The organism is Alcaligenes faecalis, from assembly GCF_041521385.1.
GTDB lineage: Bacteria > Pseudomonadota > Gammaproteobacteria > Burkholderiales > Burkholderiaceae_B > Alcaligenes > Alcaligenes faecalis_E.
Genome location: NZ_CP168006.1, coordinates 1,655,078 through 1,712,748, shown reverse-complemented (window position 1 = coordinate 1,712,748; position 57,671 = coordinate 1,655,078). Strand labels below are relative to the sequence as shown.

Below are 57,671 nucleotides of genomic sequence, written 5' to 3'. Positions count from 1 at the left end.
CATTCTTAACGTGGGTGACCGGTCGTCTTTAGAGCAAGCCTGGACGCGTCTGCATGCCAATGTGGCCAACTACGACGGCAATATTGTCCTGGATGGTGTGCTGGTCGAGGCCATGGGACGGCGTGGCCTGGAGATGATTGTGGGGGCGCGTCAGGACCCGCAATGGGGGCCGGTCATTCTGGTGGGCATGGGGGGCGTTACGGCGGAAATCATGCGTGATGTTCGTCTGCTGGATGCTGATCTGTCCGTAAGGCAGGTATTGCATGAGCTCGATCAGTTGCAGGCAGCGGCCTTGTTACATGGCTATCGAGGCTCCCCCCGGCTTGATCGTGAGGCATTGGCCGAGTTGATCGTCCGTCTTGGGCAGGTGTTGCGTGGCACGCCTGCTATTCGTGAAATAGACCTTAATCCGGTGATTGTGTTGCCCGACGGTCAGGGTGTGCTGGCATTAGATGCCCTGATGCTGCTTCAGGGGCAAAGCGGCTGAGGTCCGCCAGGGCTGGCTGTTCATGCCAGTCCATTAATTCCTTTCTCCATCCTTCACAGGAGCTTGCCTTGAGCCTGCCTTATTTGCCGGGCCGTGTACGCGTGTCCGCTTCCACTGAGCCTTCGACTTTGGGTTATGCGTATTACGTCACGATTGTCTTGTTGCTGGCCTACACGCTGTCCTTTGTGGATCGCCAGATCTTGGGCCTGTTGGTGCAGCCCATCAAAAAGGATCTGCATCTTTCAGATTGGATGTTCAGTATTGTTCACGGTTTTGCGTTTGCCATTTTCTATACGTTTGTTGGGATTTTTCTGGGCCGCTTGGCAGACCGTTGGAACCGCCGCAACCTGATTGTGATCGGAATGGTGGTGTGGGTGTTGGCCACGGCCGCAGGGGGCTATGTGACCGGTTTCGCATCGCTTTTTGTCGCCCGCATGTTCGTGGGCATTGGCGAGGCCGCCCTGTCTCCGGCCGCTTACTCCATGTTGGCCGATTACTTTGCGCCCGAGCGTCGGGCCCGCGCCATGAGTATCTATACCTCAGGGGTGTATATAGGATCGGCGACTGCCTTCATTGTGGGTGGGCTGGTCATTGAGGCGACCAGCCAGTCAGGGACGCTGGTGTTTCCGCTGCTGGGCAGCTTCAAACCCTGGCAGGCGGCCTTTATCTTGGTGGCCTTGCCGGGTATCCCCCTTATCCTGCTGATGCTGACCGTGCGGGAACCGGCCAGGCGGGGGATGAAAGGGGCCGACTCGACTTCGCGTGCCGGTTCGGCTCCTGCTCCTGATTGGCGCTATGTGCTGCGTCATAAACGGGCCTACTTTCCACTGCTGCTGGCTCCCGGACTGACCGCCATGATTACGTTTGGCGTCACGGCCTGGCTGCCCGCCACCTTTATCCGTCAGTGGGGCTGGACGCCCGGTGAAATTGGCCCAGCTTACGGGGTCATTATTCTGACCTTTGGCATTGGGGGCATGCTGCTCAGTGGCTTTGTGGCTGATCATCTGACCGCACGCGGCAAGCTGGTAGGCTCGATTCTTATTTCCTTGATCGCCACCAGCGTTCTGATCGTGACTGGCGTGGCGCTGGCCTTTGCCCCTTCTGCTGAGTTTGCGTTGGTAGCGGTGGCAGCAACGACCTTCTTTCTGGGGATGCCCGTTGCCTTGGCTCCTCCTATCTTACAGGCGATTACCCCCAATCAATTGCGGGGACAGGTCACATCGATTTACCTGCTTCTGATTAATTTGATTGGCTTGGGCATGGGCCCGTTTCTGGTCGCGTTTTTCACGGACTTTATTTTCTATGACGAGCAGAAAGTAGGGTTGTCATTGGGTTTGGTTTCAGCCTTGGCGGCCTTGTTGTCAGCCGTGTGTCTCGCTCGGGCGATTGGCCCGTATCGTCAACTGGTCGCCGGTTTGGCGCAGCAAGAGAGGACTTAAGTATGCAAGCATCACATTATCAGCCCCCCTTGGAGGACTTTCGGTTTGTGCAGCAGTATTGCTTGCAGGCACAAGAGGATTGGTGCCGTTTGCCGGCGCATCAGGAGCTGGATCAGGAAACGGCAGATAGGGTGGTCGAGGCTGCCGGACGCTTTTGTGCCGACGTCTTGGCACCACTCAATGGGCCAGCCGACTTGCAAGGCTGTCGTCTGGAGCATGGCCGGGTCTTGACGCCAGACGGGTTTGCTAAAGCCTATGCGGATTTTGTGGAAGCTGGGTGGCCTGCGTTGGCCTGCGATCCCAGCGTGGGTGGCCAGGGCCTGCCTCAGTTGCTGGATACGGCCTTGCATGAAATGCTGGCATCGGCCAACCATGGCTGGGCCATGTATCCAGGAATTTTGCATGGTGCATATGCCTGCTTGCATGCTCATGGCGATGATTACATCCGCCGCACTTATCTGCCGCCTATCGTTAGCGGACGCTGGTTGGCCACGATGTGCCTGACTGAACCACAAGCTGGCTCCGATTTGGGTTTGCTGCGTACCCAGGCGCTGCCCGAACAAGATGGTTCTTACCGTTTGCATGGCAACAAGATTTTCATCTCCGGTGGCGATCAGGATATGAGCGAGAACATCGTTCATCTGGTGTTGGCTCGTCTGCCTGGTGCCCCTGCCGGGACGCGGGGCTTGTCCTTGTTCCTGGCCCCGCGCCTGATTCCCCACGAGGACGGGCTTGTGCCCAATACGATTTATTGCGATGGCCTTGAGAAGAAAATGGGCATCAAAGGTAGTGCTACCTGCGCGATGCGTTTCGAGGCGGCCCAGGCTTGGTTGCTTGGCAAGCCGCATCAAGGTCTGGCCGCCATGTTTGTGATGATGAACTCGGCTCGTTTGCACGTTGGCTTGCAAGGCTTGGGGCATGCGGAATCCGCGTGGCAATTGGCACGTGCTTATGCTCACGAGCGTCATCAGATGCGGGTGCAGCCCCGCCCGGCAACGGCCAAGGGAGCAGCAGACCCTATTGCCCACCATCCTGCCATACAACGCATGCTTGCCGACTTGCGCGTCTGGACGGAAGGTATGCGGGTGATGGCGGCTTGGACTGCGCATCAGCTTGATTTGGCGCAGAACCTGCCAGAGGGCGACGAGCAGACTCAGGCGCTGGATCTGGCCTCTTTGCTAACCCCGGTCGTCAAGTCGTTCTTTACCGAGCGGGGCTTCGCTCTGGCCAGCGACGCACTGCAAGTTTTTGGTGGCTATGGGTATGTGCATGAGTATCGTATTGAGCAAACGCTTCGGGATGCGCGTATTGCCATGATTTATGAAGGAACCAACCAGATCCAGGCGTTGGATCTGCTGCAGCGCAAGATTGCCGCCGTGGGCCCCGAGGCCTTGCAGCCTTTGCTCCAGGCTTGGCGCGCAGAGGCGGATGCTTGCCTGAGTGCGATGGCGGACTGTCCATGGGGGAAGGCGTTAAGGCAATGGAGCGACCATCTGCACGAGGTGACGACCTATTTGTGCGCCCGTGCTCAGCACGATACGCAAGTGCTGGCTCGGTGTGCGGAGGACTATCTGCGCGTGGTCGGTACCGTGTGCATGGCATTTGCCTGGGCGCGGGCAGGGCGGGTCAGTCGCTTGCAGGCCGATCCCCGTTTGTGTGAGCGCAAGGTGGCCAGTGCCGATTATTTCTTTGAGCATGGCTTGCTGGACGCCCGTTATTACTTGAGCAGGATCGAGGCGGCAGCGGCAAGCACAGCGCCCATGCAAAAGCTCGTCTGAGACGGTTGGCGGGTCTATGTTCTATGATTGACGTCTGCACCGATCAACGGTGTGCCGCTCAGGATGGTGTCGATGTTGTGTCGACACTGTCTTGCAGGCGTTTTTCTTTTTTTAGTCAGACACCAACTCATGGACAGTGCTCTCGAATCCGCTGTTGACCAGTCGCGCCTTCTGCGCTTTCTGGGCTATCGCCTCACGCGTACGGAAATTCATATTCATAAGCTGTTTGCGCATCGTGTTGCCGAGCATGATCTCAAGCCCAGCGAGTTTTCTATTTTGATCTTGCTCGATGCCAATCCGGGAATCTATTTGCGCCAATTGGGTGAAACGCTGGATATCTCGCCGTCCAATTTGGTGCCGGTGGTCGAGCGTCTGGTCAAGCGTGGCTTGATCGAACGCCATTCAGATCCACGTGATCGACGCTTGCAGCAATTACATCTGACTGCCCAAGGCCAGACTTTGCTCTTGCCTGCTGAAGAGCAGGTCGGAAAATTGGAGGAGGAATTGGAACAGATACTCACCGCCACCGAGCGGCGCCATTTGTTCTCGGCCCTGGACAAACTGATGGCCGTCCAAGAGAGTCGCGAAAGCTGATCCGTTGCAGAACGGCTGGGCAGACGATCCTTGCGGATTGGGTTGCTGCGTATCGTTAACAGGTATTTTTTAAGACCGCCTTTTGGGCGGTTTTTTTTGTGCGCATCGCCAATGCTTGCGCTGCAACAAAGATAGCGTAGGTTAAGTGCGTTCAAATACATCCTGTAACTGTTAGAGCAATCAACTATTTAATCAGCAGGCATTAGGCCTGGATCAAACCGGAGGTAGTATGGAACGTCGTCATTTCTTGAAAAGTGCTGGCCTAGGTGTCGCCGCAGGAACCACTTTGTTGGCGGCGCAAGTACAAGCCCGCGAAACAACCGCCCCCAAAAAGAATGCGCCTTGGCTGGCTGCACGTACAGAAGAGCAGATCGCCAAGCTGGAGCGGGTCAAGGTGGATCTGGTTGCGCCTCCCATGGTTCATAAGCATGAGCAAAAAGTGGGTCCCGAGCCGCGTGTTGTGGAATTTCGCATGACCATTTCCGAGCGCGAAATCGAGGTTGACCGTGATGGCACTACTATGCACGCCATGATGTTCGACGATTCCATGCCCGGTCCTACCATGGTGGTGCATGAAGGCGACTACCTGGAGTTGACCCTGGTGAATCCAGCCAGCAACACCATGCCGCACAATATCGACTTTCACGCCTCGACCGGCGCGCTGGGCGGTGCCAAGCTGACCAACGTCAACCCTGGGGAGCAAGCCACACTGCGTTTCAAGGCCGACCGCAGCGGTACCTTCATTTACCACTGCGCACCCGAAGGTTCGGTCGCCTGGCACGTGGTTCAGGGCATGCACGGTACTGTCATGGTGCTGCCACGCGACGGCCTGAAGGATTCGGCTGGCAACTCGCTGCATTACGACCGTGTCTACACCATTGGCGAATTTGACCTCTACATCCCTCGTGATGAAAAAGGCAACTTCAAAAAGTATGGCTCTTCGGCTGAAAGCTACGGCGACACCCTGGAAGCCATGCGTGGTTTGATTCCCAGCCATGTGGTGTTCAATGGCAAGGTCGGTGCTTTGATGGGCGACGGTGCCATGAAGGCCAAGGTGGGTGAAACCGTGTTGTTCATTCACTCGCAGGCCAACCGCGATACGCGTCCTCACTTGATCGGGGGGCACGGTGACTGGGTTTGGGAACTGGGCAAATTTGATGACCCACCCGCCAAGAACCTGGAAACCTGGTTTATTCGTGGCGGTTCGGCCGGTGTGGCGCTCTACACCTTCAAGCAGCCTGGAGTGTACGCCTACGTGAACCACAACCTGATCGAAGCCATGGAGCTGGGCGCCGCCGGTCACGTCCTGGTCGAAGGCGACTGGAACGATGACTTGATGAAACAAGTCAGCCCTCCCGGCCCGATCAAGGCTTAAGACAGGAGTTGGTACCCGGAGCGCGGAGTTGAGGAACAGGAGTACGAATCAATTCCGTCCGGGCTTGCAAGCCGTACCTGGATCGTAATCAGCCAAAGAACAAGCAGGGGGGATGGACTTTGAAAGCCAGGTCCCTTGTTCAGAAAACGAAGTGTCAGCCGGGCATGTGTTCATGCCGACTGTTTAAAGGGTAAAACCATGAGAACCTATCGCTCCGCCACTATGATGTCATCCGCAATGGCCGCTCTGTTTTTGTTGGCCGCTGTACCTGCAGCACATGCCGATTCCGACGAAGCCCTCAAACTATATAAATCGTCGTGTATGGTCTGCCACGCATCCGGAATGGCCAATGCGCCCCGTCTGGGTGATAAGGCTCGTTGGGCACCCTTGATTGCCAAAGGTGAAGACGCCTTGATGGAAGTGGTTATCAATGGCAAGGGTGCCATGCCGCCGCGTGGTGCTGCCCCCAAGGCCACTGACGAGCAATTGCGCAGTGTGGTGCGCTACATGATTGAGAAGGGCAGCTAGGGCGCTGACCTTCTCAGACTGGGCTTACAAGCTCCAGTCGTAGTCAACCGTCAAGGGCGCATGGTCACTGAAACGCTCTTCTTTATAGACTGTGGCATGACGCGCCTTGGCAGCAATACCTGGGGTGGCAATTTGATAATCAATGCGCCACCCCACATTTTTGGCCCAGGCCTGGCCGCGGTTGCTCCACCAGGTGTAGCATTCGTCGGTGGTATCGGGGTGCAGACTGCGATACACATCGACCCAGGACAGCTCGCCCAGCACTTTTGTCATCCAGGCACGCTCTTCAGGCAGAAAACCGCTGTTTTTCAGGTTGCCTTTCCAGTTTTTCAGATCGGCTTCGTGGTGTGCAATATTCCAGTCGCCACAAATAATGAACTCGCGGCCGGTATCGCGGTGTTCCTGCATCAAGCCATTAATCCACTGCTCAAAATGATCCAGAAAGCGGTACTTGGCCGTTTGGCGCTCGTCGCCCGATGAGCCCGAGGGCAGGTAGGCGCTGATCACACTCAGGTTGCTCCAGTCGGCGCGGATAATGCGGCCTTCGGCATCGAATTCTTCGCAGGCCATGCCTTCGGCCACACTTTCTGCCTTGTGGTTCAGGTACAGGCCGACACCGCTATAGCCTTTTTTCTGGGCATGATGGAAATGCCCGTGGTATTGACCGGGGTTGGTCAGGTCAGGGGTCAGATCAGGCTCGCTGATCTTGATTTCCTGCATGCAGACAATATGAGGTTTCTGGGCTTCCAACCAAGCGGGCAGGCCTTTACGAAAGGCAGCCCGAATACCGTTGACGTTTAACGAGGTGACGCGTAACACGTGGCAATTCTCCTTATAGCGTCAGCACTGTAACCCGTAACTTGCCTGGATGTCAGTGGCCGTCAGAGCTTGTTACGTGGCCGAGCCAAAGCGGTAGCTGGACACGGTCAAGCCCCCAAAGGCCTGAGTTTCATGGTGAAAGCGATACGCGGCATCGCCACGCGCTGCTCCGGCAGCCACCATGATGGGGACCAGATGATCTTCGCGGGGGTGGGCAATACGGGCTGCCGGAGCCTGTTCCCAACTCATCAAGGCTTGACGACGAGCGGCAGAATCCTCCAGGTTCAGGCTTTGGTGCAGCCAGGCATCAAACTGGGCAGAGGGCTCTACACCACCGGCTCCCATATTGCGCAGGTTGTGATAGCTCAGGCCGCTGCCAATAATCAGCACATCCTGGTCCCGCAAAGGTGCAAGCGCCTCGCCCATGGCGTAGTGCAGGGCCGGGTCGTAGTTGGCGTGAATGGACAGTTGCACCATAGGCACGTTCGCCTGCGGGTAGATCACATAAGCCGGTACGAAAGCACCGTGGTCAAAGCCGCGCTGCCTATCCAGTTGAGTGGGCAGGTCAGCGTCTTGCAGCAGATGACAGACCTGCTGGGCCAATGCTGGATCGCCCGGTGCAGGGTAATGGATCTCGTAGGTGTGGGGCGGAAAGCCGTAGTAGTCGTACACCATGCTCGGTTGTGCCGCTGCTGCAACCAGCAAATTGGTCTGTTGAGCTTCCCAGTGAGCGGAGACCATCAAGATCGCTTTAGGGGTGCGGCCCAGTTGGTGTGGAATATCTTGCAAGGCAGTACGCAGCGGGGCGTACATGGTTTGCGCCTCGGACATCCAGGGCCAGGGTCCACCACCGTGCGAAATGAAATAGGTGGGCATAGTCATGATGATCTCCAGCCCCTGCCCAGATAGAGGCAGGGGATAAGGGGGTAGTCAGGCGTCAGTCTTTGCGGCGACCTGCGTCAATGCTCCAGGGGCCTGGGCCAGCAAAAGCCAGATAGAGGAACACAAAGCAGAACAGAACCGCCGCTTCGCCGCCGTTGAGAATTGGAGTGGCAAAAGTGCTGGAGCTGGCGTGACCAATAAAGTAAGCAAACGCGCACAGGCCCGATGCAACAAAGGCCGCAAAGCGAGAAAACAGTCCAAGCACCAGCAAGCCGCCCAGAATGAGCTCCAGGATGCCTGCAACCCCATACAGGGAGGTGATCTGCAGGTTGGCAAACATGTCTACTTTGGGGAAGCCGAGGATCTTGGCAGTACCGTGTGTCAGCAGTAAATAGCCTGTGACGATGCGCAGCAGGCTAAGGATGCGAGGAGTCCAACTGGAGGTAAGGGCGCTCATGTATTTTCCTTTGGAAAGTTGACAGTATCGGTAAAACAGCACCGGGCCCGAGACAGTGGCATCGCTTCGATGTCAGCCAGGAGCTGGTCCCGCCCGTTCAAGGTCCAGACAGGCATCGGGTTGGCACTTTATGTAGATTAATCAATTACTATCAGGAAATAAACATACCGATTTTCATTAGTTACTTTCTTATTAGGAAAGCATGGATACGATTCAGAGTTTGCGAGTGTTCAGGGAGATCGTCGTGGCGGGCAGCTTTGCAGCGGCGGCGCAGCGCCTGGACATGTCAGCGCCTATGGTCAGCAAACACCTGGCCAATCTGGAAAAACAGCTAGGTGCCCGCTTGCTCCATCGCAGCAGCCGTCGTTTGAGCCTGACAGAAATGGGGCAGACTTACTTTGACTATTGTCTGCAGGCGCTCGATACCCTGGAGCGTGGTCAACAGGCCTTGTCGGGCTCAGCGCATCAACCACAAGGCGTGTTGCGGGTCACAGCACCCGTGTGGTTTGCAAACCGCAAAGTGGCACAACTGCTGCAGGATTACCAAACGCGCTTCCCGGAAGTGACCCTGGACATGAGTCTGAGCAATCACAAAGTGGATTTGGTGGCGGAAGGTTTTGATTTGGCCCTGCGAGTGATGCGTGAGCCTGCCCCACATCAGATTGCACGTCTTATTTGCCCCACCCCTTTTCATTTGGTGGCCAGCCCGGCGTTTGTGGCCCGGCACGGCATGCCGCGCAACTGCGCGGAGGTGATGCGCCTGCCTGCCATCAGTCCCAGTTATTTGCAGCAGCCTAGTTTTGAGTTTCTAGGGCCGGACGGGCCGGAGTCTTTGCGGCTCAATCCCTTCATGCGTTCGGACAACACGAACCTGACCTATTACAGTGCCCTGGGCGGAGCAGGGTTGGCCTATTTACCCGAATGGCTGGTGATGGATGATCTGGACAGTGGTCGTTTGATTCGGCTGTTGCCCGATTACACCGAAGCGCTGCAACAACTGCACGCCGTCTATGCCAGCCGTCGCTATTTGACACCTAAAGTGCGCAGTTTTATCGACTTCTTGCTAGAAGAACTGGCCGAAGCTGCCAAGTGATGGCTCACAACACGCTAAAATGCCTTTCGTCTCTATCTTTTTCATACTCTGTCATGTCGGCTACTAACGATAATCGTCGCAATTTTGTGCGCTTTTCCCTGGAACAGGGAGTGCTGCGCTTTGGGGAGTTCAAGGTCAAGTCTGGCCGTTTGAGCCCTTACTTTTTCAATGCCGGCCTGTTCAATACGGGACGTAGCGTAGGTCAGTTGGCCCGTTTCTATGCCCAGGCTTTGCTGGATTCGGGCGTGTCGTTTGACATGCTGTTTGGTCCTGCCTACAAAGGGATTCCTCTGGCTGCCGCGACCTCGATTGCTCTGGCCGAACACCCACAAATCGGTGACCGTGACGTGCCTTTTGCCTTTAACCGCAAAGAAGCCAAAGATCACGGTGAAGGTGGCACCCTGGTGGGCGCTCCCCTGCAAGGCAAGGTCGTGATTATTGATGACGTGATTACCGCCGGTACGTCCGTGCGCGAATCCATGCAGATCATCAAGGCCGCTGGTGCAGAACCTGCAGCGGTGCTGATTGCTCTGGATCGTATGGAGCGTGCCGGTAATGATCAGGAGCTGTCTGCGCATTCTGCGGTGCAGGAAGTGGAACAGACTTACGGCATTCCGGTGATCAGCATTGCCTCGCTGGCCGACATCATGGCGGTGCTGGCGGATGACACCACATTGGCGGCGCATGCTCCCCAGGTGAAGGCCTATCGCGATCGCTACGGTGTCTGACATAAACCGTATGCCCATCCCACAGCGAGGTCCATCGTTCGGCCGTCATTCACATTTTTGTCACGGAGCGCATTGTGGCGAGCAAATCCTGACGAGTGGGAATGTGTGTGGACAGCAGTCCTTCGATCAGCAGCCCATCTACCAGCGCGGTTAGGGATCGAGTCGTCTGTTCATCGGCAAAGCGCCGAATGGTGTCCCTAAGTACTTGCATGGACGCTTCGCTATATAGGCGAAATGCGGGTCGGCGCAGTGCCAGGAAATAGAGTTCGTACGATAGGATTGTTTCCTGCCGGTCGTGCGTCAGGCGTATGACGATCAGTTCGGCCAATCCAGCGATCAGTTCATCCAAGGATGAGATGGTCGCGCTCCATGCGTTCATTTCCGTCTGGCGCTTGTGTGTCAGGCGCTCGATGGAAGCGATTAGCAACGCATCAAGATCACGAAAGTAGTAGGTGGTCGAGCCTAGAGGAACGCCCGTCTTTGCCGCCACAGCGCGGTGGCTGACGCTCTGGACCCCCTCGCTCAGCATCAGGGACAGTGCAGCATCAACCAGACGGTCGCGCCGTCCGGGATCGCCTGCACCTCGTTTGCCGTGTGTCCTGGTCATGACACTTGCCTATGGTTGATCAAGATCACGCCGACGGTGATCAGGGCAATGCCGATCACGTTGGCCAGTGTCATGGCTTCACCGAAAAATACCCAGCCAGATAAGATCAGCAGCAAGGTGCCCAGGCCCGCCCAGACGGTATAGGCCACACTTGCGGGAATCCTGGTCAGTACATGTGAGAACAGGAAAAGGACCAGCACATAGACCCCAAACGATACCAAGCCGGGCGTGGTGTGCCGGAAGCCATCCGATAGTTTTAGTAATGAGGTAGCGCCTGCTTCAAAGAATACCGTCGCCAGCAGTAGCCACCATGTCTGCCGCGTGGGCGATTGCGTCATGCCCAGACCCCTAATACGGCGATACCCGCCAGGACACAGAGAACGCCGGCTATACGGCTAGTGGATAAAGACAGGCGGAACACCCATCGGTCGATGGCCAGTAAGGCGAGAGCGACAAGTCCCGTCCATACGGCATGTGCCAGCGCCACGGGCATTAAGGTCATTGCGTGCGCCAGCAATACGGTCGAGCCGGCGTAGCACAACAATGCCAATGCGCTGGGAACCGGTTTTCGAAGTTGTGCCGAACCTTTGAAGGCCAGGGTGCCCAGGGTGCTGCACAGAGCACCGAGGGCGAGTGTGGGTATGACCACATCGCCTCCCAAGATAATAAATGTACAAGTGTACACAAATTGCTCTGTTTTTGCTTAGGCATGAATCTATGCGCCGTTCTGCAACAAGCAGCGAAATGCTTTGTCGGCGCGGTTGCTCGTGCTGCTTTGGCAAGACGGCCCGCCAAGATTCTGATCATCTATGACAGTGATGACGCAGATTCTCAGCTTGGATGGGAAGTGTAGATCTGTCTGGCAGATAGGTATGGCGATGTCGATTGCGTGGTCGAGATGCCGCATTTGGGTCAATGTGACGTAAAAAAACACCAAGCTAGGTAAGCCCCCCAAAGGTCGGACTAATGTCCAACTTTTTGGGATGGCTTACAAGGCCTGGTGTTTTTGTATTCGCTTAGCGCAGAGTTCGGACTTAAGCGTCCAGCTTTTGCTTGAGCATTTCGTTGATCTGCTGTGGATTGGCCTTGCCCTTGGCCACCTTCATGACCTGACCGACCAAAGCGTTAAAGGCTTTGGGCTTACCGGCACGGTGTTGTTCGACGATGCTGGGGTTGGCGGCCAGTACTTCGTCCACCATGGCCTCAATGGCACCCACGTCGTTGATCTGCTTCAAGCCACGGGCGTCGATAATGGCATCCACATCGCCATTGAGCTCGCCGTCCCACTGTGCCGCGAACACGTCACGGGCAATCTTGTTGGAGATGGTGCCGTCAGCAATACGGGCAATGAGTTGAGCTAATTGTGCAGGGCTGACTTTGGACTGCTCAATGCTGATTTCTTCGCGGTTCAAGGCAGCCGAGAGTTCGCCCAGAATCCAGTTGGCAGCCAGTTTCGCATTGGCGCTGGAACCCGCTTGCAAGATGGCTTCAAAGAAGTCTGCGGTGGCACGGTCTACCGTCAGTTGCGAGGCGTCGTAACGGCTCAGTTCAAATTCTTGCTCGAAGCGAGCCAGTTTCTGGGCAGGCAGTTCAGGCATGTCCTGACGAACCTGTTCGATCCACTCTTCGCTGATAAACAGAGGTGGCAGATCAGGATCGGGGAAGTAGCGGTAATCGTGCGCATCTTCCTTGCTGCGCATGCTGCGGGTTTCGTCGCGGTCCGAGTCGTACAGGCGCGTTTCCTGGATGACTTTGCCACCGTCCTCGATCAGCTCGATCTGGCGGCGTGCTTCGTATTGAATGGCACGTTCCAGGAAGCGGAAGGAGTTGATGTTCTTCAGTTCGCAACGGGTGCCAAATTCTTTCTGGCCTTTGGGGCGTACCGATACGTTGGCGTCTACGCGGAAGGAGCCTTCCTGCATATTGCCGTCGCAAATGCCCAGCCAAACCACCAGACTGTGCAGTGCGCGTGCGTAGCCCACGGCCTCAGCCGCCGAGCGCATTTCAGGTTCGGACACGATTTCCAGCAGCGGCGTGCCTGCGCGGTTCAAGTCGATCCCGGTGCTGGACTCGCCGTATGGACCACGGAAGTTTTCGTGCAGGGATTTACCGGCATCTTCTTCCAGGTGGGCGCGTGTCAGATTGATGGTTTTTTCTTCGCCATCCAGCATGAAGCTGACTGTGCCGCCGCTGACCACGGGAATTTCCATCTGGCTGATCTGGTAGTTCTTGGGCAGATCCGGGTAGAAGTAGTTTTTGCGCTCGAACACGGAGCGCGGCGCAATGTGGCCACCGACGGCCAGGCCTAGGCGAATTGCCCGTTCGGCAGCGCCACGGTTAAAGACGGGCAGCGCGCCGGGTAAGGCCATATCGACTTCGTTGGCCTGCGTGTTGGGCAAGGCGCCAAAGCGGGTGCTGCTGCTGGAGAAGATTTTGGATTCGGTCGAGAGCTGGGTATGGGTTTCCAGCCCGATCACAATTTCCCATTCCATTATTGTTGTCCTGGTTGACGTTGATGCCAGTCGGTGACTTGCTGGAAGCGGTCGGCAAAGGCCAGCAATTGGCCTTCACGGAAGTAGTTGCCAATGATTTGCAGGCCGATGGGCAAGGGGCGCTCATCCTTGCTGAAGCCGCAAGGAATGGACATGGCGGGCAGGCCGGCCAGGCTGACGCCCAGTGTGTAGACATCGCCCAGCCAGTCGGTAGTGGGGTCCTCGATGGTGGCACCCAGCTTGCGGCCCAGGGCCGGTGTGACGGGACCCAGGATCAGGTCGCACTGTTCAAAGACTTTCTGGAAGTCGTCCACAATCATGCGGCGCACGCGTTGGGCTTGCAGGTAGTAGGCGTCGTAGTAGCCATGCGAGAGCACGTAGGTGCCGACCAGAATGCGGCGCACCACTTCAGGGCCAAAGCCTTCCGAGCGCGAGCGCGAAATCATGCTGTTCAGATCGGTGTACTGGCTGGCGCGGTGGCCAAAGCGTACGCCGTCAAAGCGCGACAGGTTGGTCGAGGCCTCAGCGGGGCTGATGACGTAATAAGTAGGGACAGACAATTCCGTCAGGGGCAGTTGCACGGTGACGCGTTCTGCCCCCAGGCTTTCGTAGGTTTTCAGTGCAGCTTCGATGGCGTCGGCAACGACCGGGTCCAGGCCGGGGCCAAAGAACTGGGCGGGCACACCAATACGCAAGCCTTTCAGGGGCTGGCTGCCTTGGGCTTCTTGCTGCGCCTGTTGCTGTTCAAATTGCTGGCGAATGCGCGCGCCGTTATTGGGCTGGTCGTCGCAAAACTCCAGGCTGGTGGCATCTTGCGGGTCGAAACCACACATCGTCTCCAGCAGGTCCAGCAAGTCGCGTGCATTACGGGCGATAGGGCCGGCCTGATCCAGGCTGGAGCCATAGGCAATAATGCCAAAGCGGGAAATCGTGCCGTAGGTGGGCTTGATGCCGCTGACGCCACACAGGGCAGCAGGCTGGCGGATCGAACCGCCGGTATCGGTTGCCGTTGCACCGGCGACCAGGCCAGCGGCCACAACAGCGGCTGAACCACCCGAGGAGCCACCGGGCACCATGGAGTGATCCCAGGGGTTGCGTACGGGGCCAAACACGGAGCTCTCGTTGCGCGAGCCCATGGCGAACTCGTCACAGTTCAGTTTGCCCAGCGAGACGGCACCGGCTGCCTGCAGCTTGGTCACAACCGTGGCGTCAAAGGGGCTGACGTAGCCTTCCAGCATTTTGCTGCAGGCGGTGGTCTGCCAATCCTTGGTGACAAACAAATCTTTGTGGGCGATAGGGATGCCGGTCAGTGGGCCGGCCTTGCCTTGGGCAATCAGGGTATCGGCGGCATCGGCCTGGGCCAGGGTCAGAGCAGCGTCCTGCTGCACAAAGGCATTGAGCTCTTGTTGACGGGCGCTATTGTCCAGGGATTGCTGGGCCAGCTCGCGGGCACTGACGGTTTTGTTTTGCAGGGCTAGTCGCAGCTCTGCAATCGTTGCGAATTCAGGGGTAAAAGACATGGTTTTGCTTTATTCGATGACCGTGGGTACCAGAAACAGGCCATCCTGCTCGGCGGGGGCGTTGCGCATCATGGCCTGACGGCTTTCTACCGTTGCGCAAGGCAGGGCCTTGTCCTCGCGCAGACGCAGACTGATCTGCTGGCGGGCGGACAAGGGATGGGCCATGGGCTCAACGCCTTGGGTGTCAACGGTTTGCAAGGTCTGGATCAGGCCCAGGATGCGCGTCAAATCGTGCTCGACCTGGGAGGCTTGTTCAGCAGAAAGATCAAGGCGCGCCAGTTGCGCTATACGGGCAACATCCTGTTCAGTGATAGACATGTGGGTGGGTACTGGAAAATAAGTAATAAAAAAAAGCGGAAATCTGTCAGTTAGGGACAGTTTGGCACTTTTACAGCAAATGCGGGGGTTACAGAACTTAACTGACCATTAAAACAGTCCTAATGTAGAGCAATTATAAGTTATCATTGACCGTTTCCTTTCCAGGTATTTTTGAATTCGTTGCCTGGTTCTTGTGCCTGTCGTTTTGCGCTTGAGTTCCGCGCCGAATTTACCTGTCTTTTCCCCCAAACACTTTACACTTTGCGCGCCCATGTTCGGATTCCTACGCAGTTACTTTTCCAGCGATATGGCAATCGACCTCGGTACGGCCAATACCCTTATCTATGTACGCGGCAAGGGTATCGTACTGGATGAACCGTCCGTTGTAGCCATCCGCCATGAAGGTGGACCTAATGGTAAAAAAATCATTCAGGCCGTTGGGCAGGAGGCCAAGCAAATGCTGGGTCGGGTGCCTGGCAATATTGAAGCCATCCGGCCCATGAAAGATGGCGTGATCGCAGACTTTACCGTCACCGAGCAAATGCTCAAGCAGTTCATCCGCATGGTCCACCCACGCAGCATGTTTGCCCCCAGCCCCCGTATTATCGTGTGTGTGCCTTGTGGCTCCACTCAGGTAGAGCGTCGCGCCATCAAAGAATCCGCATTGGGCGCGGGTGCCAGCAAGGTCTACCTGATTGAAGAGCCTATGGCAGCAGCCATTGGTGCCGGTCTGGCGGTGTCCGATGCCAGTGGTTCCATGGTGGTGGATATTGGTGGTGGTACCACCGAGGTGGCCGTCATTTCTTTAGGCGGCATGGTTTATAAGGGATCGGTGCGCGTTGGTGGCGACAAGTTCGATGAAGCCATTATTAATTACATCCGTCGCAATTACGGCATGCTCATCGGTGAGCCCACCGCTGAATTGATCAAAAAAGAGATTGGCTCTGCATTCCCTGGTACGGAGATTCGTGAAATTGAAGTCAAGGGTCGCAATTTGTCTGAAGGGGTGCCACGTAGTTTCACGGTTTCGTCCAACGAGATCCTGGAATCGCTGACCGATCCCTTGAATCAGATCGTCTCTGCGGTTAAAACCGCCTTGGAACAAACCCCTCCTGAACTGGGTGCGGATATTACCGACAAAGGTATTGTCCTGACGGGTGGTGGTGCGCTGGTTCATGATCTGGACCGTCTGCTGCAAGAAGAGACCGGTTTGCCCGTTGTGGTGGCTGAAGATCCTCTGACTTGCGTGGTACGGGGTTGCGGCGAGGCTCTGGAGCATTTGGAGCGTCTGGAGTCCGTATTCATTTACGATTGATCTTTGCTTGGTCCCTACGGCAAGGCCTGCTCGTTGGGACAAGTGATCGAGTGTTTGAGTAATGCGAGAACAAGGCTCCATCCGGCTATTTAGGCGCGGCTCATCAGCTGAGCTGCGTTTGGCCGCTCTTTTGGTGCTGACGGTGGGCCTGTTGATCACTGACGCTCGTTACGCTGTGCTTGAACCTGTGCGGCAGGCTATTGCCACCGTCTTGTATCCCTTTCAGCGTGTCATGCTCGCTCCGCGCGATCTGGTAACTTACTTCAGCAGTTGGACAGATGCGGCCTCGACCGCCCGTTCTGAAAAAGAAGCCTTGCAACGCCAGCGCATTGAGCTGGCCCAGCTCTCTACCCATGCGGCCCAGCTTTCTGCTGAAAACGAACAATTGCGTCGTTTGCTGCAAGTGGCCGATACCGTCACCCAGCCTTCTGTTGCGGTTGAGGTTCTGTACGAACCGCCCAATGGATATGCGCGTCACCTGATTTTCAACAAGGGTTCGGCAAGCGGTATTCGTCCCGGCATGCCCGTCATTGACGAAGGCGGGGTTGTCGGGCAGGTGGTGCGTGTCACGCGCTTTACTTCAGAAGCCGCACTGATTACTGACGACAAAGTCTCGGTACCGGTACAGGTGCTGCGTAATGGACTGCGCCTGATTGCCTTTGGCGGTAACCCTGGTGGCAAGGTAGAGGTACGTTTTCTGACCAACGATGTAGACCTGGAGCCTAACGATACCTTGATCACGAGTGGTATCGGTGGTTTGTTCCCTGCTGGTTTGCCGGTCGGTACGGTCAGTAGTATCGAGCGCGATGATGCTTCCGGCTTTGCGCTGGCTTTGGTGACGCCCTTGTCGCACCCCGAGCGTTACCGTCATTTTCTAGTTTTACTGGTGCCCGAGAGCGAACGCCCTCTTGAACAGGAGGATGCTGATGACGCGACGCGCTGAGTCCTCGGACACCTCTAACCGTAAAACCCGGTCCTCATCTTTGAGCAGTTTGCAGCCTATTGATAGCAGCCCGTTTTCGCGTGCTTCCAGCCCGTGGTTGGTGTGGGGCTCAATTCTTTTGATGTGGCTAGGGTCCATGTTGCCCTGGCGCCTGTTGCCCTTTGCACCGGACCTGCTGATGTTGGTACTGGGTTTTTGGGCTGTTCATGAACCGCGCCGTGTTCCCATGTCCCTGGCTTTTGTATTGGGCATTTTGGTGGATGTACATGATGGTAGCCTCCTTGGCGAGCATGCCCTGGCCTATGTGCTGGTTGTGTACGGCGCCTTGCTGTTGCGCAAACGTATTCTGAACTTTGGCATGTGGATTCACTGCCTGCACATGGCGGTCGTGCTGCTGCTGGCACAGTTGATCGTGCAGGTGTTGCACGCGTGGCTGGTGGGGGAGTGGTCTGGTTGGGAGTGGGCGGGTGGTGCCTTGCTGACAGCCGCTTTGTGGCCGTTGGCCGATAGTGTGCTGTTCTTGCCGCAGCGACGTCTGGACGAGTCCGACTCCGGCTCGTCCTGATTGGTAGGGCGGCTATGTTTGAATTTAAAAAAACTTCGCATCAGTTACGCCAACGCATTTTTTTTCGCGTTCTGGTGGCGGCCGTTCTGGCCTGCATACTGCTGGCGGTTTTGGGCGTGCGCTTGTGGTATTTGCAAGTGGTGCGCTATGAAGGCTTTGCCGCCCGAGCCGATCAGAACCGTATTGCCGTCATTCCGATTACTCCTCGCCGAGGCGAGATTCTGGACCGCAATGGCGAGGTTCTGGCCCGTAATTACCGGGACTACACCTTATCGGCCGTGCCGGCCAGTCTGGGCGAGCCCGTGGACGAAATGCTCGATCGTGTTGGCGAGTTGGTGGAGCTAAGCCCACGCGCTCGTCGTCGATTCAAGCAGAATGTCGCCCAAAATAGCCGATATTCCGAAATTTTGCTGCGCAATAACCTAAGCGATGATGAAGCGGCCTGGTTTGCTGCCCATGCTTTCAAATTCCCCGGTGTGACCTTGCAGGCCCGCTGGGTGCGTGAGTACCCACACGGCGAGTCAGCAGCGCATGTGCTGGGGTATGTAGGCCGGATTTCCGAAGGCGATCAGCAGCGTCTGGAAGAAACCGGGCAAACCGGTAACTACCGAGGCACGCAGGTCATTGGCAAAAAAGGGATTGAGAAAACCTGGGAAAAGACCCTGCACGGACGCACAGGTATCGAAGAGGTGGAAGTGGCCGCTTCAGGTCGCCCTGTACGCACCTTGAGCCGCGTGGACCCTGTGCCGGGGGCCAGCCTGCGTTTGTCTCTGGATATTGGCCTGCAGAAAATGGCGGAGGGTTTGTTCGCCGGGCGACGTGGTGCGCTGGTGGCGATTGAGCCCAGCACGGGGGAAGTGCTGGCGTTTGTGTCGGCGCCGTCCTTTGACCCGAACTTGTTTATCGACGGTATCGACGTAGAAAATTGGCGCAAGTTAAATGATTCGCCCGATCATCCGCTGATTAACCGCCCTCTGTACGGTACCTATCCGATTGGGTCGACCTATAAGCCCTTTGTGGCCTTGGCGGCGCTGGAAACCGGCAAGCGCAAGGCGACCGATCGTATTTCCGACCCCGGCTATTTTGAGTTTGGTGGCCAGCGTTTCCGTAACGCGGGTGGGGCGGTTTACGGGTCTACCGATATGCACCGTGCTCTGGTGGTGTCCTCGGATACTTACTTCTACTCCTTGGGCCCAGAAATCGGTGTCGATAATCTGCACGACTTCATGAAGCAGTTTGGCTTTGGCCAGCATACTGGTATTGACCTGGATGGCGAACGCCGGGGCATTTTGCCGTCTACCGAGTGGAAACGTAAGGCGTATCGCAAACCGGCGCAACAGCGTTGGTATGCTGGGGAGAGTATTTCCGTGGCGGTAGGCCAGGGCTATAACTCTTTTACCGTGCTGCAACTGGCCCATGCCACGGCTGTGCTGGCCAGCAATGGCATTGTGCGGCCCCCACATCTGGTTACCCAGACGCTAAGCCCCTACGACCCGGAAATTGAGCAACCCGTTCGTATTGATGCCAAGCTGATTGCCTTGAAGCAGGAAAATGTCGACGTGGTCAAGCAGGCTTTGGTCGATGTGGTGCGCCAGGGTACGGCACGTCGCGCTTTTGCGGGAGCGGCCTATCAGGCTGCTGGAAAGACGGGGACTGCGCAGGTCTTTAGTTTGCGCGGTGCCAAGTACAACGCGAACGCCATTGACGAGCGACTGCGGGATCATGCCTTGTTCATGTCTTACGCTCCGGCAGAAAATCCTAAAATTGCTGTTGCCTTGATTGTGGAAAACGCAGGGTGGGGTGGTTCGGTTGCGGCACCGATTGTGCGCAAAGTCTTTGATTACTGGTTGGTGGAGCGGGGGCAGATGCAATGAAGCGACTGTTGCAACTGGGCCTGAGAGCCATCACCGCTTTTGATTGGCCCTTGTTGTTGCTGCTGGTTTTGATGGCCGCGCTGGGCATGACGATCATGCATTCAGCGGTCGGGGGGACGGACTGGCGCTTTGCCGATCAGGTTCGGAATTTCCTGCTGGCCTTTGGTGTGATGTGGGTGGCCGCCCTGATTCCCCCGACGATGTGGATGAAGTTGGCCCCGGTCGTTTATTCGGTTGGGGTAGTCCTGCTCTTGGGGGTGGAGTTCTTTGGCGAGACCAGCAAAGGCGCGACGCGTTGGCTGGATCTCGGGGTGGCGCGTATTCAACCCTCGGAAATGCTCAAGATTTCTGTGGCGCTGATGCTGGCCTGGTATTTCCATCGCTATCAGCGGCCCAAGATGAGCCTGCTGGACTTTGTGGTGGCGGGTATTTTGCTGATGATCCCGTTCCTGCTGATTGTGCGTCAGCCGGACTTGGGTACGGCCTTGCTGGTATTTGCCGCTGGTTTCTGCGTGATTTATTTTGCTGGCCTATCCTTCAAACTGATCGTGCCGATTGTGGTGGTGTTGGTGCTGGGGATCAGTGCTCTGCTCTATTACGAAGACTATATCTGTGTTCCTGACCTGGATTGGGTGGTACTGCACGATTATCAGAAACACCGGGTCTGCACGCTGCTGAATCCGGGTAGCGACCGTCTGGGCAGGGGCTTTCATACCATCCAGTCCATGATTGCGATCGGTTCTGGTGGTGTTTACGGCAAGGGTTACATGATGGGCACCCAGTCCCATCTGGATTTCGTGCCCGAGCGGACTACCGACTTTATTTTTGCGGTGTTTGCCGAAGAGTTCGGTTTGTATGGCGGCATCATGCTGCTGGTGCTGTATGCCTTGCTGATTCTGCGCGGCTTGTCGATTGCTGCTGCAGCTCATACGCAGTTCAGTCGTCTGCTGGCGGGTTCCATGTCCATGATGCTGTTTGTCTACGTGTTCGTGAATATAGGCATGGTCACGGGAATTTTGCCCGTGGTGGGCGTACCTTTGCCATTCCTGAGCTACGGCGGTACAGCCTTGATGACGCTCGGTGTGGCCTGCGGAATGCTGATGAGCATCAGCAACGATAAGCCCACGCGGCCTGCATAGCGCCGCTCACCCCGGATTACGCCGGGGGGCTTGGCATTAGCTCAGAAGTAATTGTTCACTATCATTGCTCTGGTACAAGCCCAGCAGCAGCTTGCGTATGGGAGCCGGTAAGGCGGTCTGTTCCAGAGCTTCATGATCCTGCCATTGCTGGCCTGCCACGGGCTCGGCCAGGGTGGACTCATTCACATGTAGCAGCCACGGCGTGATATGCAGCTTGAAGTGTGAAAACACGTGTTGGAAAGAGGCCAGCGCAATCGCTTCCTCATGGGACCAGTGCAGCGCCGCCGTTTGCAGGCTGATGGCATCGTCGAACTGGGGCAAGGTGAGCAGGCCACCCCAAATACCCTTGTCAGGTCGTTGCTCCAGTAAGACCTGCCCGTTCAACTCCACAATCAGTACATGTGTATAGCGTTCATCCTGACGGATACGCTCTTTGGGGCTGGGCAGTTCGGACTGAGCCTGGTGGCTGTGGGCATAGCAGTCGCTTTGTAGCGGACAGAGACTGCAGGTGGGTTTGCTGCGCGTGCAGCATTGCGAGCCCAGGTCCATCAGCCCTTGGGTGTAGGCCGCCATATCCAGGCTGGCCGGAGCAAGCTTTACCACTTCATCTGCTTTGGCCCACAACGTATTTTCCACCGCCTTTTTTTGTGTGGACCCATAGATGCCGAAGTAACGCGTGAACACACGCTTGACGTTGCCATCCATGATGGGGCTGCGCTCGCCAAAACAGAAAGCGGCGATGGCACAGGCGGTAGAACGTCCTATGCCGGGCAAGGTCGCCAGATCCGTGGCATTGCCGGGGAAACAGCCATCCCATTTCTCCACGACTTCTCGGGCACAGCGGTGCAGGTTACGGGCACGGGCGTAGTAGCCCAAACCGGCCCAGTAGGGCATGACTTCATCTTGCTCGGCAGCGGCCAGATCCTTGACGGTAGGGAAGCGTTCCAGAAAACGCTCGTAGTAACCCAGGACGGTGGCGACCTGGGTTTGCTGCAACATGATTTCGGAAAGCCAGACGCGGTATGGGTCTTGTGTGTTTTGCCAGGGGAGATGGTGGCGGCCGGAGATTTTTTGCCAGGCCACCACTTTTTTGGCCAGATCTTGGGGACGGGGTTCAGGAAGTGACATCAATATTGGGTACTACGGGTAACAGACCAGCGAGCCGCCAAGGCGCCCAAAATAGCGACCAAAATAGCCGCTGTCAGCAAAAGCGAAAATTCCGGCAGCATGAGCGTCAGTTGGATGCCATAGCTTTGGGCCAGGCTGGATAAGGCTTTATTCAGCGGAGTTAATGCCAACAAAGCCAGACCGCATGCCAGGGCGCTGGCAAGCAGACCGGTCAGTGCCCCCATATACAGGAAGGGGCGACGTACAAAGGCCTCGGTTGCGCCGACCAAACGGGCCACGGCAATTTCTTCGCGCTGGTTCAGGGCTTGCAGACGGACGGTATTGAACACGGTGGCAATCACGACCACCCCTACGCCTGCCATCAGAATCCATAAGCCAATACGGATAAAACTCAGGATTGCGGCCAGACGCTGTACCCATTCGCTATCGAGCAGGACACTATCCACGTCTTCGCGCCTTTGCAGGGATTTGGCTAAGGTATCGGCCCGCGTAACCAGATCGGGTGTTTCATGCAGGGTCAGCACAATGGCGTGTGGTAGAGGGTTGCTGGGCAAGGCGCCCAAGGCCTCTGTCCAACTGGGGTTGCCCTGTAATTGTGTGAGTGCCTGTTCTTTGCTGACCAACCGGATATTGGCTAGTTCAGCTTGAAACTCTGTACCTACGGCCTGGCTGAAGGCCTGGGCCTGCTCCAGCGTGCTGTTCTGCTTCATGAACACGGTCATTTCGGGTGAGGTAGGGATCTCACGCACGACAGGCTGAGCGGCCAGCAAGATACTGGCGCCCAGTACTGGCACCGCCAAGGTCAAGGCAATGACCAGCAAGTTGGACAGAGAGGAGAAGGGTTGTACACGTAGGCGGCGCAAAGCCACCAGGAAGGCATATTGATGATGGCGCAGCCAGGTTCTCATGCCAGTACTCCTGGGTGATCGGAAAAGCGGCCGTCCTGAATCAGCAGGGTGCGACGCGCATAGCGTGCCATCAAATGCAGATCGTGCGAGGCAATCAGGGTAGTGACGCCCACCCGGTTAAAGTCCATCAAGACATCCATGATACGTTTGGCGTTATCAGCGTCCAGATTGGCAGTCGGTTCGTCGGCAATCAAAATAGCCGGGCGATTGACAATCGCGCGGGCAATAGCCAGCCGTTGTTGTTCACCACCGGACATTTCCACCGGCTTTAAGTCCTCTTTGCCGCGTAGCCCCACTTTTTCCATGGCGGCGCGGGCACGTGCCTGGGCGGTACTGGGCTCCAGACCGACGACTGCCAGGGGCAGGAGCACATTGGCCAGGGCACTGCGGTCTTGCAGCAAGTGTGTATCTTGTAAAACCACACCCACTGCGCGTCGCAGATAAGGTCGTGCGCGGGCTGGCAGCTTGTCCAGCCTGTGTCCGTTGACCTGGACCGAGCCACGGCTAGGTAGCTCCAGTCCTCCGATCAGACGTAATAAAGTGGATTTACCTGCTCCGGATGGGCCGGACACAAAAATAAATTCGCCGTCATCAATGCGAAAATTAATGTCAGCTAGGATATTTTTACTGCGGCCATACGATTTGAAAACGTGTTGGAACTCGATCATCGCGACGCACAATTAAAGAGGGGTCTGCTTGAAAAGCCCCTGGGAAATGAGCACGGGGGCCTGCCTGGAAGTGTCGGCGTAGGTAAAAGTAGTTGTCAGATTGTTAGAGGGAAACTCCCGATGTGTGTTTGCACAGTCTGGCTCTACGATTGGACACCACAGCTTAGCTGCAATTGTAATCTGCATCCATTTACCAAAAGTAAACAGGAGGTGATATTCCATGACCTTAGTGAAAACCATTGCATGTAGTGTTGCGTTGATGGCCTTGGCCGCTAATGCACAAGCAGGTGAAACACTGGACGCCGTCAAGAAAAAGGGCTTTGTTCAGTGTGGTGTCTCAACAGGTATTGCAGGATTCTCACTGGCCGATAGCAAGGGAGTCTGGTCTGGTATTGACGTAGACATGTGCAGTGCGATAGCCGCTGCTGTTTTTGGAGATGCAAAAAAATACAAGGTTACGCCCTTGACCACTCAGCAGCGTTTTACGGCCTTGCAATCAGGGGAGGTCGATGTGCTGACCCGTAACACGACGGCGACGATCTCGCGCGACACGACATTGGGTTTAGTCAGTACGGGCACTAACTATTATGACAGTCAGGGCGTGATGGTGAAAAAATCCCTGGGCGTGAAAAGTGCCAAGGAGCTGGATGGAGCCGCTGTGTGTGTACAACCTGGTACCACGACCGAGCTGAATCTGGCGGACTGGTTCCGGGCGCAGGGCATCAAGTTCAACCCTGTGGTGATCAACAACCCTGAAGAAGCCATGCGCTCCTTTACCTCTGGTCGTTGCGACGGCTTTACCAGCGATAAATCTCAACTGGCAGCCATGCGTGCTGCCCAGACGACACCGGATGAGTTTGATATCTTGCCGGAAGATTTTTCCAAGGAGCCGTTGGGCCCGTTCGTGCGTCAGGGGGACGATGATTGGTTCACGCTGGTGCGATGGACATTGAATGCCATGCTGGAAGCGGAGGAATATGGCATTACCAGTGCTAATGTGGATGAAATGACCAAGAGCGATAACCCTAATGTTCAGCGCATTCTGGGCGTGTCCGGCGAACTGGGTAAAGGTTTGAAGCTGGATAACAAGTGGGCCTACAACATCATTAAACAGGTCGGCAATTACGGCGAAAGCTTCGAGCGTAATCTGGGAAAATCAACAGCATTGAAGCTGGATCGCGGTTTGAATGCACAATGGCGTGACGGTGGTGTGATGTACGGCTGGCCAGTGCGTTAAGATTTCGGTCTTCGCTGTTTGTTTTTGCGTCTGGCCTGGGCCAGACGCGCGCCACCTCGCAGGGCTACGCGTAGTGCTGCATCCATGGGTTTTACGCTATGGCACAAAATACACCTGCCGCGCCAGCCCCCCCTAAACGGCGCCTGTCCTGGAATGATCCGTTCACACGCGGCATTATTTACCAGGTGCTGATTTTGGGTGTGCTCGGTTTCTGTGTGTGGTATCTGGTTTCCAATACCTTGCACAACTTGGCTGTTCGCAATATTTCTACCGGCTTTGATTTCCTGAATCGAGAGGCTGGCTTTGCCATTGGCGAGTCGGCCGTGGCGTATACGCCGTCAGACACCTATGGGCGGGCCATCCTGGTCGGCCTGGTCAATACGCTGAAAGTGGCGGTGATCGGCATTATTGCTGCCACCGCGTTTGGCACTTTGCTGGGTATTGCCCGTTTGTCCAAGAATTGGTTGGTTTCCAGGCTGGCTGGCTTGTACGTAGAAGTGATGCGTAACGTGCCGCTGCTGCTGCAATTGTTCTTCTGGTACGCCCTGATTACCGAGACCTTGCCCGGACCGCGGCAGGCTTTGAATCCGCTGGGCGGCGTATTTTTATCGAATCGTGGCTTGAAGTTGCCGACCTTGCAGGGCGATGGCATGGACTGGATCTTCATGGGTCTGGGTTTGGCCGTGGTGCTGTGGGTCTTGATGGCGCATTGGGCGCGTCGTCGCCTGGAAAAAACGGGCCGCCCTTTCCCTACCATCCGCTTTGGTATTTTGTTGCTTATTGTGATGCCGGTTCTGGCCCTATTGCTCAGTCCTGCGCCCTTGGCGCTGGATATGCCACGTTTGCAAGGCTTCAACTTTGTCGGAGGCGTGACCTTATCGCCTGAGTTTGCTGCCCTGCTAGCCGGTTTGGTCACCTATACCTCGGCTTTTGTCGCGGAAGTGGTGCGCTCCGGTATTCAAGCAGTGGGCAAAGGGCAGTGGGAGGCGGCGCAGGCGCTGGGTCTGTCCCGTGGCCGCATGATGCGTCTGGTGGTTCTGCCTCAGGCTTTGCGTGTGATTGTGCCGCCCATGACCAGCCAGTACCTGAACCTGACTAAAAACAGTTCTCTGGCAGTGGCCATTGGCTATCCCGATATTGTGTCTGTGGTGAACACCACCTTGAACCAGACAGGCCAGGCGATTGAAGGCATTTTGATTATTATGGCGGCCTATCTGACGGTCAGCCTGTCGATCTCGGTCTTCATGAACTGGTACAACAATCGCATTGCTTTGGTGGAGCGTTAAATGAGTCATACGCCTACATCCACCGTAAGTGGGCCACCGCCACTGCAGCGGGGCACCCTGGGCTGGCTGCGCCAGAATCTGTTTTCTTCCCCCCTGAACGCCATCTTGACGGCGCTGTCGGCCTGGTTACTGTTGATGACCGTACCAGCGATGATCGACTGGCTGTTCATCAAGGCCAATTTTGATGCACAAACCGCGCAGGATTGTCGGGCCAGTGCCGGTGCGTGCTGGGCTTTCATTCGTGAAAAGCATCGCCTGATCCTGTTTGGCATCTATCCCTATGACGAGCAGTGGCGGCCTTTGTTGGCCTCTGTCCTGCTGACCCTGTTGATCGTGTGTAGCTGCGTGCGTTGGTTCTGGAAGCCCTGGTTGCCTTTGCTATGGCTGGTCGGTCTGGTCGTCGTGGGCATTTTGATGTGGGGCGGGGTGCTGGGCTTGAGCTATGTGGAAAACAGTCTGTGGGGTGGCTTACCGCTGACCTTGATTCTGGCCACTTTCGGCATCGCTTTTGCTTTCCCTTTAGGCTTGTTGCTGGCTTTGGGGCGTACTTCGCGTTTGCCTGCCGTCAAGGCAGTGTGTGTGGTTTACATCGAACTGATTCGTGGTGTGCCGCTGATCAGCTTGTTGTTCATGTCCTCGGTGATGTTGCCTTTGTTCATGCCCGAGGGCTTTAATATCGACAAACTGCTGCGCGCCCAGATCGCCATCATTCTGTTTGCAGCGGCCTACATTGCAGAGACCGTGCGGGGTGGTTTGCAGGCTATTCCCAAAGGACAGTATGAAGGGGCGGCCTCGCTGGGTTTGAGCTATTGGCGCACCATGCGTCAGATCATTTTGCCGCAGGCCCTCAAGATCGTGATTCCGCCATTGGTAGGTATCTTTATTTCCTTGTTCAAGGACACCTCCCTGGTCGTGATTATCGGTATCTTCGATTTGACCCAGGCGGCCAAAGTGGCCCTGGCCGATGCGGCTTGGCGCGGCTTTAGCCGGGAAGCCTATCTGTTCATCGCACTGATTTATTTTGTGTTCTGCTATTCCATCTCTCGCTACAGTCGTTCGTTGGAGCGACGTTTGCAAACGGGTTATGAACGCTGACACAGGTAGCAAGGCCTTGGGTAAGACCGGGCGCTTTGCTGGCCAGACAAGGAGTTTTGCATGGCAGACGCCATTATTCAGCTAAAGAACGTCAATAAATGGTACGGGCAGTTCCATGTACTGCGCGATATCAATCTGGATGTGGCCCCTGGCGAGCGCATCGTTATTTGCGGGCCTTCGGGTTCGGGCAAGTCTACCTTGATCCGATGCATCAACCGCCTGGAAGAGCATCAGCAAGGGCAGATTATTGTGGCTGGTGAAGAACTGACCAACGATGTGCGTCAGGTCGAGGCCATTCGGCGTGATGTGGGCATGGTGTTTCAACATTTCAACCTGTTTCCTCACCTGACCGTGATGGAGAACCTGACTTTGGGACCGATGTGGGTACGTCGCAAGACCAAGGCCCAGGCTCAGGAATTGGCCATGCAATATCTGGAGCGTGTGCGTATTCCAGAGCAGGCCAACAAGTATCCCGGACAGCTTTCCGGTGGGCAGCAACAGCGTGTGGCTATCGCCCGGTCATTGTGCATGGAGCCTAAGATCATGTTGTTTGACGAGCCGACCTCGGCGCTGGACCCGGAAATGGTCAAGGAAGTGTTGGAAGTCATGGTCGAGCTGGCGCATAGTGGCATGACCATGCTGTGTGTGACCCACGAAATGGGTTTTGCGCGTAAAGTGGCTGATCGGGTCATTTTTATGGATCAGGGTGAAATCATTGAGCAAAATACACCTGATGAGTTCTTTGACTCGCCACGCAGTGAAAGGACGCGCGAGTTTTTAAGCCAGATCATTCATTAAGGATCAATGGTTGCTCTGCATGGGCTGCCTTGAGCAGCCCATGTGGATTTTTATTTCAAGGAAAAAAGTAATGTTTCGAGTCCGTAAGTGGCTGCTGGCTGTCTCTGGTGTTGCGACTATCATGGCGGCCCCGGCTGTCATGGCAGAGGATGCTTATCCAGCCAAACCTATCCAGTTCGTGGTGCCTTACCCGCCGGGTGGCCCTTTGGACAGCATGGCTCGCTTGCTGGCTGAACGCGTCAAAGACGATCTGGGGACGGTCGTGGTGGAGAACAAATCAGGTGCAGGTGGCAATATTGGTGCCAGCATCGTGGCCAAGGCCGCGCCCGACGGTTACACCTTGATGATGGGGGCGGTGGCAATCAATGCCATCAATCCCTGGTTGTACAAGGCGATACCGTTTGACCCGGTCGAAAGCTTTGCACCTATCGCCCTGGTTGCCTCGGTGCCTAACATTCTGATCGTCAATAAAGAGTTTGCCGAGCAAAACAAGATTGCTTCGGTGCAAGACCTGATCAACTACGCCAAAGAACATCCTGGTCAAATGAACTTTGCCTCGGGTGGTAACGGCAGTGCCGGTCATCTGGCAGGCGAGGTCTTGAATACCCGTGCCGAAATCAATTCCGTGCACGTGCCTTATGCGGGTGCGAATCCGGCCAAGACCGCCTTGCTGGCTGGTCAGGTGCATTTCATGTTCGATAACCTGGCTTCGGCTGCGCCGTTGATCAAGGCCGATACCGTTAAAGCCTTGGCTGTGACGACTCTGGATCGTTCTACTTTCTTGCCGGAAGTTCCCACCATGGAGCAGGCTGGCGTGAAACCGTTTGATTTGGGTACTTGGTTCGGTGTGTTCGCAACTGGCGGTACGCCACAACCTGTGCTGGACAAACTGCATGGTGCTTACGCCAAGGCCTTGATGGACCCCGCCGTGCGTGAAGCTCTGGCCACCATGGGCTCGGATGTTGAGCCTGGCACAATGGCTGAATTCAGTGAACTTGTCAGCAGTGATCTTAAGAAGTACAAAGAAGTCGTTGCTGACTCGGGTGCCGAGTTGTTCTAAGGATTCAAGGGCTTAGCCCCCAAGGCAATGAGTGACTGAAATTGGTCTGGTCGCTGGCAAGATCAAGAATTGTTAAACAAGGCAGTGAAGTCTGTTTTGAAGTACCTGCTTGGTGTGCCTCTTGCTAGTATTAGAGGCATTCAAGCGGTCTTGGTACTTAACTTAAGATTACGGAGCCAATAATGACAATTTCCATTCGTTCGGCAAAATTAGCAGCATGCGCAGGTGCTCTTTCCCTTTTGGCCGCTTGCGGCACGATGGACAATATGAGCACTGGTGGTCGCACCGCAATGGGTGCGGGTGGTGGTGCTGCTGTGGGGGCGGGTATTGGGGCCTTGATCGGCGATAGCAGCAAGGCCGCCATGATCGGTGCCGGTATCGGTGCCCTGGCTGGTGGTATTGCCGCGTATAACTGGTCTGGCATCAAAAAGGATGTTCAGCAGTCTGGGGCAACTGGACTGGGTGTGGACGTGACCGAAATGGCTGATGGCAGCCTGCGGGTCAATATTCCTAGCAGCGTGTCTTTTGATACGGGCCGTTATCAGTTGAAGCCCGCTTTGTTGCCTGTACTCGACAGTGTTGCCCGTGCCATGAATCAACATCCCGAGTTGCGTGCTAAGGCTGTCGGTCATACTGACAGCACTGGCTCGGCGCAAACCAACCAGACTTTGTCGGTTAATCGTGCCAGTTCTGTGACCAACTACCTGACACAGCAAGGTGTGGGACAAGGCCGTCTGATGGTGGAAGGTCGTGGCCCGAATGCTCCTATCGGTGATAATGCGACGGCTGAAGGCCGAGCCATGAACCGTCGTGTGGAGTTGTATCTGTACGCACCGCAGAGGTAAGGGCATTGTAGATTTGTCTGTAAAAAACCGGCTTATGCCGGTTTTTTATTATGGGTCTGGATGTAGGCAGTCGTTTTTGAAGGCGAGTGGCTTGTTGTAAAAGTGCCTCTTGATGAGTGTTTATATGCAAATGATTGATCGGGTCTGTTGCTCGGTCAGGTATCAATAAAAAAGTTGGATAAGTTTCGGAGGCGTGTTTTCGCTTGAATTGGAACAGGTGGTAAGTCCATAAAAACAATAATGATAATGGGAATTGTTGTAATTATTATTTACTAATATAAAAAAAGATGATGTGAAATATTTAGCTGCTTATTATTTAATAAAATAAATCAAAAATACATATTTCATATTTTTTATTAATTACTATCAAGAAACGTCCGGTAGCTTTCCCTACCACAATATGTAGAATGCTATTGATAATCAATCGCATTCATGGACTTGTGGTGGAGATATGTTGGACGTTGAAAGCCGTACAGGTTTCTGCAGAGAGCATTTATGTCTCGTTTTTACAAAGGACAGGGCACAACTCGCCCGTATAGCCTTTGATATTGTCAAAAACGCAGCGGTTGCTGAAGAGATTATTCAGGATGCCTATGTCCGTGTATGTCATGGCAATATCCCTGAAGAGATACGCAATAGCAAAGCATATTGCTGCCAGGTAGTGCGAAATATCGCTTTGGATATTTATCGCCGTTCCGTCCGGCAAGGCGTGCATATCAGTGATGACTATAGTGAACACGCTCTGGGAGCCGTAGAGTCCGCTTGCAAAACGCCAGAGCAAACCATCTATTTCAAGCAGGTGTGGGCTGCGGTGCTAGCCAAGCTGAGCGCACAGCCAGAATGTCAGCGTCAGGCTTTTTTACTGCATTACGCTCACAATATGACTCAAAGAGAGATAGCAATAGAACTGAGTTGTTCAGCGGCTTCCGTGAATACCTACTTGAAAAATGTACGTGAAGCCTTGATGCGGTGTGAGATTTGCCGTGCATTTGTACAGTACTCCATGTCATGAAATCGGCAGGGAGTTCCTACAAAAACTGACTGCAACAGACTTTATTAAACAAAAAGCTTCAATCTTCGTCCTTATTGGGTAATGAGAATCATTAACCATGAAGGGAGTCGTCGATGACAGTCAGTTGTTTCGATCGTGAGGACGAGATGTTTATCGTTCTGGTCAATCATGAAGAGCAATACTCGATCTGGCCAGAATGGAAATCGGTGCCTGGAGGGTGGAGTGCTGTAGAAGGGGTCAAAGGGGACAAGCAACACGTTCTTGATTACGTCAAAACCCATTGGACCGACATGCGCCCCTTGTCCCTGCGCCAGTGGATGCAGGAGCAGGCTACCAACAAAACTGTTCAATCATGACGCTTAAATTGCTGGCTCTGCCGTGTGCTGGAGCCAGTGCAACCATGTATTTGCGATGGCGTCGGCATTTGTCACCTAAGGTGCAGCTATTGCCTTTGGAGCTGCCCGGACGTGGCATGCGAATGAATGAGCCGTGCGAAGAGCATTTCCGCACCCTGGTGGAGCGCATTTGTCATGACTATGCCGAGCATATGCAAGGGGATTATGTTCTGTTTGGCCATAGCATGGGAGCCCTGCTGGCCTACGGGGTGACTGTGTATCGGCAGCAGCACGATTTGGCTTTGCCTAAGGCCCTGATTGCGTCGGCCAGCCCGGCGCCGTCTGTGCGCGATCCCGATCGCTTTGCCAATAAAGATAATGATCAGGCCTTGATTGCCGATTTGCGTGAGCAGGGGGGGACGCCAGAGGCCGTCTTTGCCAATGCGGAGCTGTTGCGCATGACACTGGATACGTTGAGGGCGGATTATCGGCTGTGCGCTAGTTATCAGCATATCTATCTATCTGAACCTTTGCCGGTACCTTTGCACGTCTTTGCCGGACGGGTGGATGATATCGCGCCTGATCGTCTGCAAGCCTGGAAACAGGAAGGAGCCGGCTGTTTTACCGTGGACTGGTTTGATGGCAATCACTTTTTCATCTGGCAGCAACAGACTCAGGTGTTGGATCGCCTCAATGCCTTGATGCGGGTGGTTCAGCCCTTTCCCGCGGTCCTGAATCGTTGATGGTTGCCTTGCGTATTGCATAAGGGTCGTTGCGTCATCGAGGTGCGCAAGGCTCGTGTTGGTTTGTCAAAAGGAATAGAGGATGATGATGCAGCAGCCCCTGACTTCTGGCGCTGAGCAGTTTGTGCCTTCTGTTGATTTTGTGCAGAGGCTACAGGCATTGGCTGAATGCCGTGGCACCGAGACGGCCTTGATTGTGGCGGGCATGGAGCAGGGTGAAACGGTGGAGAAGGTCTTTTCCTACACCGCAATCTGGCGTTCAGTTCGAGCCCTGGCGGCAGTGCTGCAAAAGACGGTTCCCGCTGGAGAGCGGGCCTTACTGCTGCTCGATAACGATGAGCACTATGTCGTCAGCTTGTTTGCGTGTTTTGCGGCGGGAGTCATTGCCGTTCCTGTCTTTCCTCCTGAGTCCAATCGTCCTCAGCATTTGAAGCGTCTGACCGGAATTGCCAGCGATGCGCAGGCCAGTGTGATCCTGGCAACAAGTCGACTGGCGTCCTTGTTGCCCGATGTGACACAGCAACTAGGCGCACAAAAGTCTATTCAGGTTGACCAGGTGGATGAGCAAGAGGCGAACCAGTGGCAGGCACAGGGTCCACAGCAGTCTGATATTGCCTTTTTGCAGTACACCTCGGGTTCAACCTCCGCCCCCAAGGGTGTGATGGTGACTCATGCGTGCTTGATGGCTAACGAGGCGGCGATTCGTTACGGCTTGTCCATCAGTTCCCGCGACTGTTTTGGGGTGTGGTCGCCCTTGTTTCACGATATGGGCCTGATTGGTGGCTTGTTGCAGCCTTTCTATAGCGGCATACCCTGCGTGCTGTGTTCGCCTCAGTATTTTACGGCTAGCCCGTTACGTTGGTTACAACTGATTGATCGTTATCGCATCAGTATCAGCGGTGGTCCGGACTTTGCCTATCGTCTGTGTTTGGATCGGATCAAGTCGCAGGATTGTCGTCATTTGGATTTAAGTCATTGGCGTGTTGCCTATACCGGGGCAGAGCCAGTACGCCATGACACGATGCGTGACTTCGTCGATCGTTTCAGTGCTTGCGGTTTTGCTGCCCAGGCAGTGTATCCCTGCTATGGCTTGGCGGAAGCAACGCTGTATATCACGGGTGGGCAGCGTGGTGTAGGCATGCATACTCAGGCTTTTTCGGCAAGCATGTTGGGACAGGGGCGGGTGCAGGTCGATCCTGAAGGGACTGTCCTGGTTGGTTGCGGTCAAACTGCTCCCGAACACACTGTGCGCATTGTCAATCCGCAAAGCCTTGAGCAGGAAATAGGCGATGGTATCGGTGAAATATGGGCCAGTGGTCCGAGCGTCGCCGCAGGCTATTGGCGCAATCCTCAGGCTTCGGCTCACACCTTCGTAACAGACAAGTCCGGTATGCGTTGGTTACGTACTGGGGATTTGGGATTTCAATATCAAAACCAGTTGTTCATTGCAGGCCGTTTGAAAGACATGATCATTGTGCGTGGACACAATGTGTATCCGCAGGATCTGGAGCAGCGGATCGAAATAGATGTCAGCGCGGTACGCAAGGGGCGGGTGGCGGCCTTCGCGGTTGATGTCGAGGGAAAAGAGGGGGTTGGGATTGCCGCAGAAGTATCGCGAGCGGTGCAAAAGCGGGTCAGTCCGCATGAGTTAGCCCAACAGATTGTGGATGCCTTGGGACCGTATCTTGGCGAAGCTCCCAAAGTGATCGCTTTGCTGAATGGCTCAGGCATGCCCAAGACTTCCAGCGGCAAGTTGCAACGTCAGGCGTGTCGCGCCCAGTGGCAGCAAGATACCTTGGATGCGTATGCCATTTTTGTGAATGGGCATCTGAGCAAGGCGAGTCCGGACGGGCAGGGGGGGACGGTTGTGGATCCGGCCGAAAGTGCGGAGGATAGGGCAATTCGTGAGACCTTGGCCGAATTCTGGGCTGAGTTGTTGGGAGGGCCGTCAGGAAGCGAGTTTGTACCGGAAAGCCATTTCTTCATGTTAGGTGGCAATTCCTTGAGCGCAGCGCAATTGGCTATGCGCGTTAGTGCTCATTACAAGATTGTGTTCCAACCGCGTGATGTGTTCTCTCATCCAGGTCTGGCGGCGATGAGTCGGGCTATCCGCTTGCGGCAACAGGATCAGACACGGACCGTGACGCCGATTCTCCGTTTGGATGAGCAGATGCGCGCTTTGGCTCAGCCCTTGTCTCAGGAACAGTCAAGCCAATGGTTTTTGTGGAAATTGGATCCCGCCAGTACGGCTTACCATGTTCAAGGGGCCATGCAGATTGACGGAAATCTGGATTTGGTGCTTTTCAAACAAGCTGTGGAGCAATTGGTACAGCGCCATGGTGTGTTGCGCACCGGTTTTGAGGTTCAAGCAGATGGCCAGATCCGGCAGCGATTGCAGCAGACATCTACCATTGCCTTGGAGTACCGACAGTCCGGTGGCTCGGCGCTTCAAACGAGGGAGCAGATCATTCAGGATTTCTGCGCTCGGCCCTTTGATTTGCTGGCAGGACCTGCGCAGCGTGCCCTGCTGATCAGCCAGTCCGCCCAACAGCACGTACTGGTGCTGGTTATGCACCATATTATTTCGGATGCTGCATCGATGCAGATTTTGCTCGATGACTTGGGGGCTTTGTATGCTGCCTTGCAAGGGAAAGGGGCCCAACCGGATGACCCTGTCTTGCACTATGTGGATTATGCCGCCTGGCAGTCTTCGACAAAGGCAGCGAGCCATATCGAAGCGATGGCGTATTGGCAAAAGACTTTAGGGTCAGAGCATCCTGTACTGGCCTTGCCTTATGACTTTCCTGCTCAAGTGGCAGGGACCCGGCAGGCGGCTCATCATGATGTGAGCATCGAGCCAAGGCGAGGGGAGCAACTGAGGCAGTTGGCTGGTCAGGTGGGGGCTACGCCATTTGTGGTGCTGATGGCGGCGCTGCATGTCATGTTGCATCGCTATACCGGGCAAGCGAGCATTCGTCTAGGAGTCCCTGTCAGCCTGCGTGATCAAGTGGGCTTGGAGCGGATGGTGGGCTTTTTGGCGAACACTGTTGTCTTGCAGCAATCTTTCCAGCCGTCCATGACCTTGAGGCAGTTGTTGCAGCAGGCTCGTGACAGCCACCAACAAGCATTGGCGCATGCGGATCTGCCGTTTGATCAACTGGTTCAGGCTTTACGGCCAGACCGTAGCTCTGGAGTGAATCCTTTGTTTCAGGTGATGTTCAATTACCTGTACGAAGACTTTTCTGCATTTGCGCAGCATACGGGTCTGAAGGTGCATGTATTGCCTCTGGAGGCTCAACAGGCGCAGTTCGAGTTAAGCCTGGAAGTGCGAGAGGATCCAGCCCACGGCATGCATCTTCGTTTCAGCTACGATCGCGCTCGTTTTTCGGCACAGACCGTGCGCCGTATGGCAGAGCATTATCAGATGATTTTGCAGGCCATGTTGAGCCAGGCGGATGTCGCGATGGCAGAACTGCCATTATTGGCGGAGCAGGAACGAATGCAGGTGATGAGCTGGGGTGCGGGCCCATTGACTGACTCGTCGGCTCTACCTGTCCATCGTCTGTTTGAGCAGCAGGCTGCTGCGTGTCCGGATGCGCCGGCCTTGATTGTTGACGATGTGGCTGTGTCGTATGAGACCTTGAATACCCAGGCGAATCGTCTGGCCCATGCCCTGCTTGCACGAGGGCTTGGCGCAGATCANCCGCGCCTGAATTCATCAGTGGGCAGGAGTATGAAGCGCCGCAGGGTGAGCGGGAGGTGGCGCTGGCGTCGATCTGGTCACAGGTCTTGGGGGTGGAGCGGGTTGGACGTCATGACAATTTCTTTGAGTTAGGTGGCCATTCCTTGATGGCGTTGACCTTGGTCGGTGAGATCAGCAAGCAGAACCTGGGTATTCCGGGTGATTTGGCCATGTTGCTTCGGACACAGACCGTTGCTGCTTATATTGCCGAGCATGGCGTGGGACACCGTACGATTGCCTTGAATCAGAGCCTTGAAAAATCTCCGCCACTTTTTATGATTCATGATGGCCGGGGCAGCATATTGGACTATTTCCATTTAGGGCAGGCCTTGGCGCCGAGTTGCCCGGTTGTTGGCCTTCCGATTGATAGCGATCGTGTTCCCGACAGCTTGCAAACGCTAGCCCGAATGCATGCCCAAACCATACAGGCTTATCAACCCTCTGGTTCCTTGAAAATGGCCGGCTGGTCCTTAGGGGGGGCTTTGGCGCTTCAAGTTGCCGCCATTTTGGAAGCTCAAGGGCGGGATGTGGCCTGGGTTGGCGCTATTGATCCTTACACTCAGGCATTGGATGATCTGGGATTCGATTTTTCGCAATTTGTGCATCAATATGTGTTGGCCATTGTCGATCCAGAACAGCATGAAACCTTGCTCAGTGATCCATTTGTGAGCGCTTGCCTGAAAAACCTTACTCCTTTTCAGGCAGATCTGACTCAGATGACGGTGTATATCCGAGCCCAATATCCTGTTAATCATCAAAGCGGCCTGGCCCAACTAAATGATCAGGAACTGGCTGAGCTTTGCATGACGTCCTGGCTTTTATATCAGGCACGCAAAGTTCATTGTCCAGCGGTTCAGGTACAGGCTTCTGTTCATACCTGGTGGGCAGGAGATGGGACGAATGCCGAGTATTTTTCGCAGTGGATGGGTAGCCCGCAGCGTACTGAAGTCGTGCTGCCGCAGGATGATCATGGCAGTATCGTGCGTTCCCCTCGATTGCTGGCTGATCTTCAGGCTTTGTGTCGGGCTGCCTGAGGCGGGGACAGGGGGGTAACGTTTGTTGGGAGTGGTTCCAGCAGTGTGAAGTTGGCAACAAGAGATAAGAAAACCGCGCTGCAAGTTTGACTTGCAGCGCGGTTTTCTTTTTAGGGCTATTGTTGTGTCGTGCTGTTTGCTTAGAACTGATAGCGCAAAGTAGCCAGGAAGTTCCGAGGTGCGCCGTAGTCGCGATAATCCGTTTGAACCCTGTATGTTTTGTCAAACAAGTTGTTAATGTTGACCGTCAGGTCCACATGCTTGTTGAACTGATAGCTCCCCATCAGATTGACGGTGGCATAAGCGTCCTGCGTGTAGATATGGCGATGGGAGGCAGGGATATCGTTGTTGAAGATCTGGCTTTGCCATTGCACGCCGCCACCTATCTTCAACTTAGGAAGTGATTGTGGCGTATAAGTTGTAAACAGCTTGAACAGATGCACTGGGATTTGCGTGTTCAGGCGCTCACCTTGGCTTGAGCGAGACAGTGTGCGGCTATAACCGGCCTGCATATTCCATCCGGGCGTGATCTCCCCGGCAATGTCAATTTCCCAGCCTCGGCTCTTGGTGTGGTCTTCAGCACGGTAGGCAGGTTTGCCTTCTGGGGTAATGAAGTTACCATCTTGCACGGCCAAATTATTTTTGCGGACTTCAAAGAAGGCGGTGCTGATATTTAGCCGTTGATCAAACAATTCTGCTTTCAAACCGACTTCATAGTTTTCACCTGTTTCCGGTTTGAGCATATTGCCGCTTCGGTCTTCATTACTTTGCGCCTTGAATATCTCGGTATAGCTGGCGTAAGCCGTTAAGTTGTCATTGATATCAAACAGGACACCAGCATAAGGTGTGAAGACGCCATTTTCCTTCATGGAAAGCGGGAAGGAGACTTCGCGATCGAATTTCCAGTTGCTATAACGTCCGCCGAGGATCAGGGATAAACGATCGGTGGGGCGCAGACGTGTCGCCAAATACGCTCCCCATTGCTCGGTGGTTGTTTTGATTGGATTCTGGAAGCTGAAACTGCCCCAGTCTATGGGTGGAAACTGAAGCTTTCCATCTGCATAGTAGACACCGGGGACAAAGCCGCCAGCTTGTGTTCCCATGTCGCGATGGACACGCGAGCCATTAATGCCTGCGATCACATCATGCTTGCGATCAAAGAGCTCAAATTTACCGCTTAGATGAGCATTGAATGCATTTCTGGTTTCGGTGCTTTCATTGTTGCCTACCCAGAGATTGGGGATGTCCAGATTGGGAGCTACCTCGTAAATCTTGTACCACTCGTCGTGATACTTGCGGTAACCGTAACTGTAGGACAAGGTTCCTTTCCAGTCAGGGTTGAATTCATGCTCCAGGGCTAGCGTGATGTCCGTGTTCTTCTCATTCTTATACGCCCAATCTGGTGCTGTATTGAGACGGCGATCATCAGGTGTGGGCGTTCCATCAGTGAACGTGGCTGGCAGGCCCGTGCTGTAACTAATATTGTTGGCTTTCTCTTGGTTATGTTGCAAGGTGAGTCTGAACAAGGTGGTATCGCTGACGTCCGCTTCCAGCACCCCATAGGCAAGGGATTTCTGGCCCTTGTAGTGGTCGATCCAGGAGTGACTGCGATCATGTACACCGATGAATCGGCCGCGTAGCGTGCCTTCCTTATTCAGTGGGCCGCCGATGTCAAAGACGCCACGACGACGATCCCAACTGCCTAGCCCGGCCTCTACCGAAGCCTGGAATTCGCGAGTGGGACGTTTGCGGGTGATATGAATACTGCCGCTGGGGTCGCCCGCGCCCGTTAATAAGCCAGTTGCGCCACGTACAACGGCAACTGAATCATAAATGGCGGTATCCAGTGAAGCGGCACCGTAGTAGGACCAGCTTTGTGGAGTGGCCGGTAAGCCATCGATCTCCAGGTTCTCTAGTGCAAAGCCGCGAGAATAGAAGTTTGAATAACCGCCGATCGGGGTACCCATTCTTTCGTTATAAACGCCTGTGGTGGCATTGACGACGTCCGAGAGCGAGTTCAAGGCCTGGTCTTGCATGCGTTGTTGCGTAATAACTGTTATCGACTGGGGTGTGTCACGCAAAGACAGATTCAAGCCGGTTGCCGAGGAATTGTTAGCGGCTCTGTAGCTGCCCGTCCCCTCGGTCAACTCCTGCTCCCGTGTGCCGGTGACGGTGATGGGGGCCAACTGACTTGTCTCTGGGATACTTTCCTGTGCACGAGTTGTTTGATGGGCAGCACTAAGGCCGAGCAATAGTGTCAGTGGCAGCGTTTGGAGTCGCTTGTGTCTGCGAGTAGTAATGGAGTCGCTTAGGAGTACGGGAAGCAACATAGAGACTGTCTTTGAATGATTTCTTTATCTTCATGTTAAATCTCGCCATATCCAGAGGGTTGGCTCTGGATATGGCGAGATGGGTTTTTGTTGGCTAGTGGTCGTTAAGCTCTAGGTTTTTTCATTCATTAGAGCTTTTATCTTCACTATGGAACCTTCGGCTTGAGGGATTTCATGGTTCAAAATCTTCAGGTACTCTTCGAGCTTTTTTGTTTCAGTTTCTGTTTTGTTGTTTTTTGTATTTATTGCTTTCTCTGTTTTTTCTTTTTCTTTCCTGAAGTTTTCTAATCCTTTTTCTATTCTTTCTATTTCTCTTCTTAGTGTTTCCTGTTCATCTATTACTCTGCATTCTTTTTTCTCTGTTACTGACTTATCTGCCATGTTAAAAGTTTGAATGTAGCAAGAGCCTGGGTTTTCAAGCCCTTCTATGCCAGTGACAAAATCGGCTAGCGTGATCTTGCTGATAAGGCCATGTTTTTCTCTATTTTTATCAGCCCAGAATTTTTGCGTTACAAAAAATTCTGTGTTTTTGGTGTTTTTTCTAACGAGAAGATTGCTGACTAATCCTCTAAAGAAGAAATCAGTTTCATCGCTGATGACTATGTTTCTAAATTTGCTATTGTCAATTTTTCTCTCGTTTTCGGAGAAAGGTATGATGCTAACTGTTTTTGATTCTAAGTTGCTTACTACTATCTGGGAGGAGTCTTTTTTGTAGGCAATTTCTAAAGCGGAGGATCCTGTGAATAAGGCTGTGCTATTCTTGTTTTTTATGTCAAACAGATAAATTCCTGGGTCTCCTGTTGAGTTCATGTTTGTTGCTAAAATTGTTTCGTCATTGCCAATAGAATAGTTGAAAAGATTTATTTCGTTTTTTTCGCTTGATAGGGGTGTTATTTTTCCCGTCTTTGATGAGACTTCCTTGATTCCTTTTGATCCTGTTAGTATTTTGTTGTTGCTGTATAGCAATGGGAAAGAAACGTTGTTTTCTATTTTTTCTGATTTAAAATCTTTATTTTTTTCTCCATCTTTATTATATTTAACAAGAATTGAATTTCCCTCTCCATTTTCTATGGTGTTGTAATTTATATAGAAGCTACCATTTTCGTCAGTTTGGACATAACGGCCTTTGTAGTCGGTCTTGTGGGTTTTTGTGTCTGGCTTAAGGCAACGGACTTGTTCTGTTTCCAGATCAATCAGACTGAATGCGTTTGCACTGGTGTGGGTGACGATTAGCCTGGAGTTTGATTCGTCCAATGTCATTGCATGAGCATGAAAAGGTAAGGCAATCGATTTTTCATATTGTAAGTTGTTGGCATTCAGTATTACAACAGCCCCTGGTCTAGCTCCCTTAACGGGCTGGCTATCAGCTCCAATAGCCCCACCAAAGGCTACATACAGCTTGTCATCTTTTTCTGCCATTTGGTAAAAACCAAAAATGAAGTCATAGTCCTTTTTGGGTGTTAGGCTCAGTCCATATTCCTCACCATAACTAGCCCACTCAGGATCATAACCAGGTACTGTATCGCAGCTCTTTGTTTCAAATGTCGGGAGTGTCGGGCCGGTGTTTGCGTAAGCGATATGACTTGTAAAGAGGCCGACCATTAAGATGGTGGCATAGTTAATAGCCAGTTTTTTCATTTTTCAATAATCCTTTTTTAATCTACGTTTTCATTTATTTTTTTGTAAATTAATGATTACCATCGGTAGGCAATATTTCCCATGATTCTGCGGCGGGCACCGTAGCCGCAATCACCACTGCTGTTGCAGTAAGAAAGATAGTTTTTGTCAGTTAAGTTATTAATATTGAGTGAGAAAGTCATAGGCCCATTTTGATAGCTAGCCATCATATCAACTTGAGTAATGGAAGGTACGGTTGAGCTGTTTTTTGTACCCATTCCTGTAGATCCTTTGTAGGTTAAGCCAGCGCCTACACGTAAATTCGGTAAGCCCATACTCCCGAAATTGTGTGTAACCCATAAGGATGCAGAATGTTTGGGTAATCCAGATATTTGCTGGTTAAGTGTGTTTTGTCGATAAATATCAACTTTAGAGAAATAATTTTCTGTATAAGCATATTGAGCAAGGATATTCCAGTTATCCATGTTGATGCCAGCTTCAAGCTCAAATCCTTTTCCTTTTCTTTCTGCTGCCTGCTCAACATAACCAGGGTGGTTGAGGTCCGGTGTAATTCCATTTTCTTCTGTTATGTTAAATACAGCGGCATTAACTAATATGTTTTGATCTTCTGATAGCCATTTAATGCCTGCTTCTACCTGTTTTCCAACAAGGGGTTTTGCTAAACCGCCATTGTATTTTTTCAACCCAAACAGAGCCTGGAAAGATTCGGAATAGCTGATATAGGGAGAGAATCCCCCTCCAGCAAGCCAGACTAATCCAATTCGTGGGCTTAGTCGTGTATCTGTTTGTTGGTCATCATTTTTGGATTGGTGGACGTTGTCGTAGCGTAGTGCTCCCGTCAGCACAAAAGTATCAGCGATCTTTATCTGATCTTGTAGCGTGATGCCATACGATTTCATTTTTTTATGGACACCGGGAGTTTGGGAAACATCGGGCGCGATAAAGTTTCCATATTGTGGGTTGTCAACATTCAGTGAGGTGGTCAAACCTTCATGTGAGATGCTATTTCCATGAATATTGTTGGCATCAAAGCCGAGCAAGGTGTTATGTTCCAAGGAGCCCGTTTTAAATTTACCTTGCAAAAGTAAGTCAGTTGCATAGGCGTAACGTCGTTCAGCTTCATACTGAAATGTGCGTTGCATGTAGCTGCCGTTCAGGGGATCTGGGTTTCCTTGAGCATCGGTGTATATTTGGTCACCAGACCAGTAAGAGGGCACAAGAGTTTGCAGGATTCGGTCTGATGTTGAATAGCGAAAATGATGTTTTAGCAACCAGTTTTCGTTGAGTTCTTTTTCCAACTCCCATCCGATACGTTTACGTATCCCGCGTGCTCGGTCCCAGTCCGGTTCGCTGACAAATAGATTACTTGGAAGATTCCCGAGTGGGCGATCATATAGAGTGCCTAGAAGTGGCAGGTAGCCCAGAACGGTGTTGTTATCGTCGTGTTGGTATTCCGCAAATAACGTCAGTCGTGTGGCGGCGTCGGGGTGCCAACTGATCATGGGTCTGACAAAGGCTCGTTTACTTTTGGCATGGTCGACCTGAGTTTTACTGTCATTGCCTACGGCAATCACGCGATAGAGCCATTTGCCTTCGGTATCTAAAGGGCCGGTTAAATCCGTAGAGAGTTGTTTGTAGCCGTGGTTACCTATGCCAAGGGAGATTTCACGTGATGCAGTCGCTTGTGGACGTTTGCTGACCAGATTGATCATGCCCCCAGGGAAGTTATTGCCCGAGATAACGGCACTGGGGCCTCGTAAAACTTCGATTCGCTCATAAGCATATGGCTCATTTCGTGCTTCTGCTTTTTCTGGGATGGAGGTATTTTCCGTCATGCCATCTTCGAAAATTTTTGCGCCAAAGCCACGCATTTGGAACCAGTCGCCAAAGTTGTCCAGGCCTGAGTTGGCAGTGGTCACCCCAGGCGTGTATCGCAGTGCGTCAGACAGACTTTGGGAGCCCTGATCTCTAATTTGCTCCGCTCCAATGACACTTATGGATTGTGCTATCTCGTTCAAAGGGGTATCAGTGCGAGTTGCGGTGGCTGATCGTTTTGCAACATAGCCTACCACTGGGTCAAATGCCGTTTGTTCTTGTTGGGCTCTGATGGTGATCGCAGGCAACTGGGTGGTGTTGTCGTTGTCAGTACGAGTCGTTGAGCCTGTGTCTTGTGCATGAACGCTACCAATCATTAAGAAACTGCAAATGCTTAAGGCGATGGGCGTGAGCTTGAATTCATTTTTTGTCATGGGAGATTTATTTCTTTCAGGTTTACATGTTTCGTAACACGAGGGGTGTTTCTGCCAAGACTTAAGGCAATGGGCGGAAACGATTCACTTGTTTGGGTTTATCTAGAAAGACGAAATGCGAATGATTCTGTTCATCAACACCGTTTACAAGACGAAAACCCTCGCCGATATCAGCGAGGGTAGTTTTGGGAAGGCGTTCGTGCCTGTTATCCAGGTGGGCGAGTGTTGTCGGTGAAACGTGAACGAGAGCTGTTCATCACACGCAGCGCCATCGTAAAAGAGCCAAACAGGCGAAGTAAGATTGAGCGTCCTTATTCAAGGCGCAGGCGCCGTCATAGGGTCGGGAGGTAGGCCCATTTGTTCACGTCCCATGGCTTGTGAGCACAGGTCGTAATCCGTATACGCATGGGCGGCGGTGATGTTGACATCCCGAAACAGCCGTTGCATGGGGTTGTGTTCGAGCCAGGCCGAGCCGCCCGATGCAGCAAATAATCGATTCACGGCTTCTGTGCACATCTTGATGGCGTAGGCTTGTTCGGTGCGCCATTCGACTGCCGTTCGTTGGGAGGGATAGATTTGTTGCTCGGCATGATGACGATGATCCTGCCAGGATTGTTCCATCAGGGCGCGGGCAGCTTTAATCTGGTGGGTGGACTCACCGATACGCAATAGCATGGGCGGCAGGGTGCCCACCAAAATGCCACTGTAGGCACGTTTACGGTTACGGTTCTTGTCAATGAATAAGGCCAAGGCTTTTTCGGCAATACCCAGGCCAACTGCGGCAAAGATACTGGCGAAATAGGGCCGGTAGGGCGAGTGGAACAAGGTGCTGTCTGGATACAAGGCAATGCCCGCGGAGCGTCCTTCATACAACATATCGTCAATCGCCTGAATGCGGTGATTGGGTACAAAGACCTTGTCTACAACGATCGATTTGGAACCACTGCCTGACATGGCCATGCAATGCCAGTCGTCTTTAATGCTGTAGTCGCAGCTAGGGACTACAGCCAGGCTATAAATGGCTTGGCCTTGGGCGTTGCGTCGATTGACCCCTAAAACAGCCCATTCGGTGTGATCGCAGCCGCTGCTCCAACCAAAGGTACCTGACAACACAATACCGCCCTCGGCTTCTTCGTAGTGGCCCAGCGGCGCAATACTGCTGCTGGCCGTGCAGTTGGGATCGTCCGCCCAGACTTCATCTTGCAACTGCTTGGGGTAGTGGGCCAGCAGATAATTGTGCGTACACATCAAGCCAAAGGCCCAGGCTGTACTGGCGCAGGCACTGGCGATCTTCACCAGGCATTGTGCAAACTCAGGCAAGGAGGCTTCGTAACCACCATAGCTGATGGGCAAGAAGATCCGGTGCAGTCCGGTGGACTTCAATAGTTGGATGTTCTCGGCAGGGACGGCCCGATTTTTTTCCGTTTGGGACGCGCGGGCCTCAAGCTCTGGCAAAATGGCGCAGACCCGTTCGTACAGGCCATTGGCAGTTTGTCCGGTGGCGGATGTACGGCTAGGAAAATCGACAACTTGATTGGAGTACATGATCAACCTGTTCCTTGCTCAGTGCTAACAGGCCTTAGGCCGCTTGGATCTCTTTATTCAGGAGCTGGTTCAATAAAACGTGCGTGACCTCTCCGGCTCGTATGGCCGTCAAGGAGAGCAAGGTGTCGCTCAGCCCATGTGTGGCCTCGTTCGAACCAAGCACAAAGATGCTGGGCTTGAGTTCGCTGCGGGTTTTCAGGCGATAAAAACGATCCGTGGTGAAGTCATGCACATAGGGCTTGAGCTGACTTAACAAACTATGGTGCAAGTTGCGTTCATAACCTGTTGCCAGAATGACGGCATCGTATTGGCGTTTGAGAGTGTCACCAGTATTCAGGTTGAGCAACTGTACTTGCACATGTTCAGGGTTCGTTTCAATGGCTTGTACTTGATGACGCAGGCACAGCCGCATAGTGTTTTTGCCCTGGACTTGCTGCTCGTAGAGCATGCGATTCATGCTATCTAACAGATCTACATCAATGCAGGCATAGTTTGCGTGCCGAAACTCTTGCAGGAATGCCTGCCGTTGCTCAGGCGTCAGGCTATAGATATGTTCAACAAACTCTTCATTAAATACTTGGTTCACAAAGGGGGTTTCGTCAGCAGGCTTGGGTGCGTAGGTACGCGCAATTAGATCGACCGTTCTGTTTTCCTGCGGGGCAAGATCCATGAAAATCTCGGCTGCACTTTGGCCGGCACCGATAACGGCCAAACGACGAGCCTGGCTGTTGTTCTGGATTTTTTGCAGATAATCGTGTGAGTGGAAGATGCGAGGATCCCCGATTGCCTGTTTGCAAAAATCAGGAACTTTAGGCTTGCCCCCTATGCTGGCGATTAGATTGCGGGTAATGCGCTCTTTTCGTTCGCCCTTGGCGTTGAGCGTAACTACCTTGAGTAAGGTGATTCGATTGCTTTCATTGATAGGGCTGACCTCAATGACTTTTTCACCCGTTGCGACCCAGGGCGACAATTGCCGTGCGGCCCAGCTCAGATAGTCGTTAAATTCAATACGGCTGGGGTTAAAGCTTTTCAGATTCAGGAATTGTTCGAATCGACCTTGACTATGAATATAGTTAATGAAGGAAAAGCGGCTGCAGGGGTTGCGAGGAGTCACCAGATCTTTCATGAAGGAGATCTGCATGTCTGCATCTTTGAGCAGCATGTGTGGATGCCAAGCGAAGTTTTCTTGTTGCTCGATAAATCGTATTTTGAGGATATCGTGCGGATCGCAAGCTGGATGTGTTTTGGCCAGGCTTTCTTCCAGAGCAATAGCAATTGCCATGTTCGACGGTCCAAACCCAATGCCAATCATGTCATAGATAGTCATACACTTCCTGATCCCTTGGATGTTCTTGCTGCATGAGACTTCATGCAACCGGTATGCTTTTAGGTCAACTGGGGGTATGACGTATTGGCTGTCATTTTGTTTAATAAAAATGATAATTGTTGTCATTGGCTTTCTTGTTTTTAAACAAAATGAACATCGATTCGTCTCTAGGGCATACCAATGTGGGTGTGTAAGAGCGAATGCGGATATTTCATGAAAAGAAAATTGGTGTATGTCATGTCCTTACGCAATGCGGCGGCGGACAAAGCGGGGCAGCAGATTGAGTACAAAGGGCAGTTGCGGTACATGATGTCTCCTTTGGAGTATCTGGTTCATCAATTGAATCATTCTGAACTGGGCCGTCTGTATTCACTGGAGGCGGTCATCTACGACGATATTGATGACTATGCGCTTGATCAGGCCAAGCTCGATGGTTATGGTCGCGACGGTCAGAGTGGGGGGCAGTGGATCTATCCGCAAGATTTGTGTGTGCAGGGGCGGCCACTGAATGATTTGCTGGAAAATATCCCGTCATCCTACCGCGGCCTGGCTATAGATGACGCTGCCCGCCAGCCTGGCAAGCAGGCGTTTGAACAGCGTTTATTGGAGCGATTTCAGGCATTGGAGGCAGACTGGGTTGTTCTGGACGGCCTGATTGTGATCCTGGACAAACTGGTGTGTGCCGGTGCGCCGTATCAAGGCAAGATCGTCAATATTCATCCAGGTCCGACTCGCGAAGATTCGCCTTACCAACGACGGGGTGCGACAGCGACATTGGATGCGCTCTATGGGGCACGGGGGCAGCGTGTGTTGGATTGGCAAACCATGCAGACCGAACCAGTCCAGCCTTTGTTCAAGACTGGCGCATCGTTTCATTATGTGGATCAGGGTATTGATTCAGGGCCGGTGTTTTGGGAGGTCGTCAATACAACGATTGAGCCTGAGGACACGATTCTGGAGTTGCGCTGGAACAATTTTAACAACAGCTTGTTTTCGGCGTTGTCGCATGGCTTGGCCTATCTGGCAGGCTTGCCAACTGACGCGTAGGGCAAACGTGTCCCCTCTAGCGGCGGGTTGGGCCTTGTCGAGTGGTGGGCGCCTTTCCCTCCTGTTTTTGTCACGGCCCTGTTGATAGCAGCACAGGCCTGCTGGGCGATTCGCTTTCTGATGGGTAGGGGCGTGATCCGTTGTGCTGTCCTACTGTAAGAAACTCACCAAGGACGCGGTCTTGTTTAAATATCTGATCAAGAAATCTTGGCCTTTATTGGCTTTTTGTGCAGTGCTCAGTGTGCTTGGCGGTTTGCTGAGTGTGCGTTTGCTGGCGTTAATCACGGATGTTATTACTGTCTCGTCTGAGTCGTCTCGAACCGAGCTGGGCCTGCAATTTGCCATAACGGCGTTGTTGGCCATGTTGTTCCAGTCCGTAGCCCAGATACTTTTGGAGCGGCTTGGCCAACGGGTACATGCCCAGTTGCGTAATTACATCGTGGATCATGTCAATTCGGCTGATTTTCGTTCATTGGAAATGATGGGGCGGGGACGCATGCAGGCCGCCATGTCCGAACATACGTTGAATGTGAAGTTTTTCTTCGGTTTTATGCCGATCATGTTGACCAATGCCGCTATTGTATTGGGGTGTTTGGTGTATATGGCTGCTTTGTCCTGGAAGATTTTTTTGTTCGCCATTGCCATTATTGGTACAGGTTTTTTGACTTTTCAATTGGCGGGCTTGCGCGCTGTAAAGCATTTGGAGCGTGCTGAGCATGAGCAGGACCGCATGTTGGGTATCTTCAATGCCTTGATCAACGGTGCCAAGGAACTGCGCTTGAATGTGGGCAAGCGGGACCGTTTTTTGCGCGCGCACATGCGTGATTCGATTGAGCAGGTGCGGCGAGAACGTAGTCTGGGCATGACGATCTATATTGTTTCTTCGGTTTGGAACAATTTCTTGATTTTCGTGTTTATTGGTCTGGTGTTGTTTGTGTTGACCGATAGTGCCTCCGAGCAAGTGCGGGTGACGACCGGATTTGCCTTGCTGTTGGTGTATATGGTGGGGCCGCTGGAGGCGGTCATCAGTAGCTTGCCACCTATGAAGTCTGCAGGGATGTCTGCTCGGCATATCGAATCCATGGTAAGTGGTCTGGTGCAAAGTGAACAGATGGCAGGGCAGGAGGGGGAACAGCGTTTGAGCTCTCTGGCTTTGCACGGTGTTTCACATCAATATTTCCATGAAGGCAATAACGATGTTTTCACCTTGGGCCCGATTGACCTGAGCTTTGAGCCGGGGCAACTGAATTATCTGGTGGGTGGCAATGGCAGTGGCAAGACCAGTCTAGCCAAATTGTTGGTGGGTTTGTATCGACCCGAGAATGGTCATATCGAATTCAATGGTCAGAAGATTTCGGATGAGAATCGGGACCAGTACCGGCAAATGTTTTCCGCGATTTTTTCCGATTTCCATTTGTTCGATAGTCTGCTGGATAGTGTTTCAAGCGGCTTTGATGAACGAGGCAATGCCTTGTTGGAAAAGTTATACCTGCACCATAAGGTGCAGATCAAGGATGGTGCCTTTACAACGCAGGCCTTGTCGCAAGGCCAACGCAAGCGTCTGGCTTTGGTGGCAGCGTATCTGGAAGATCGGCCTTTCCTGGTGTTTGATGAGTGGGCAGCTGATCAGGACCCTGTGTTCAAGGATGTGTTCTATCATGATCTCTTGCCCGAGCTCAAAGCCATGGGCAAGACGGTGCTGGTCATCAGTCATGATGATCGCTATTTCCATTTGGCAGATCGACTGATCAAGATGGAAAATGGACGCATTGTCTCGACCGAGCAACCACGCTCGTAAGTCAGGCCGTTTATTGCCGCCCACGGCTTGGCCGTGGGTGCTTTAAGGGGCCGGCGGACACCTTGGCTCCTGGGTTTCGCTGCTGGGGCTTGTGCTTAATGAGTGTGTTCGGCCATCATGGCCAACCGTTGTGGCATGGGGATGCGTGTACAGTCCGGGCACTCTCCACCCGTCTGTATGCGGTAGTACTGACAACAGACTTGGCGATTCAGGCCGAGCTGACCATTGGGAAGGAGTAAAGTGCCCGTGATCAGTGGCAGCCCGGCGGCGTTTAACCATTTATCCAGACGAGTTTGGAGTTGATCCTGCCTTAGCGCCACAGCGGATTGAGCCAGTTGATTTTGCATGATCAGGCATTCCACCAACGCATCGGTCGTCAGCTTTTGTGCCAGCTTGATGTGCAGGGAAAAGCTTTGTGTCGCTGCTGTGTACAGCGTACCCATCAGCATTTGTATCTGTTGACCTGCATAGTGAATGAGTTCGTCTTCTGGTCCGGAGAAAACCGGATGATCCTCTAGCGCGCTGCCTTCAATACTTTCTTGCGTGACCCATAGGCCGCTACCTTGTAAACATACTGCTTTACCAAGGCTATGGACGGCCATCACGCTAAACAGGATTGGATTCCAGTTCAGGATGCGCCAAGCCGTTGTAGACCAATAGATTTTGCCTCCCTCAGGATGGGCTTGCGCGAGTTTCTCATGCAATAGGGATAAATAGGCTGGTGCGTGGGCGGCGGTGAACTGAAATAGCTCAGTATTCGGGGGGGGGCGGAAGCGTGCCAATTGAAGTGGACGGCGCGAATGTATGTGGACTTGGTATTCCGGAACCAAGTTCAGGATCTTGCTCAAAAGCAGCTCAAGTTGCATGGGCGGGACAGAACAGGTGGGCATACCGGGGGCCTGGTAAACAGCAAGGTTCATCAAAGAGACGAATTCTTTCAGTATTTGTTTAGTTCTGACATTGCCGGTGGTTTGCCCGGTGTGTTCCTGAGAGCCAGGTGAGCCTTGGCACTGCTCACGAGGCTGCAGAGTATGACAGTGGCTTTAGTCTGGTGCGTATCCAGGAAGGAGGGGGGTGGAGATACGAACAGCAGATCAGAGAAGATCTGCTGTTCGGGTTGAGACGCTGTGCTGGAGAGTAAAAGCGTCAGGCTTGTTGGTACAAGCGGCTGCCCTGCTGAACGAACTGCACAGACATCTCCTTCATCCCCTGATCCACAGCGGACTGCTCATCCAGACCGTTAGCCTTGGCATAGTCTCGTACATCCTGCGAGATCTTCATGCTGCAGAACTTGGGCCCACACATGGAGCAGAAGTGCGCCACTTTCATCGAGTCTTTAGGCAAGGTCTCGTCGTGGAATTCACGTGCGGTGTCCGGGTCCAGCCCCAGATTGAACTGATCATCCCAACGGAATTCAAAGCGCGCCTTGGACAAGGCATTGTCCCGGAATGCCGCCGAAGGATGCCCCTTGGCCAAGTCCGCGGCATGTGCTGCGATCTTGTACGTGATGATGCCGTCCTTCACATCCTTCTTGTTGGGCAAGCCCAGATGCTCCTTGGGCGTCACATAGCACAGCATCGCCGTGCCTTGCCAGGCGATCATCGCCGCACCCAAACCGGAAGTGATGTGGTCGTAACCCGGTGCAATGTCGGTTGCCAAAGGCCCCAAAGTATAGAAGGGGGCCTCATGACAGTGCTCCAGCTGCAACTGCATGTTCTCGGGAATCAGATGCAAAGGCACATGACCTGGGCCTTCAATCATGACCTGAACATCGTGCTTCCACGCGACCTGAGTCAACTCGCCCAAGGTACGCAGTTCCGCGAATTGCGCCTGATCATTGGCGTCATAGCCCGACCCGGGACGCAAGCCATCACCCAGCGAGAAAGCCACGTCGTACTGCTTCATGATCTCGCAGATGTCCTCGAAGTGCTCGTACAGGAAGCTTTCGCGGTGATGCGCCAGACACCACTTCGCCATGATGGAACCGCCACGCGAAACAATGCCTGTCATGCGGCTGGCTGTCATGGGGATAAAGGGCAAACGCACACCGGCGTGAATGGTGAAATAGTCCACGCCTTGCTCGGCCTGCTCAATCAAGGTGTCGCGGAAAATATCCCAGGTCAGATTCTCGGCAATGCCGCCGACCTTTTCCAGGGCCTGGTAAATAGGTACGGTGCCAACCGGAACAGGCGAGTTGCGAATAATCCATTCGCGCGTTTCATGGATATTCTTGCCCGTGGACAAATCCATGATGGTGTCTGCACCCCAGCGAATCGCCCAGGTCATTTTTTCGACTTCTTCGCCAATGGTGGAGCCCAGGGCCGAGTTACCAATATTGGCGTTGATCTTCACCAGGAAGTTGCGGCCAATAATCATGGGCTCGGTTTCCGGGTGGTTGATATTGGCGGGCAAAATGGCGCGGCCACGCGCAATCTCATCACGAACAAACTCGGGCGTGACCGTGGTGGGCAAGCTGGCACCGAAACCCTGACCAGGATGTACCTTGGTCAGGCGACGAGCCATCTCTTCACCTTGCGGGCCGCTGGCACGCAAACTTTCAATATATTGCTCGCGTCGCAGATTTTCCCGAATCGCCACAAACTCCATTTCGGGCGTGATGATGCCGCGCCGTGCGTAATGCATTTGCGTGACATTGGCGCCCGAAGTGCTGCGTCGGGGCTGACGCTTCAGTTCAAAGCGCAAGGTGTCCAGCTCCGGATCGGCCTGGCGGGCCTGACCGTACTGGCTATTGAGTCCTGCCATCAACTCGGTGTCATTGCGCTCGCTAATCCAGGCTTGACGCAGTGCAGGAAGCCCTTTGCGAATATCGATCTGCACCGAGGGGTCCGTGTAAGGACCGCTGGTGTCATAAACGCTTAAGGGAGGGTTTGGCTCGGCGCCAAAGTGGCTGGGGGTATCAGCCAGGGAAATTTCCCGAAAAGGCACACGCAGATCTGGCCGTGAGCCGGTTTGATAAGTCTTTCGGGAGTTGGGTAAGGGCTGGATCGCGGCCGGGTCTACACTGGCCGCTGTGGCTGTAAAAGAAGGATTTTTGCTTGTCATTGCAGCTCCAAAGAAATGGTGGAGCCGATATAGGAAGAAGTGCCGTGCAGGCATTGCACCTGTGGCACACGCTCCCAGCATCGGCATTATCCGTACTGGTACGAGGGTTTATCTCAACCCGCCCAATGGCGAGTACCCCTGCGTGCCGACAAGTATAGGTACTTTGGAACGGCTTGTGGGCGTATAAGGCTTATTTTCTTTTCATGCCGTTGAGCAGATGACGGATGGTCTGATCCAGATGGTCACGCTCTTTGGGTGGTAAAGCCACAATTTCGTCAACGGAAAAGCGGTTGAAAGGCCAGGTCACAATCGGCGGGCCTTCGCCAGAGTCTTGTAAGGTGGTCGCATGGGCTGTGCTTAGCTCCATATGGCCCACCCCGTTCTTGAGCCATTGGGCGCTGATATTCAGGGCTTTGGCCAGATCCAGAATCTCGCGTGCGTCACGCCGCGTGCCGCTCTCGTAATTGGAGATGGCGCTTTGGCTAAGGTTACACAGGCGGGCCAGCTCGGCTTGGGAAAAGCCGCGTTGCTGGCGGGCGTGGCGAAGGCGATCAGAGAAGTGTTTCACACTACAGATTGTTCATGGAACGCTCTGCACGATGGTTTTCAAGAAAAACCCCGTATGTGATAAAACTGTCCGACTGAATCTGTGTCGCCAATGAAAGAGTGCGTTAGGATAGGTGTGGCCGCAGCCTGGTGTTGGGCGGTGTGTTGCCAGTACTTGGCAAAGCGGTGCGAAGCTAGGTGGCAGCGGCTAGATGGGGGCAGAAAATAGCAGCATCTAGCGTTTTTTCATGCCATCTAGCAAATGGCGCAGTGTGCGATCAAGCAATTCACGTTCGCTATCTGCCAAAGCAACTACCTCATCGACGGAGAACAGACGGAAAGGCCAGGAGACAATCGGAGGGCCGTCCTGGGGTTCGGCCAAGGTATAGCCGTCATCGCTGAACTCCATCTTGCCGACACCTTTGTGCAGCCATACTGCGCTGACATTCAAGGCTCTGGACAACTCCAGTATTTCACGAGGGCCCCGACGAGTACCGTTTTCGTAGTTGGAGATGGCGCTCTGAGTCAATCCGCATAGACGTGCCAAATCCGCCTGAGAAAGACCGCGGTATTGACGTGCATGGCGAAGGCGTTCGGAGAAATGTTTCACACAACAGATTGTTGATGCAAAGCCAAACACGATGGTTTTAATAAAAAATCACAGTCGTGATTTATACTGTCCGACATAGTCATCAGATGTCATTATAGTTAAGGTTTCAACTATGTCGGTTGCAAATGAAATTGCTGGCGGTCCTGTTGTGCTCTACCTGGCCACGGCTATCCCTGATCGAAATTTACTAGAACAAAGAATTCAGGCACTGGCTGAACGTGGTTATCGTCTTATTTTTTGCCCGGATGTCGCGGCTTTATTGCAGTTGGCCCAAACGCGCGGGCGCCATGTCGGTTCTGTATGTATTGCCTGGCTGGGGGGGACTTTGGCAGAGATTTGCTCTGCAGCCGTGCGTTTACGGATGCTGTGTCCGCAAATCGGGATCTTGATGCAGTCCGACGCCACGGACTCGGCCATGCTGCAAGCCTTGCATAGCGGCGGCGATCAGTTTTGTCCGAAGGAGGCGTCTTTGGAGTTGCTGGCGGCCAGTTTGCATAGCCTGCAACGACGTTTGATGCAGATGCCCATCATCCCTGAACCCTCCTTGATTCAGGAGTGGGTGTTGGATCAGGAAGGCTGGATTTTGGTATCTCCGCTTGGCATGTCATTTACTCTGACCAGCACTGAACGCGCCTTTATGGTCCGCTTGCTGCGAGAAGAGGATCGCCGGGCCAGCCATTACGAGTTGATGCAGGCTGTCGCCAGTAAAACGGATGTCATCAGCAATCCGCCCGGCGCTTCGCATATCAATCGTCTGGGTGTGCTGGTCAGTCGTATGCGGCGTAAATTCAGTCAGGGGGGAACGTCGTTGCCTATACGCTCTATTCATAACTGGGGCTATATGTTTGCGGCCAATTGCCAGTTGCTGGTCGAGCCAGTGCGCCATTAGGGCAGGGGAGTTGAAAAAGGCTTTGCCGGTTAAACCTGACAAAGCCTTTGTTTACCTTGTAGAGCAGGGGCTTAGTAGTAACGCTGCACCGACAAATCGTCAGCACGGATGGCCGGCTCTTTGTTACTGATCAGGTCAGCCAGCAATTGCGCGCTGCCGGTCGCCAAGGTCCATCCCAACGTGCCGTGGCCTGTATTCAAGAACAGGTTGGAGTAACGGCTGCGGCCCACAATCGGGGTGCTGTCCGGCGTCTTGGGACGCAGGCCGGTCCAGAAATGCAGGTCTGCATCGCTTTGGTAGCTGCCGGGGAACAGGTCGTTCAAGACCATCAGCAAGGTTTGTTCACGGCGGGGGTTCAGGCGCTTGTTAAAGCCGACTACCTCGGCCATGCCGCCCACACGAATGCGATTGTCAAAACGGGTCAGGGCGATCTTGTAGCTTTCATCCAGCAGGGTGGATTGGGGCGCACGGGAGGCGTCCGCAATCGTGGCGGTAATGGAATAGCCCTTCAACGGGTAGACCGGAATGGCTTGCAGGTCTTTCATTAGACCTGTAGACCAGGAGCCCAAGGCCACCACGTAGGCATCGGCAGTCAGCAAGCCGTCGGAGCTTTGCACGCCGCTGATTTCTGTGCCATTGCTGTGAATGCGCTGAATGTTCTGGTTCCAGCGGAATTCCACGCCTTCCTGTTCAGCCAGTTCGCTAAGGCGGCGGGTGAACATCTGGCAGTCGCCGGTTTCGTCCTCAGGGAAGCGCAGGCCTCCGCTTAGTTTGTGTTCTACATGGCGCAGAGCCGGCTCAATCGTGTGCAGCTCAGACGCGGACAGCAGTTCGTAAGGTACTCCGGCTTCTTTCAGGACCTCGATATCGGCAGCAATACCGTCCAGTTGTTTTTGCGTACGGAAGAGCTGCAAGGTGCCTTGGGCGCGGTGCTCGAACTGAATATCGGTCTGTGCACGCAGCTCGGCCATGCAATGACGACTGTATTCTGCCAGACGCACCATGCGTTCTTTATTGATGGCGTAGCGATCTGCCGTGCAGTTGCGCCACATGGCCAGCAGCCACTTGATTTGTGTCAGCGTACCATCCGGGCGAATTGTCAGGGCAGGGTGTTCGTCGAACATCCACTTGATGGCTTTGCGCGGGATACCCGGCGCAGCCCAGGGGCAAGCATAGCCAAAGGAGAGCTGACCAGCATTGGCAAAACTGGTTTCCAGAGCAGGGCCAGCCATGCGGTCGATGACCGTTACGCTGTGTCCTTGGCGGGCAAGATAATAAGCACTGGTTACGCCTTCTACGCCAGCACCTAGTACGAGGATTTTCATACGGTTCCTTGGGCGCATCGCCCGAAAGGGAAAGTGTTGTGATCAGGCGCGGAAAGTCCGCACGCATTGTCGCAACTCGATACGTTTTATCCGTCTATTTCAACAGGCGGGCCGGGCAGGGGTCAAGGCTTAGTCCTGATCCGGTCCACTGCGAGGGAACACCATATTGTTGCGGTGGATTAGCTCTGTATCGTGTTCACTACCCAGCAATTCATTGATCAAGTGGCTGGGTTGGCCCATGATGCGACGCGTGTCGTCCGAGGAGTAGTTGATCAGACCACGGGCGTATTCCACGCCGTGCTTGTCCACGCAGGCCACCACATCGCCCCGGTCGAATTCGCCCTCGACATGGGTGACCCCTACGGGCAGCAGGCTTTTGTGGCCGTCTACCAACGCACGTACGGCACCTTCGTCCAGCGACACGCGACCACGCACACGCAGTTGGTCGACCAGCCAGCGTTGACGGGCTGAACGTACAGGCAGGGTGGCGCGCAGTTCTGTGCCGATGCGTTCGCCTTGCGACAGGCGCGACAGAACTTGCTGTTCACGGCCCGACGCAATAATGGTGTGGCCACCGCTTTGAGCGGCGCGTTTGGCCGCCAGAATCTTGGTAATCATGCCGCCGGTGCCGATATTGCTGCCCGAACCGCCAGCCATGGCTTCCAGTGTTGGGTCCCCTGCTTGCCCCAGCGAGATGAATTGCGCATCAGGATTGCTGCGTGGGTCGGCACTGTACAAGCCAGCTTGATCGGTCAGAATGATCAGGGTTTCGGCTTCGATCAGATTCGTGACCAGTGCGCCCAGCGTGTCGTTGTCGCCCACGCGGATTTCATCTGTGACCACCGTGTCATTCTCGTTCACGATGGGCACCACCCCCAGGTCCAGCAAGGTGTTGATGGTGCTACGTGCGTTCAGATAGCGATGGCGGTCAGCCAAATCCTCATGGGTCAGCAGGATCTGGGCGGTGCGCACGCCGTGGCGGGCAAAAGCCACTTCATAGGCTTGAACCAAACCCATCTGGCCGACGGCCGCTGCTGCTTGCAACTCATTCATGGCCTTCGGTCGGCGCGGCCAGCCCAGGCGGGCCATGCCTTCGGCAATGGCACCGCTGGAAACCAGCACCAATTGCTTGCCTTGGGCATGCAGTTGAGCAATCTGGGTAGCCCATTGCTCCACGGCATCCAGGTCAATCCCCTTGCCCTCGTTGGTGACCAGGGACGAACCTACTTTAATAACCAATCGGCGCGATTGTGCAACGGCCGATTCAGAATGAGAAGAGTGCTGCATGACGAGTTCAGAAATCCATCGCTTGGCGTGTAAATAGAGAAAATGCCAGGAGTAGGGCGGCTGGCTTAACCGCGTCTTCCGGGCATTTTTGGAGTCAGTCCTGGAATCTAAACCCTGGACTTGTGTGGCAACGATCAGTCTGGGGCAAACCTCTCGTCGTAAATATGGGTGCCGTCAGCAATATCTTGCTCGATATGCTCTTTGCGGCTTTCTTCATCCAGCCAGGATTGAAGCTGATAGACCAGATCCTGTGTTCCCACACCGGTCAGGGCGGAGATGCCAAAGACTGGGCCTTCCCAGTTCAGCTCCTTGAGCAGGCGGGCTTTCAGGTCTTCCGGGTCCGAGACCATGTCCAGTTTGTTGAGAACCAGCCAGCGAGGCTTGGCGTACAGCTCTTCGCTGTACAGACGCAGTTCTTCAACAATGGCACGGGCTTCTGCAGCCACTTTGGCCACGATATCCTCGTCCGGATCCAGGCTGGATACATCCAGCAGATGCAGCAAGATACGGGTGCGAGTCAAGTGGCGCAGGAACAAGTGGCCCAGGCCAGCCCCTTCAGAGGCGCCTTCGATCAGGCCAGGAATATCGGCAACCACAAAGCTGTGTGCTTCGGATGAACGCACCACGCCCAGGTTAGGGTGCAAGGTGGTGAAGGGATAGTCCGCAATGCGAGGCTTGGCGTTGGAAATACGGGTGATCAAGGTGGATTTGCCCGCATTGGGCATACCCAGCAGACCGACATCAGCCAGCACTTTCAGTTCCAGGCGCAGCTTGCGATGCTCGCCTTCCTTGCCGTAGGTAAATTGACGCGGGGCACGGTTCACACTGGACTTGAAGTGCAGGTTACCCAAACCACCGGCGCCGCCTTGGGCCAGGGTGATTTTCTCGCCATGACGCTTCATATCAAACAACTGCTCGCCGGTTTCTGCGTCAAAAATCATGGTGCCTACGGGCACACGCAGGGTGATGTCCTCACCACCGGCGCCGTACTGGTCCGAGCCACGGCCATTCTCGCCGTTGCGAGCGCGGTGCAGGCGGGCGTAGCGGTAGTCGATCAAGGTGTTGACGTTACGGTCGGCCTGGGCATAAATGCTGCCACCGCGTCCACCGTCGCCGCCATTGGGGCCACCTTTTTCAATAAATTTTTCTCGGCGGAAACTGGCAGCGCCGTTT

51 protein-coding genes and 1 riboswitch (2 of these 52 running past the window's edge) are annotated in these 57,671 nt (G+C 54.0%); of the genes, 27 read left to right on the top strand and 24 right to left on the bottom strand.

Translation table 11 applies throughout. The features are described 5' to 3' along the window. The 6 genes from ACDI13_RS07740 to ACDI13_RS07715 all read left to right on the top strand — a co-directional run. Window positions 1-487, top strand: the final stretch of a protein-coding gene (locus ACDI13_RS07740; RefSeq protein ID WP_316989691.1) for an acetate--CoA ligase family protein. It extends 1,637 nt beyond the left edge of the window; only the last 487 of its 2,124 coding nucleotides appear in the window; the start codon falls outside the window, past its left edge; it ends in the stop codon at window positions 485-487. A gap of 68 nt (window positions 488-555) precedes the next feature. Next, window positions 556-1,926, top strand: coding sequence for an MFS transporter (locus tag ACDI13_RS07735; protein WP_316989692.1), 1,371 nt, complete (start codon window positions 556-558; stop codon window positions 1,924-1,926). Window positions 1,927-1,928: 2 nt separating this feature from the next. Further along, window positions 1,929-3,704, top strand: a complete 1,776-nt coding sequence (locus ACDI13_RS07730; protein ID WP_316989693.1) for an acyl-CoA dehydrogenase — start codon at window positions 1,929-1,931, stop codon at window positions 3,702-3,704. A 129-nt stretch (window positions 3,705-3,833) separates the two neighbouring features. Further along, window positions 3,834-4,298 carry a MarR family transcriptional regulator gene (locus tag ACDI13_RS07725; protein WP_316989694.1) on the top strand — a complete coding sequence of 155 codons (465 nt, stop codon included), beginning with the start codon at window positions 3,834-3,836 and terminating at the stop codon, window positions 4,296-4,298. 229 nt (window positions 4,299-4,527) lie between these two features. Further along, window positions 4,528-5,673 carry a copper-containing nitrite reductase gene (gene nirK, locus ACDI13_RS07720; protein WP_316989695.1) on the top strand — a complete coding sequence of 382 codons (1,146 nt, stop codon included), beginning with the start codon at window positions 4,528-4,530 and terminating at the stop codon, window positions 5,671-5,673. A gap of 198 nt (window positions 5,674-5,871) precedes the next feature. After that, window positions 5,872-6,201, top strand: coding sequence for a c-type cytochrome (locus ACDI13_RS07715; RefSeq protein ID WP_316989696.1), 330 nt, complete (start codon window positions 5,872-5,874; stop codon window positions 6,199-6,201). A gap of 24 nt (window positions 6,202-6,225) precedes the next feature. On the opposite strand, the gene ACDI13_RS07710 is transcribed toward ACDI13_RS07715, so the two are convergent. From ACDI13_RS07710 to ACDI13_RS07700, 3 genes are all read right to left on the bottom strand, one after another. Then, window positions 6,226-7,020 (bottom strand): exodeoxyribonuclease III, encoded by a 795-nt coding sequence (locus ACDI13_RS07710; protein ID WP_316989697.1) that lies wholly within the window; start codon window positions 7,018-7,020, stop codon window positions 6,226-6,228. Between the two features lie 72 nt (window positions 7,021-7,092). After that, complete coding sequence (locus ACDI13_RS07705) at window positions 7,093-7,902, bottom strand: class III extradiol ring-cleavage dioxygenase (RefSeq protein ID WP_316989698.1); 810 nt, start codon at window positions 7,900-7,902, stop codon at window positions 7,093-7,095. A 55-nt stretch (window positions 7,903-7,957) separates the two neighbouring features. Further along, a complete protein-coding gene (locus ACDI13_RS07700; RefSeq protein ID WP_316989699.1) occupies window positions 7,958-8,359 on the bottom strand; it encodes a DoxX family protein in 402 nt (133 codons plus the stop codon). A gap of 202 nt (window positions 8,360-8,561) precedes the next feature. Between ACDI13_RS07700 and ACDI13_RS07695 the strand changes: the two genes are divergently transcribed. Next, window positions 8,562-9,452, top strand: coding sequence for a LysR family transcriptional regulator (locus ACDI13_RS07695; RefSeq protein ID WP_316989700.1), 891 nt, complete (start codon window positions 8,562-8,564; stop codon window positions 9,450-9,452). 53 nt (window positions 9,453-9,505) lie between these two features. Then, complete coding sequence (gene pyrE / locus ACDI13_RS07690; protein WP_094197776.1) at window positions 9,506-10,180, top strand: orotate phosphoribosyltransferase; 675 nt, start codon at window positions 9,506-9,508, stop codon at window positions 10,178-10,180. 49 nt (window positions 10,181-10,229) lie between these two features. Here pyrE and ACDI13_RS07685 read toward each other — a convergent pair whose 3' ends face one another. The 6 genes from ACDI13_RS07685 to gatC form a co-directional block, all read right to left on the bottom strand. Further along, a complete protein-coding gene (locus ACDI13_RS07685) occupies window positions 10,230-10,787 on the bottom strand; it encodes a hypothetical protein (protein ID WP_316989701.1) in 558 nt (185 codons plus the stop codon). Beyond that, on the bottom strand, window positions 10,784-11,125 hold the full coding sequence (locus tag ACDI13_RS07680; RefSeq protein ID WP_316989702.1) for a multidrug efflux SMR transporter: 342 nt from the start codon (window positions 11,123-11,125) through the stop codon (window positions 10,784-10,786). The genes ACDI13_RS07685 and ACDI13_RS07680 overlap by 4 nt, the downstream gene beginning before the upstream one ends. Beyond that, window positions 11,122-11,436 carry a multidrug efflux SMR transporter gene (locus tag ACDI13_RS07675; RefSeq protein WP_372372985.1) on the bottom strand — a complete coding sequence of 105 codons (315 nt, stop codon included), beginning with the start codon at window positions 11,434-11,436 and terminating at the stop codon, window positions 11,122-11,124. The genes ACDI13_RS07680 and ACDI13_RS07675 overlap by 4 nt, the downstream gene beginning before the upstream one ends. A 385-nt stretch (window positions 11,437-11,821) precedes the next feature. Next, window positions 11,822-13,279 carry an Asp-tRNA(Asn)/Glu-tRNA(Gln) amidotransferase subunit GatB gene (gene gatB / locus ACDI13_RS07670; RefSeq protein ID WP_316989703.1) on the bottom strand — a complete coding sequence of 486 codons (1,458 nt, stop codon included), beginning with the start codon at window positions 13,277-13,279 and terminating at the stop codon, window positions 11,822-11,824. Beyond that, window positions 13,279-14,799, bottom strand: coding sequence for an Asp-tRNA(Asn)/Glu-tRNA(Gln) amidotransferase subunit GatA (gatA, locus tag ACDI13_RS07665; RefSeq protein ID WP_316989529.1), 1,521 nt, complete (start codon window positions 14,797-14,799; stop codon window positions 13,279-13,281). The genes gatB and gatA overlap by 1 nt, the downstream gene beginning before the upstream one ends. Window positions 14,800-14,808: 9 nt before the next feature. Beyond that, complete coding sequence (gene gatC, locus ACDI13_RS07660) at window positions 14,809-15,117, bottom strand: Asp-tRNA(Asn)/Glu-tRNA(Gln) amidotransferase subunit GatC (RefSeq protein ID WP_316989530.1); 309 nt, start codon at window positions 15,115-15,117, stop codon at window positions 14,809-14,811. 271 nt (window positions 15,118-15,388) lie between these two features. Between gatC and ACDI13_RS07655 the strand changes: the two genes are divergently transcribed. The 5 genes from ACDI13_RS07655 to rodA all read left to right on the top strand — a co-directional run bounded on the left by ACDI13_RS07655 (window position 15,389) and on the right by rodA (window position 20,953). Continuing rightward, window positions 15,389-16,432 (top strand): rod shape-determining protein, encoded by a 1,044-nt coding sequence (locus tag ACDI13_RS07655; protein ID WP_003801946.1) that lies wholly within the window; start codon window positions 15,389-15,391, stop codon window positions 16,430-16,432. Window positions 16,433-16,493: 61 nt separating this feature from the next. Then, window positions 16,494-17,375 (top strand): rod shape-determining protein MreC, encoded by an 882-nt coding sequence (gene mreC, locus ACDI13_RS07650; RefSeq protein WP_316989996.1) that lies wholly within the window; start codon window positions 16,494-16,496, stop codon window positions 17,373-17,375. Further along, window positions 17,359-17,940 carry a rod shape-determining protein MreD gene (gene mreD, locus ACDI13_RS07645; RefSeq protein ID WP_316989997.1) on the top strand — a complete coding sequence of 194 codons (582 nt, stop codon included), beginning with the start codon at window positions 17,359-17,361 and terminating at the stop codon, window positions 17,938-17,940. Before mreC ends, mreD begins: the two co-directional genes overlap by 17 nt. A 14-nt stretch (window positions 17,941-17,954) precedes the next feature. Then, window positions 17,955-19,814 (top strand): penicillin-binding protein 2, encoded by a 1,860-nt coding sequence (gene mrdA / locus ACDI13_RS07640; protein ID WP_316989998.1) that lies wholly within the window; start codon window positions 17,955-17,957, stop codon window positions 19,812-19,814. After that, complete coding sequence (rodA, locus tag ACDI13_RS07635) at window positions 19,811-20,953, top strand: rod shape-determining protein RodA (protein WP_316989999.1); 1,143 nt, start codon at window positions 19,811-19,813, stop codon at window positions 20,951-20,953. The genes mrdA and rodA overlap by 4 nt, the downstream gene beginning before the upstream one ends. Before the next feature lie 36 nt (window positions 20,954-20,989). On the opposite strand, the gene mutY is transcribed toward rodA, so the two are convergent. From mutY to ACDI13_RS07620, 3 genes are read right to left on the bottom strand one after another with little or no spacing between them, the layout of a single operon-like run. Further along, a complete protein-coding gene (gene mutY / locus ACDI13_RS07630) occupies window positions 20,990-22,081 on the bottom strand; it encodes an A/G-specific adenine glycosylase (RefSeq protein WP_316990000.1) in 1,092 nt (363 codons plus the stop codon). After that, window positions 22,081-22,989, bottom strand: coding sequence for an ABC transporter permease (locus tag ACDI13_RS07625; RefSeq protein WP_316990001.1), 909 nt, complete (start codon window positions 22,987-22,989; stop codon window positions 22,081-22,083). The genes mutY and ACDI13_RS07625 overlap by 1 nt, the downstream gene beginning before the upstream one ends. Further along, complete coding sequence (locus ACDI13_RS07620) at window positions 22,986-23,657, bottom strand: ATP-binding cassette domain-containing protein (RefSeq protein WP_316990002.1); 672 nt, start codon at window positions 23,655-23,657, stop codon at window positions 22,986-22,988. Before ACDI13_RS07620 ends, ACDI13_RS07625 begins: the two co-directional genes overlap by 4 nt. Before the next feature lie 220 nt (window positions 23,658-23,877). Between ACDI13_RS07620 and ACDI13_RS07615 the strand changes: the two genes are divergently transcribed. From ACDI13_RS07615 to ACDI13_RS07565, 11 genes are all read left to right on the top strand, one after another. Then, entirely contained in the window at window positions 23,878-24,894 is a 1,017-nt protein-coding gene (locus ACDI13_RS07615; RefSeq protein WP_316990003.1) for an amino acid ABC transporter substrate-binding protein, read from the top strand. A 98-nt stretch (window positions 24,895-24,992) separates the two neighbouring features. Then, a complete protein-coding gene (locus ACDI13_RS07610; RefSeq protein ID WP_316990004.1) occupies window positions 24,993-26,180 on the top strand; it encodes an amino acid ABC transporter permease in 1,188 nt (395 codons plus the stop codon). Then, entirely contained in the window at window positions 26,181-27,275 is a 1,095-nt protein-coding gene (locus tag ACDI13_RS07605) for an amino acid ABC transporter permease (protein ID WP_316990005.1), read from the top strand. It begins immediately after the preceding gene. Between the two features lie 60 nt (window positions 27,276-27,335). Further along, window positions 27,336-28,073 carry an amino acid ABC transporter ATP-binding protein gene (locus ACDI13_RS07600; RefSeq protein ID WP_316990006.1) on the top strand — a complete coding sequence of 246 codons (738 nt, stop codon included), beginning with the start codon at window positions 27,336-27,338 and terminating at the stop codon, window positions 28,071-28,073. 70 nt (window positions 28,074-28,143) lie between these two features. Next, window positions 28,144-29,133, top strand: coding sequence for a tripartite tricarboxylate transporter substrate binding protein (locus ACDI13_RS07595; protein ID WP_316990007.1), 990 nt, complete (start codon window positions 28,144-28,146; stop codon window positions 29,131-29,133). A gap of 266 nt (window positions 29,134-29,399) precedes the next feature. Continuing rightward, window positions 29,400-29,978: an OmpA family protein gene (locus ACDI13_RS07590; protein WP_316990012.1), complete on the top strand. Its 579-nt coding sequence runs from the start codon at window positions 29,400-29,402 to the stop codon at window positions 29,976-29,978. A gap of 451 nt (window positions 29,979-30,429) precedes the next feature. Further along, window positions 30,430-30,990, top strand: coding sequence for a sigma-70 family RNA polymerase sigma factor (locus ACDI13_RS07585; protein WP_316990008.1), 561 nt, complete (start codon window positions 30,430-30,432; stop codon window positions 30,988-30,990). 113 nt (window positions 30,991-31,103) lie between these two features. Beyond that, entirely contained in the window at window positions 31,104-31,346 is a 243-nt protein-coding gene (locus ACDI13_RS07580) for an MbtH family NRPS accessory protein (protein WP_316990009.1), read from the top strand. Between the two features lie 44 nt (window positions 31,347-31,390). Beyond that, window positions 31,391-32,068 (top strand): thioesterase II family protein, encoded by a 678-nt coding sequence (locus ACDI13_RS07575; protein ID WP_372372977.1) that lies wholly within the window; start codon window positions 31,391-31,393, stop codon window positions 32,066-32,068. Window positions 32,069-32,150: 82 nt separating this feature from the next. Continuing rightward, a complete protein-coding gene (locus ACDI13_RS07570) occupies window positions 32,151-35,903 on the top strand; it encodes a condensation domain-containing protein (RefSeq protein ID WP_372372975.1) in 3,753 nt (1,250 codons plus the stop codon). Beyond that, window positions 35,828-36,844: a thioesterase domain-containing protein gene (locus tag ACDI13_RS07565; protein WP_372372973.1), complete on the top strand. Its 1,017-nt coding sequence runs from the start codon at window positions 35,828-35,830 to the stop codon at window positions 36,842-36,844. Before ACDI13_RS07570 ends, ACDI13_RS07565 begins: the two co-directional genes overlap by 76 nt. A 140-nt stretch (window positions 36,845-36,984) precedes the next feature. Here the strand turns inward: ACDI13_RS07565 and ACDI13_RS07560 are convergent, their stop codons facing one another. The 5 genes from ACDI13_RS07560 to ACDI13_RS07540 all read right to left on the bottom strand — a co-directional run bounded on the left by ACDI13_RS07560 (window position 36,985) and on the right by ACDI13_RS07540 (window position 46,059). Next, a complete protein-coding gene (locus tag ACDI13_RS07560; RefSeq protein ID WP_372372971.1) occupies window positions 36,985-38,880 on the bottom strand; it encodes a TonB-dependent siderophore receptor in 1,896 nt (631 codons plus the stop codon). Between the two features lie 405 nt (window positions 38,881-39,285). After that, window positions 39,286-40,812 (bottom strand): hypothetical protein, encoded by a 1,527-nt coding sequence (locus tag ACDI13_RS07555; RefSeq protein WP_316988736.1) that lies wholly within the window; start codon window positions 40,810-40,812, stop codon window positions 39,286-39,288. Window positions 40,813-40,868: 56 nt separating this feature from the next. Next, the gene (locus tag ACDI13_RS07550; RefSeq protein ID WP_316988735.1) at window positions 40,869-43,061 is read right to left on the bottom strand and encodes a TonB-dependent siderophore receptor; all 2,193 of its coding nucleotides are present in this window, start codon (window positions 43,059-43,061) and stop codon (window positions 40,869-40,871) included. Window positions 43,062-43,376: 315 nt separating this feature from the next. After that, window positions 43,377-44,606 (bottom strand): acyl-CoA dehydrogenase family protein, encoded by a 1,230-nt coding sequence (locus ACDI13_RS07545; protein ID WP_316988734.1) that lies wholly within the window; start codon window positions 44,604-44,606, stop codon window positions 43,377-43,379. Between the two features lie 34 nt (window positions 44,607-44,640). Further along, window positions 44,641-46,059 carry a lysine N(6)-hydroxylase/L-ornithine N(5)-oxygenase family protein gene (locus ACDI13_RS07540; protein ID WP_316988733.1) on the bottom strand — a complete coding sequence of 473 codons (1,419 nt, stop codon included), beginning with the start codon at window positions 46,057-46,059 and terminating at the stop codon, window positions 44,641-44,643. Window positions 46,060-46,146: 87 nt separating this feature from the next. On the opposite strand from ACDI13_RS07540, the gene ACDI13_RS07535 reads away from it, so the two are divergent. Both ACDI13_RS07535 and ACDI13_RS07530 read left to right on the top strand, forming a co-directional pair. Next, on the top strand, window positions 46,147-46,980 hold the full coding sequence (locus ACDI13_RS07535; protein ID WP_316988732.1) for a N(5)-hydroxyornithine transformylase PvdF: 834 nt from the start codon (window positions 46,147-46,149) through the stop codon (window positions 46,978-46,980). Window positions 46,981-47,212: 232 nt separating this feature from the next. Further along, window positions 47,213-48,778: a cyclic peptide export ABC transporter gene (locus ACDI13_RS07530; RefSeq protein WP_372372968.1), complete on the top strand. Its 1,566-nt coding sequence runs from the start codon at window positions 47,213-47,215 to the stop codon at window positions 48,776-48,778. A gap of 95 nt (window positions 48,779-48,873) precedes the next feature. Here ACDI13_RS07530 and ACDI13_RS07525 read toward each other — a convergent pair whose 3' ends face one another. The 4 genes from ACDI13_RS07525 to ACDI13_RS07510 form a co-directional block, all read right to left on the bottom strand. Further along, window positions 48,874-49,644 (bottom strand): hypothetical protein, encoded by a 771-nt coding sequence (locus tag ACDI13_RS07525; RefSeq protein ID WP_316988730.1) that lies wholly within the window; start codon window positions 49,642-49,644, stop codon window positions 48,874-48,876. A gap of 280 nt (window positions 49,645-49,924) precedes the next feature. Then, window positions 49,925-51,841: a phosphomethylpyrimidine synthase ThiC gene (thiC, locus tag ACDI13_RS07520; protein WP_316988729.1), complete on the bottom strand. Its 1,917-nt coding sequence runs from the start codon at window positions 51,839-51,841 to the stop codon at window positions 49,925-49,927. Window positions 51,842-51,896: 55 nt separating this feature from the next. Beyond that, window positions 51,897-51,991: riboswitch (TPP riboswitch) on the bottom strand. A gap of 40 nt (window positions 51,992-52,031) precedes the next feature. After that, window positions 52,032-52,409, bottom strand: coding sequence for a helix-turn-helix transcriptional regulator (locus tag ACDI13_RS07515; protein WP_316988728.1), 378 nt, complete (start codon window positions 52,407-52,409; stop codon window positions 52,032-52,034). Window positions 52,410-52,622: 213 nt separating this feature from the next. Then, window positions 52,623-52,997, bottom strand: a complete 375-nt coding sequence (locus ACDI13_RS07510) for a helix-turn-helix transcriptional regulator (protein ID WP_316988727.1) — start codon at window positions 52,995-52,997, stop codon at window positions 52,623-52,625. 112 nt (window positions 52,998-53,109) lie between these two features. Here ACDI13_RS07510 and ACDI13_RS07505 point away from each other — a divergent pair, with 112 nt between their 5' ends. Beyond that, a complete protein-coding gene (locus ACDI13_RS07505; RefSeq protein WP_316988726.1) occupies window positions 53,110-53,886 on the top strand; it encodes a DNA-binding response regulator in 777 nt (258 codons plus the stop codon). A 71-nt stretch (window positions 53,887-53,957) separates the two neighbouring features. On the opposite strand, the gene ACDI13_RS07500 is transcribed toward ACDI13_RS07505, so the two are convergent. From ACDI13_RS07500 to obgE, 3 genes are all read right to left on the bottom strand, one after another. Further along, on the bottom strand, window positions 53,958-55,211 hold the full coding sequence (locus ACDI13_RS07500; RefSeq protein ID WP_316988725.1) for a D-amino acid dehydrogenase: 1,254 nt from the start codon (window positions 55,209-55,211) through the stop codon (window positions 53,958-53,960). Window positions 55,212-55,340: 129 nt separating this feature from the next. Then, on the bottom strand, window positions 55,341-56,498 hold the full coding sequence (gene proB, locus ACDI13_RS07495) for a glutamate 5-kinase (RefSeq protein WP_316988724.1): 1,158 nt from the start codon (window positions 56,496-56,498) through the stop codon (window positions 55,341-55,343). A 134-nt stretch (window positions 56,499-56,632) separates the two neighbouring features. Then, on the bottom strand, window positions 56,633-57,671 hold the 3' portion of the coding sequence (gene obgE, locus ACDI13_RS07490) for a GTPase ObgE (protein ID WP_316988723.1). 50 nt of this gene lie beyond the right edge of the window; 1,039 of the gene's 1,089 nt are visible here — the last part of the coding sequence; its start codon lies off the right edge, out of view; its stop codon occupies window positions 56,633-56,635.

What these genes read in the sequence shown, in the direction of transcription:
- ACDI13_RS07730 (WP_316989693.1), top strand. Translation starts at nt 1,929, where the DNA reads ATGCAAGCATCACATTATCAGCCCCCCTTGGAGGACTTTCGGTTTGTG.
- ACDI13_RS07725 (WP_316989694.1), top strand. Translation starts at nt 3,834, where the DNA reads ATGGACAGTGCTCTCGAATCCGCTGTTGACCAGTCGCGCCTTCTGCGC.
- nirK (WP_316989695.1), top strand. Translation starts at nt 4,528, where the DNA reads ATGGAACGTCGTCATTTCTTGAAAAGTGCTGGCCTAGGTGTCGCCGCA.
- ACDI13_RS07715 (WP_316989696.1), top strand. Translation starts at nt 5,872, where the DNA reads ATGAGAACCTATCGCTCCGCCACTATGATGTCATCCGCAATGGCCGCT.
- ACDI13_RS07705 (WP_316989698.1), bottom strand. Translation starts at nt 7,902, where the DNA reads ATGACTATGCCCACCTATTTCATTTCGCACGGTGGTGGACCCTGGCCC.
- ACDI13_RS07700 (WP_316989699.1), bottom strand. Translation starts at nt 8,359, where the DNA reads ATGAGCGCCCTTACCTCCAGTTGGACTCCTCGCATCCTTAGCCTGCTG.
- ACDI13_RS07695 (WP_316989700.1), top strand. Translation starts at nt 8,562, where the DNA reads ATGGATACGATTCAGAGTTTGCGAGTGTTCAGGGAGATCGTCGTGGCG.
- pyrE (WP_094197776.1), top strand. Translation starts at nt 9,506, where the DNA reads ATGTCGGCTACTAACGATAATCGTCGCAATTTTGTGCGCTTTTCCCTG.
- ACDI13_RS07685 (WP_316989701.1), bottom strand. Translation starts at nt 10,787, where the DNA reads ATGACCAGGACACACGGCAAACGAGGTGCAGGCGATCCCGGACGGCGC.
- ACDI13_RS07680 (WP_316989702.1), bottom strand. Translation starts at nt 11,125, where the DNA reads ATGACGCAATCGCCCACGCGGCAGACATGGTGGCTACTGCTGGCGACG.
- gatB (WP_316989703.1), bottom strand. Translation starts at nt 13,279, where the DNA reads ATGGAATGGGAAATTGTGATCGGGCTGGAAACCCATACCCAGCTCTCG.
- gatA (WP_316989529.1), bottom strand. Translation starts at nt 14,799, where the DNA reads ATGTCTTTTACCCCTGAATTCGCAACGATTGCAGAGCTGCGACTAGCC.
- gatC (WP_316989530.1), bottom strand. Translation starts at nt 15,117, where the DNA reads ATGTCTATCACTGAACAGGATGTTGCCCGTATAGCGCAACTGGCGCGC.
- ACDI13_RS07655 (WP_003801946.1), top strand. Translation starts at nt 15,389, where the DNA reads ATGTTCGGATTCCTACGCAGTTACTTTTCCAGCGATATGGCAATCGAC.
- mreC (WP_316989996.1), top strand. Translation starts at nt 16,494, where the DNA reads ATGCGAGAACAAGGCTCCATCCGGCTATTTAGGCGCGGCTCATCAGCT.
- mreD (WP_316989997.1), top strand. Translation starts at nt 17,359, where the DNA reads ATGACGCGACGCGCTGAGTCCTCGGACACCTCTAACCGTAAAACCCGG.
- mrdA (WP_316989998.1), top strand. Translation starts at nt 17,955, where the DNA reads ATGTTTGAATTTAAAAAAACTTCGCATCAGTTACGCCAACGCATTTTT.
- rodA (WP_316989999.1), top strand. Translation starts at nt 19,811, where the DNA reads ATGAAGCGACTGTTGCAACTGGGCCTGAGAGCCATCACCGCTTTTGAT.
- mutY (WP_316990000.1), bottom strand. Translation starts at nt 22,081, where the DNA reads ATGTCACTTCCTGAACCCCGTCCCCAAGATCTGGCCAAAAAAGTGGTG.
- ACDI13_RS07625 (WP_316990001.1), bottom strand. Translation starts at nt 22,989, where the DNA reads ATGAGAACCTGGCTGCGCCATCATCAATATGCCTTCCTGGTGGCTTTG.
- ACDI13_RS07620 (WP_316990002.1), bottom strand. Translation starts at nt 23,657, where the DNA reads ATGATCGAGTTCCAACACGTTTTCAAATCGTATGGCCGCAGTAAAAAT.
- ACDI13_RS07615 (WP_316990003.1), top strand. Translation starts at nt 23,878, where the DNA reads ATGACCTTAGTGAAAACCATTGCATGTAGTGTTGCGTTGATGGCCTTG.
- ACDI13_RS07610 (WP_316990004.1), top strand. Translation starts at nt 24,993, where the DNA reads ATGGCACAAAATACACCTGCCGCGCCAGCCCCCCCTAAACGGCGCCTG.
- ACDI13_RS07605 (WP_316990005.1), top strand. Translation starts at nt 26,181, where the DNA reads ATGAGTCATACGCCTACATCCACCGTAAGTGGGCCACCGCCACTGCAG.
- ACDI13_RS07600 (WP_316990006.1), top strand. Translation starts at nt 27,336, where the DNA reads ATGGCAGACGCCATTATTCAGCTAAAGAACGTCAATAAATGGTACGGG.
- ACDI13_RS07595 (WP_316990007.1), top strand. Translation starts at nt 28,144, where the DNA reads ATGTTTCGAGTCCGTAAGTGGCTGCTGGCTGTCTCTGGTGTTGCGACT.
- ACDI13_RS07590 (WP_316990012.1), top strand. Translation starts at nt 29,400, where the DNA reads ATGAGCACTGGTGGTCGCACCGCAATGGGTGCGGGTGGTGGTGCTGCT.
- ACDI13_RS07585 (WP_316990008.1), top strand. Translation starts at nt 30,430, where the DNA reads ATGTTGGACGTTGAAAGCCGTACAGGTTTCTGCAGAGAGCATTTATGT.
- ACDI13_RS07580 (WP_316990009.1), top strand. Translation starts at nt 31,104, where the DNA reads ATGACAGTCAGTTGTTTCGATCGTGAGGACGAGATGTTTATCGTTCTG.
- ACDI13_RS07575 (WP_372372977.1), top strand. Translation starts at nt 31,391, where the DNA reads ATGTATTTGCGATGGCGTCGGCATTTGTCACCTAAGGTGCAGCTATTG.
- ACDI13_RS07560 (WP_372372971.1), bottom strand. Translation starts at nt 38,880, where the DNA reads ATGCAAGACCAGGCCTTGAACTCGCTCTCGGACGTCGTCAATGCCACC.
- ACDI13_RS07555 (WP_316988736.1), bottom strand. Translation starts at nt 40,812, where the DNA reads ATGAAAAAACTGGCTATTAACTATGCCACCATCTTAATGGTCGGCCTC.
- ACDI13_RS07550 (WP_316988735.1), bottom strand. Translation starts at nt 43,061, where the DNA reads ATGACAAAAAATGAATTCAAGCTCACGCCCATCGCCTTAAGCATTTGC.
- ACDI13_RS07545 (WP_316988734.1), bottom strand. Translation starts at nt 44,606, where the DNA reads ATGTACTCCAATCAAGTTGTCGATTTTCCTAGCCGTACATCCGCCACC.
- ACDI13_RS07540 (WP_316988733.1), bottom strand. Translation starts at nt 46,059, where the DNA reads ATGACAACAATTATCATTTTTATTAAACAAAATGACAGCCAATACGTC.
- ACDI13_RS07535 (WP_316988732.1), top strand. Translation starts at nt 46,147, where the DNA reads ATGAAAAGAAAATTGGTGTATGTCATGTCCTTACGCAATGCGGCGGCG.
- ACDI13_RS07525 (WP_316988730.1), bottom strand. Translation starts at nt 49,644, where the DNA reads ATGCAACTTGAGCTGCTTTTGAGCAAGATCCTGAACTTGGTTCCGGAA.
- thiC (WP_316988729.1), bottom strand. Translation starts at nt 51,841, where the DNA reads ATGACAAGCAAAAATCCTTCTTTTACAGCCACAGCGGCCAGTGTAGAC.
- ACDI13_RS07505 (WP_316988726.1), top strand. Translation starts at nt 53,110, where the DNA reads ATGTCGGTTGCAAATGAAATTGCTGGCGGTCCTGTTGTGCTCTACCTG.
- ACDI13_RS07500 (WP_316988725.1), bottom strand. Translation starts at nt 55,211, where the DNA reads ATGAAAATCCTCGTACTAGGTGCTGGCGTAGAAGGCGTAACCAGTGCT.
- proB (WP_316988724.1), bottom strand. Translation starts at nt 56,498, where the DNA reads ATGCAGCACTCTTCTCATTCTGAATCGGCCGTTGCACAATCGCGCCGA.